Origin of the sequence: Paenarthrobacter ilicis, assembly GCF_016907545.1 — a bacterium.
Taxonomy (GTDB): Bacteria; Actinomycetota; Actinomycetes; order Actinomycetales; family Micrococcaceae; genus Arthrobacter; species Arthrobacter ilicis.
The window spans coordinates 1,948,471-2,006,141 of record NZ_JAFBCD010000001.1 but is presented as its reverse complement, the minus strand read 5'-3'; the positions used below and the strand labels follow the sequence as shown (position 1 = coordinate 2,006,141).

The 57,671-nt window shown below is 62.1% G+C and carries 48 protein-coding genes (1 of these 48 running past the window's edge); 15 read left to right on the top strand and 33 right to left on the bottom strand.

Annotated features, from left to right (window positions below):
• The first annotated feature begins 32 nt into the window (after positions 1-32).
• Positions 33-977 (top strand): COX15/CtaA family protein, encoded by a 945-nt coding sequence (locus tag JOE60_RS09110; RefSeq protein WP_167266669.1) that lies wholly within the window; start codon positions 33-35, stop codon positions 975-977.
• Here JOE60_RS09110 and JOE60_RS09105 read toward each other — a convergent pair.
• The 4 genes from JOE60_RS09105 to JOE60_RS09090 all read right to left on the bottom strand — a co-directional run bounded on the left by JOE60_RS09105 (position 974) and on the right by JOE60_RS09090 (position 6,534).
• A complete protein-coding gene (locus JOE60_RS09105) occupies positions 974-2,941 on the bottom strand; it encodes an ABC transporter ATP-binding protein/permease (protein ID WP_167266672.1) in 1,968 nt (655 codons plus the stop codon). The genes JOE60_RS09110 and JOE60_RS09105 overlap by 4 nt on opposite strands.
• Positions 2,938-4,047 carry a peptidoglycan-binding domain-containing protein gene (locus tag JOE60_RS09100; protein ID WP_167266677.1) on the bottom strand — a complete coding sequence of 370 codons (1,110 nt, stop codon included), beginning with the start codon at positions 4,045-4,047 and terminating at the stop codon, positions 2,938-2,940. The genes JOE60_RS09105 and JOE60_RS09100 overlap by 4 nt, the downstream gene beginning before the upstream one ends.
• Positions 4,048-4,069: 22 nt before the next feature.
• Positions 4,070-4,978: a hypothetical protein gene (locus JOE60_RS09095; protein ID WP_167266680.1), complete on the bottom strand. Its 909-nt coding sequence runs from the start codon at positions 4,976-4,978 to the stop codon at positions 4,070-4,072.
• A gap of 593 nt (positions 4,979-5,571) precedes the next feature.
• Entirely contained in the window at positions 5,572-6,534 is a 963-nt protein-coding gene (locus tag JOE60_RS09090) for a heme o synthase (protein WP_167266684.1), read from the bottom strand.
• A 426-nt stretch (positions 6,535-6,960) separates the two neighbouring features.
• Between JOE60_RS09090 and tkt the strand changes: the two genes are divergently transcribed.
• Genes tkt through pgl form a run of 6 tightly spaced genes read left to right on the top strand, consistent with a single transcriptional unit; the run spans position 6,961 to position 15,193 of the window.
• A complete protein-coding gene (gene tkt / locus JOE60_RS09085; protein WP_338112563.1) occupies positions 6,961-9,087 on the top strand; it encodes a transketolase in 2,127 nt (708 codons plus the stop codon).
• 33 nt (positions 9,088-9,120) lie between these two features.
• Positions 9,121-10,239, top strand: coding sequence for a transaldolase (gene tal / locus JOE60_RS09080; protein WP_167266689.1), 1,119 nt, complete (start codon positions 9,121-9,123; stop codon positions 10,237-10,239).
• 6 nt (positions 10,240-10,245) lie between these two features.
• Positions 10,246-11,877, top strand: coding sequence for a glucose-6-phosphate isomerase (locus JOE60_RS09075; protein WP_167266692.1), 1,632 nt, complete (start codon positions 10,246-10,248; stop codon positions 11,875-11,877).
• 13 nt (positions 11,878-11,890) lie between these two features.
• The gene (gene zwf, locus JOE60_RS09070) at positions 11,891-13,447 is read left to right on the top strand and encodes a glucose-6-phosphate dehydrogenase (protein ID WP_167266695.1); all 1,557 of its coding nucleotides are present in this window, start codon (positions 11,891-11,893) and stop codon (positions 13,445-13,447) included.
• A complete protein-coding gene (locus JOE60_RS09065) occupies positions 13,444-14,385 on the top strand; it encodes a glucose-6-phosphate dehydrogenase assembly protein OpcA (RefSeq protein WP_167266700.1) in 942 nt (313 codons plus the stop codon). Before zwf ends, JOE60_RS09065 begins: the two co-directional genes overlap by 4 nt.
• Positions 14,375-15,193: a 6-phosphogluconolactonase gene (gene pgl / locus JOE60_RS09060; protein ID WP_167266704.1), complete on the top strand. Its 819-nt coding sequence runs from the start codon at positions 14,375-14,377 to the stop codon at positions 15,191-15,193. The genes JOE60_RS09065 and pgl overlap by 11 nt, the downstream gene beginning before the upstream one ends.
• Here the strand turns inward: pgl and JOE60_RS09055 are convergent.
• From JOE60_RS09055 to JOE60_RS08985, 15 genes are all read right to left on the bottom strand, one after another.
• Positions 15,146-15,541, bottom strand: a complete 396-nt coding sequence (locus JOE60_RS09055) for an RNA polymerase-binding protein RbpA (RefSeq protein WP_167266708.1) — start codon at positions 15,539-15,541, stop codon at positions 15,146-15,148. The genes pgl and JOE60_RS09055 overlap by 48 nt on opposite strands.
• Positions 15,542-15,646: 105 nt before the next feature.
• Positions 15,647-15,904, bottom strand: coding sequence for a preprotein translocase subunit SecG (gene secG, locus JOE60_RS09050; protein ID WP_017198454.1), 258 nt, complete (start codon positions 15,902-15,904; stop codon positions 15,647-15,649).
• 36 nt (positions 15,905-15,940) lie between these two features.
• Positions 15,941-16,756: a triose-phosphate isomerase gene (gene tpiA, locus JOE60_RS09045; RefSeq protein WP_167266711.1), complete on the bottom strand. Its 816-nt coding sequence runs from the start codon at positions 16,754-16,756 to the stop codon at positions 15,941-15,943.
• A gap of 76 nt (positions 16,757-16,832) precedes the next feature.
• Positions 16,833-18,059, bottom strand: coding sequence for a phosphoglycerate kinase (locus JOE60_RS09040; RefSeq protein WP_167266714.1), 1,227 nt, complete (start codon positions 18,057-18,059; stop codon positions 16,833-16,835).
• A 9-nt stretch (positions 18,060-18,068) separates the two neighbouring features.
• Positions 18,069-19,079 carry a type I glyceraldehyde-3-phosphate dehydrogenase gene (gene gap / locus JOE60_RS09035; protein WP_167266717.1) on the bottom strand — a complete coding sequence of 337 codons (1,011 nt, stop codon included), beginning with the start codon at positions 19,077-19,079 and terminating at the stop codon, positions 18,069-18,071.
• Positions 19,080-19,350: 271 nt separating this feature from the next.
• Positions 19,351-19,974 (bottom strand): Fe-Mn family superoxide dismutase, encoded by a 624-nt coding sequence (locus JOE60_RS09030; protein ID WP_167266719.1) that lies wholly within the window; start codon positions 19,972-19,974, stop codon positions 19,351-19,353.
• Between the two features lie 172 nt (positions 19,975-20,146).
• Entirely contained in the window at positions 20,147-21,127 is a 981-nt protein-coding gene (gene whiA / locus JOE60_RS09025; RefSeq protein ID WP_018777554.1) for a DNA-binding protein WhiA, read from the bottom strand.
• Positions 21,128-21,138: 11 nt separating this feature from the next.
• Positions 21,139-22,155 carry a uridine diphosphate-N-acetylglucosamine-binding protein YvcK gene (locus JOE60_RS09020; RefSeq protein ID WP_167266722.1) on the bottom strand — a complete coding sequence of 339 codons (1,017 nt, stop codon included), beginning with the start codon at positions 22,153-22,155 and terminating at the stop codon, positions 21,139-21,141.
• Positions 22,155-23,078 (bottom strand): RNase adapter RapZ, encoded by a 924-nt coding sequence (rapZ, locus tag JOE60_RS09015; RefSeq protein WP_167266724.1) that lies wholly within the window; start codon positions 23,076-23,078, stop codon positions 22,155-22,157. Before rapZ ends, JOE60_RS09020 begins: the two co-directional genes overlap by 1 nt.
• A 113-nt stretch (positions 23,079-23,191) precedes the next feature.
• Positions 23,192-25,204: an excinuclease ABC subunit UvrC gene (uvrC, locus tag JOE60_RS09010; RefSeq protein WP_167266728.1), complete on the bottom strand. Its 2,013-nt coding sequence runs from the start codon at positions 25,202-25,204 to the stop codon at positions 23,192-23,194.
• Between the two features lie 81 nt (positions 25,205-25,285).
• Positions 25,286-25,954, bottom strand: a complete 669-nt coding sequence (locus JOE60_RS09005) for a lysophospholipid acyltransferase family protein (RefSeq protein ID WP_142939241.1) — start codon at positions 25,952-25,954, stop codon at positions 25,286-25,288.
• Positions 25,941-26,657 (bottom strand): HAD hydrolase-like protein, encoded by a 717-nt coding sequence (locus JOE60_RS09000; protein WP_167266731.1) that lies wholly within the window; start codon positions 26,655-26,657, stop codon positions 25,941-25,943. Before JOE60_RS09000 ends, JOE60_RS09005 begins: the two co-directional genes overlap by 14 nt.
• A gap of 61 nt (positions 26,658-26,718) precedes the next feature.
• Positions 26,719-29,646, bottom strand: a complete 2,928-nt coding sequence (uvrA, locus tag JOE60_RS08995) for an excinuclease ABC subunit UvrA (RefSeq protein ID WP_167266733.1) — start codon at positions 29,644-29,646, stop codon at positions 26,719-26,721.
• 65 nt (positions 29,647-29,711) lie between these two features.
• Positions 29,712-30,095 (bottom strand): GntR family transcriptional regulator, encoded by a 384-nt coding sequence (locus JOE60_RS08990; protein ID WP_167266737.1) that lies wholly within the window; start codon positions 30,093-30,095, stop codon positions 29,712-29,714.
• A gap of 151 nt (positions 30,096-30,246) precedes the next feature.
• Positions 30,247-31,023, bottom strand: a complete 777-nt coding sequence (locus JOE60_RS08985; RefSeq protein WP_167266739.1) for a trans-aconitate 2-methyltransferase — start codon at positions 31,021-31,023, stop codon at positions 30,247-30,249.
• A gap of 69 nt (positions 31,024-31,092) precedes the next feature.
• Between JOE60_RS08985 and JOE60_RS08980 the strand changes: the two genes are divergently transcribed.
• From JOE60_RS08980 to JOE60_RS08965, 4 genes are all read left to right on the top strand, one after another.
• Complete coding sequence (locus tag JOE60_RS08980; RefSeq protein WP_167266742.1) at positions 31,093-33,627, top strand: DEAD/DEAH box helicase; 2,535 nt, start codon at positions 31,093-31,095, stop codon at positions 33,625-33,627.
• Positions 33,628-33,740: 113 nt separating this feature from the next.
• Positions 33,741-35,000 carry a CoA transferase gene (locus tag JOE60_RS08975; protein WP_338112565.1) on the top strand — a complete coding sequence of 420 codons (1,260 nt, stop codon included), beginning with the start codon at positions 33,741-33,743 and terminating at the stop codon, positions 34,998-35,000.
• 31 nt (positions 35,001-35,031) lie between these two features.
• Entirely contained in the window at positions 35,032-35,556 is a 525-nt protein-coding gene (locus tag JOE60_RS08970) for a GNAT family N-acetyltransferase (protein ID WP_167266745.1), read from the top strand.
• Positions 35,549-36,889: an alpha/beta fold hydrolase gene (locus JOE60_RS08965; protein WP_336109306.1), complete on the top strand. Its 1,341-nt coding sequence runs from the start codon at positions 35,549-35,551 to the stop codon at positions 36,887-36,889. Before JOE60_RS08970 ends, JOE60_RS08965 begins: the two co-directional genes overlap by 8 nt.
• Here JOE60_RS08965 and JOE60_RS08960 read toward each other — a convergent pair.
• The 4 genes from JOE60_RS08960 to coaE form a co-directional block, all read right to left on the bottom strand.
• The gene (locus JOE60_RS08960; RefSeq protein WP_167266756.1) at positions 36,886-38,217 is read right to left on the bottom strand and encodes an MFS transporter; all 1,332 of its coding nucleotides are present in this window, start codon (positions 38,215-38,217) and stop codon (positions 36,886-36,888) included. The genes JOE60_RS08965 and JOE60_RS08960 overlap by 4 nt on opposite strands.
• 28 nt (positions 38,218-38,245) lie before the next feature.
• A complete protein-coding gene (locus tag JOE60_RS08955) occupies positions 38,246-39,274 on the bottom strand; it encodes a TerC family protein (RefSeq protein WP_167266758.1) in 1,029 nt (342 codons plus the stop codon).
• 165 nt (positions 39,275-39,439) lie between these two features.
• On the bottom strand, positions 39,440-41,539 hold the full coding sequence (gene uvrB / locus JOE60_RS08950; RefSeq protein WP_167266760.1) for an excinuclease ABC subunit UvrB: 2,100 nt from the start codon (positions 41,537-41,539) through the stop codon (positions 39,440-39,442).
• A gap of 29 nt (positions 41,540-41,568) precedes the next feature.
• The gene (gene coaE / locus JOE60_RS08945; protein WP_167266762.1) at positions 41,569-42,807 is read right to left on the bottom strand and encodes a dephospho-CoA kinase; all 1,239 of its coding nucleotides are present in this window, start codon (positions 42,805-42,807) and stop codon (positions 41,569-41,571) included.
• Between the two features lie 22 nt (positions 42,808-42,829).
• On the opposite strand from coaE, the gene JOE60_RS08940 reads away from it, so the two are divergent.
• Positions 42,830-43,534: an IMPACT family protein gene (locus tag JOE60_RS08940; RefSeq protein ID WP_167266764.1), complete on the top strand. Its 705-nt coding sequence runs from the start codon at positions 42,830-42,832 to the stop codon at positions 43,532-43,534.
• 93 nt (positions 43,535-43,627) lie between these two features.
• Here the strand turns inward: JOE60_RS08940 and rpsA are convergent, their stop codons facing one another.
• The 4 genes from rpsA to polA form a co-directional block, all read right to left on the bottom strand.
• The gene (gene rpsA / locus JOE60_RS08935; RefSeq protein WP_167266766.1) at positions 43,628-45,109 is read right to left on the bottom strand and encodes a 30S ribosomal protein S1; all 1,482 of its coding nucleotides are present in this window, start codon (positions 45,107-45,109) and stop codon (positions 43,628-43,630) included.
• A 182-nt stretch (positions 45,110-45,291) separates the two neighbouring features.
• The gene (locus JOE60_RS08930; protein WP_167266768.1) at positions 45,292-46,257 is read right to left on the bottom strand and encodes a polysaccharide deacetylase family protein; all 966 of its coding nucleotides are present in this window, start codon (positions 46,255-46,257) and stop codon (positions 45,292-45,294) included.
• Between the two features lie 52 nt (positions 46,258-46,309).
• Positions 46,310-47,632, bottom strand: coding sequence for a GNAT family N-acetyltransferase (locus JOE60_RS08925; RefSeq protein ID WP_314323608.1), 1,323 nt, complete (start codon positions 47,630-47,632; stop codon positions 46,310-46,312).
• Between the two features lie 87 nt (positions 47,633-47,719).
• Positions 47,720-50,362, bottom strand: coding sequence for a DNA polymerase I (polA, locus tag JOE60_RS08920; RefSeq protein WP_239529027.1), 2,643 nt, complete (start codon positions 50,360-50,362; stop codon positions 47,720-47,722).
• Between the two features lie 148 nt (positions 50,363-50,510).
• Here polA and JOE60_RS08915 point away from each other — a divergent pair, with 148 nt between their 5' ends.
• Positions 50,511-50,975 carry a hotdog fold thioesterase gene (locus JOE60_RS08915; protein ID WP_167266773.1) on the top strand — a complete coding sequence of 155 codons (465 nt, stop codon included), beginning with the start codon at positions 50,511-50,513 and terminating at the stop codon, positions 50,973-50,975.
• Here the strand turns inward: JOE60_RS08915 and JOE60_RS08910 are convergent.
• The 6 genes from JOE60_RS08910 to JOE60_RS08885 form a co-directional block, all read right to left on the bottom strand.
• Positions 50,972-51,538, bottom strand: coding sequence for a dihydrofolate reductase family protein (locus JOE60_RS08910; protein WP_167266775.1), 567 nt, complete (start codon positions 51,536-51,538; stop codon positions 50,972-50,974). The genes JOE60_RS08915 and JOE60_RS08910 overlap by 4 nt on opposite strands.
• A 13-nt stretch (positions 51,539-51,551) precedes the next feature.
• The gene (locus JOE60_RS08905; RefSeq protein WP_338112566.1) at positions 51,552-52,442 is read right to left on the bottom strand and encodes a hypothetical protein; all 891 of its coding nucleotides are present in this window, start codon (positions 52,440-52,442) and stop codon (positions 51,552-51,554) included.
• On the bottom strand, positions 52,439-53,449 hold the full coding sequence (locus JOE60_RS08900; RefSeq protein ID WP_167266777.1) for a hypothetical protein: 1,011 nt from the start codon (positions 53,447-53,449) through the stop codon (positions 52,439-52,441). The genes JOE60_RS08905 and JOE60_RS08900 overlap by 4 nt, the downstream gene beginning before the upstream one ends.
• Positions 53,450-53,546: 97 nt before the next feature.
• Positions 53,547-53,768, bottom strand: a complete 222-nt coding sequence (locus tag JOE60_RS08895) for a hypothetical protein (RefSeq protein ID WP_167266779.1) — start codon at positions 53,766-53,768, stop codon at positions 53,547-53,549.
• The gene (locus JOE60_RS08890) at positions 53,765-54,970 is read right to left on the bottom strand and encodes an inorganic phosphate transporter (RefSeq protein WP_167266781.1); all 1,206 of its coding nucleotides are present in this window, start codon (positions 54,968-54,970) and stop codon (positions 53,765-53,767) included. The genes JOE60_RS08895 and JOE60_RS08890 overlap by 4 nt, the downstream gene beginning before the upstream one ends.
• Positions 54,971-55,148: 178 nt before the next feature.
• Positions 55,149-55,667 carry an HAD domain-containing protein gene (locus tag JOE60_RS08885; protein WP_239528844.1) on the bottom strand — a complete coding sequence of 173 codons (519 nt, stop codon included), beginning with the start codon at positions 55,665-55,667 and terminating at the stop codon, positions 55,149-55,151.
• A 116-nt stretch (positions 55,668-55,783) separates the two neighbouring features.
• Between JOE60_RS08885 and kynA the strand changes: the two genes are divergently transcribed.
• Positions 55,784-56,653: a tryptophan 2,3-dioxygenase gene (kynA, locus tag JOE60_RS08880; protein ID WP_167266783.1), complete on the top strand. Its 870-nt coding sequence runs from the start codon at positions 55,784-55,786 to the stop codon at positions 56,651-56,653.
• 38 nt (positions 56,654-56,691) lie between these two features.
• Positions 56,692-57,671: the 5' portion of a kynureninase gene (gene kynU / locus JOE60_RS08875; RefSeq protein ID WP_167266785.1), read on the top strand. The gene runs 259 nt beyond the window's last position; 980 of the gene's 1,239 nt are visible here — the first part of the coding sequence; the start codon lies at positions 56,692-56,694; the stop codon falls past the right edge of the window.

Sequence of the window (57,671 nt, the reverse complement as noted above, 5' to 3'; positions counted from 1 at the left end):
GAAACCCAAGAAGAACTGAGAGTAGAGAAACTGTGAGCACGGCATCGCGCCTCCCAAAGACCGTCCAGCGTTTGACGTCCAAGCTGCCCACCGAGGTCAACAAGGCTGTTCGTCGGCTGGCTTTGCTGTCACTCATCGGGCAGACACTGCTGGTGGTGACCGGTGGCGCAGTGCGCCTCACCGCTTCAGGCCTGGGATGCCCCACGTGGCCGCGATGCACAGACAACTCCCTGGTCAACACTCCGGAGATGGGCATTCACGGATTCATTGAGTTCGGCAACCGCCTACTGACCTTTGCCCTCGCCGCCGTGGCCGCACTCATGTTGGTGTACTTGTGGAACCTCCGCAAGGAACGCCGCGACCTTTTCCTGCTGGCACTCGGTCTTCTGGCCAGCATCCCGGCCCAGGCCATCATCGGGGGCATCACTGTGCTCTCCGGCCTCAATCCATGGGTTGTTGGCCTGCACTTCCTTGTTTCCATGGCTCTGGTGGTTTTCGCTACGCTTTTGTTCAACAGGGCCTACGGGCGCACCGGCAGATTCATGAACCGGACGTTGCCTGCACTTCCCCCAGTAACCCGGCCGCTCACCATGTCCGTTGCCGTCTTCTCGGCCCTGTCCGTCATGCTCGGAGTGGTTGTCACCGGCGCCGGTCCACACGCCGGCGATGCTGATGCTCCCCGTAACAACCTTGACTGGGACCTCTTTTCCCACATCCATGCCGTTCCCGCCTACCTGATCACAGCCGGCACCCTGTTTGCCCTTTACCTGGTGTTCCGGCACAAGCTGGCTGGGCCATTCCGGACGGCGGCATACCTGCTGATGGGGGTCACGTTGCTGCAAGCCGTCATTGGCTTCACGCAGTATTACAACGGGATTCCCGCGCTGTTGGTGGGCGCTCACATGCTTGGCGCTGCGGTGCTGATGAGCGCCTCAACCAATGCTGCCGACGTCGCGCGTTCCAGCCCGCTGCGTTAGCTCCGGATGAGCTGGGCGGGGTTCGCCCGCGAGGCCACCACTGCCGGATAGACCGTCGAGAGGGTGCCGCTCAGCAAGCCCGCCGTGATTCCCAGGATGGACGCATCGGCAGGTATCACGGGGATCCACCCCTCATTGGCCGAATAGGCAAGGGCCGCGCCCATACCTGCGGCAGCCCCGGCAACCCCGCCCAGCGCGCCCACCAATGCGCCCTCCACCAGAAACATGGCTGCCAACGCGCCCCGGCGCATACCAAGGGCCAGTCTCAGCGCGATCTCCTGCATCCTTGCCAATACCCCTACATACATCGTGGTGCCCGCGCTCAAGCCGGCGATTGCGAGGAGGATTATGGAGACCATCGCAACCATTCGGCCCAGATCCGAGTTGATCCCGTGCTTGAGATCCCTGAGATCAGCCACGGTCTGGACCTCGATTACTTCCGTAGCTGCGGGACTCAAGGCCTTGGGGAGCGCTTCTGCTATGGCGGCCGGCGCGCCCGTCCGGGTTCGAAGGACCAGGGTGGCAGCCATTTTGTTTGAAGCTATTGGATAAGACCCAACCCCCACCACCACAGCACCGTCAAGAACGGGGTCCCGTCCCGGATTGTTGATTATTCCCGCCACCGGGACGGGTTGCCCGTACAACCAGATCACGACGCCGGGACCTGGCTTCGCCACGCCAAGTTGACGGGCTGCGTCCCGGCCGAGGAACGCCACGGGACCGCCGAATGAATGATCAAGGAGTGCCACATCGCCTGAGGACAGAGTTGCGCCCTGGAGGCGGATGTAAGCAGCGTCTGCGATGCGGACAGCGCCACTGAAAGGCGGGACTTCCGGGACGGTGCCCGGCCGAAAAGTCGAAGGCTGTGCCTCGCTGGCAGGTATGTCAGCAACAACCCCGGCATCCGTCACCCCGGGGAGCAGGCTCGATGCCGCAAGATCCTTCGATACAGCCGTCCAGGATTCGTAACCGCCTGCCCTCGTGGCCCGGACTTCATCGTTGGCCGCCGCGTCGATGCGCGACGAAACCTTGACGGCGGCACTTTCACTGAGACTGACCGCGGCAACCAGCCCGCCGCTGCCCAAGAGGAAGGCAAGTATCAGCAGCAAGGCCTTGGCTGGGCGGGTGGTCAGCGCCGACAGGGCGTCAGCAATGATGTCCATGACTTCATGTCGCCGGCGTCGATCCAGGCCGGGAGGTACTTCACCGCCAGCCTCGCTTGTCTCCTCGCTTTGCTCTGCCGGGGAAGCCTGTCCCGTGTCGTCAACAATCCGACCGTCCCGCATGGTGATGGTCCGGTCCGCGGAGGCTGCGATGGCAGGATCATGAGTCACCATAATTACCGTGGTGCCGCCCTTTTGAAGCTGGCGGAGGTGATCCACCACCACCTGCCCGTTGGCGGTATCCAGGCTTCCCGTGGGCTCATCGGCAAGGACCACCATGGGTGCGCCGATGACGGCCCGAGCGATCGCCAGTCGTTGCCGTTCCCCACCGGAGAGCAAGGAGGCGGGGGTTTCGCCCCTGTCCTCCAAGCCGAGTCTGCGCAAGGCGGGAACAACCAATCGCTTCTGCTCTTTCCAGGCAACTCCCCTGGCACGTAGCCCCAGAACGGCATTCCTGGCAGCGGTGTCGCGCCCCACCATGTGGGACTCCTGGAATATGAACCCAAAGGTTCTCGCCCTGAGCTCCGCCAGGTGCCTGGCCGGAACCCCACGAATATCGGCGCCCATCACTTCATACGTTCCGCTGGTCGGCCCGTCCAGCAGGCCCAGGACGTTGAGCAGGGTCGATTTCCCAGAACCGGAGGGGCCGACGATGGCCACGAATTCCCCTGCCCGAATGTCCAGATTCGCATCATCCAGGGCTTTGGCGCCGGGAAACTCGCGGCTGACATGCCGCAAGGAAATCAGGGGGTCCACCCCGGGCCGGTTGGGGCGGCGAGAGAAATGCCCTTCCGTGCTCATGGCAGCATCACCTTGTCCCCCACGGTGATTCCTTGGACATCCGCAACTGCCGCCCATCCGTCCGCCTGGGCTGTTACGGTGACATCAATCCGCTTGGAACCCTCCTCCGTGGCAACGTGGAGATAGGCGATTCCAGATTCCTGCCGGATGGCCATGAGCGGCACCGCGAGCGACTCGGCCGGCACACTTCCGGACGTCACCGTGACGGACTGTCCGGGAGCCAAGCCAGTTGTCCCGGGTGGGATGGAGAACGCAATGTCCATCCCCGGCACAACATTGTTGCTGCTGTCACCCTCGGTGAAACCGCTGGAAGCCGTGACCGATGTATCAAAGATCACCGTTCCGGCACGGACAGTCACGGGAGTTCCAACGCTGAAGTTGCCGGCCTGGAGCACATCGGCTCTCGCTTGGATGGTGTCTTCGGATATGGAGACCTGCGCCACTACACCGTCCTCTGCGAGCACTGCACCAGTCCCGGCCATCGACGCAATCCTGCCTGCATCGCCCGGTACCTGCACGAAGTCCCGCCACCGGAACATCAATCCGGGCGCAGACTTTTTGCTTGCGTCAACGTTGGGTGAAGGGGGCGCAGAAAATCCCGCGGCCTTGTACCAGTCCTCCAAGGCATGTTGGGTCGGCTTGTCAAAGGTGCCTGTTGTCTTCACCGCAAACCCGAACCCCGCCAGGGCCTCCTGCAATGCCCCCACATCCGGGCCGGACTCACCCCCCAGGAGGTCCCGGTACATCGGAACGTTGGCAGGCATCACCAGAAGGGGGCGTCCGGATACGACGGCCAGCAGCTCACCTGGCACCACTGAATCCCCCACCGCCTTTGGCGTGGACGTAAGAATCAAGCGGTCCACACCATCAGCCAAGCTGGCCGTAGCCGGTGAGGTCTTACCAGGCAACACCTTTCCAGCAAGCGTGACCTGTTGGGACACCGCGCGCCGTTCAACAGTGGCCGACACAGGAATCACCTCGGGGGCTTCCTGTAGTGGGGTTGCCATGGAGGCTGCCTGCGAGCCGGCCCAATAGGCAGCAAGCATCCCCGAAAAAGCCACAGCAACGGCCACCAGCACAAGCCACCAGCGGGGTACCCGTCTCATGGCGCGGCCGCTGGCGCTCGAATCAGAGCCGGGCATCCGCTACACCGTGGTCGCGGAGAACCGTTTTGGCCCTTTCAACCGCGGCCTTCTTCTGTTCAGCCAAAACGTTGAGTTCCGCTTGATGGTCCTTCATCAGGGCCGCTTGGTACTGCGCGAAGATATCGTAAGGTTTTCTTGCACCCCCGCTGGATTCCTTGCACTCGACATCGAGCACAGCCACGCGTATTTCGTCCTCCTTGGATCCGCCCGACCCGACAGACCAGCTATCACCGGCCATCACTTTCAGTCCCTTGTCGGCGAGGCATCGTTGCCAATCTTCGCGAAACTTGAGGTATTCGGGGTCCCGGGCAGTGAGCCCCACGGCGTCCTGGGTGATCTGTTGCTGGACTGACAAATCACCAGCCAGGCCTTCAAGGAGTTCCGGAAAGCCGGCGCGCCCCACAGAGTTGTAGCATTTTGTCTCCGCCTGCTGGGTCTCCGGGCTAACTGCAGGCCTGTCCGGCTGTGCGGGCAGAACGCCGGGGACCTTTCGGATCTCGGGCATATCACCATTTTTCGCTGCCAGTCTCCGCGACCACTGCCCGTACCTGCGGTCCTGCAAGGCCTTTCCGTTGCCTCCCCACGGTGCCACAGCAAAGCCGGCCTTATGAATGCAGTCGTCGATGAGGAATCCCACAGCGGAGTTCACCAGTACGTTCTCATGGTCCGAGTACCAATAGGCGCTCATGGGGAGCACAACTTCCCCGGTGACCTCATTCAGGGCTGCCCGGACGCCGGCTCCGAGCGCGCGATCCACCACGGGCAAACTACGGGTGGGAACCGGTGCCCGGGCTGCTTCAGTGCCAGGAGAGCAACCGGTGGCAAGGCAAACCATGATCAGGGCGGCCACGACACTGGGTACTCCGGCGCCGGACTTCATTCGGGTTTGCATGTTGCATCCCGCAGATCATTCATCGCGCTTCCCCTGTTCGTCAGACACGGAATGTCCTCCGCGTTCCACACCGAACGCTAGGGCGCGGAACGGGGTACCTAGAGGGGAAAAGCTCCAATTAGGTGGCGATTCGGCCAAAAATGAGTGGTCAAATCATCAAATTAGGTGCTCCCGATCGGCGTCTAGGTATTCACGTGTTGCTTTGAGGGGCGACGGGACGTGAGAGAGGAACCGCTGGAAAGCGACGGGATGTGAGAGAGGAACCGTCGGAAAGCGACGGGACGTGAGAGAGGAACCGTCGGAAAGCGACGGGACGTGAGAGAGGAACCGTCGGAAAGCGACGGGACGTGAGAGAGGAACCGTCGGAAAGCGACGGGACGTGAGAGAGGAACCGTCGGAAAGCGACGGGACGTGAGAGAGGAACCGTCGGAAAGCGACGGGACGTGAGAGAGGAACCGTCGGAAAGCGACGGGACGTGAGAGAGGAACCGTCGGAAAGCGACGGGACGTGAGAGAGGAACCATGGGGAAATGGCGACGCCGGCACTCAGGTGAGTGCCGGCGTCGTGAATGCCTCTATGTTTGCGTGCGGTGGTCAGCCGCCGATGATCGGCGACCCGATGAACGGATCCACAGCCAGGGCGATGAACAGCAACGTGAGGTAGCTGATGGAGCCGTGGAAGACCTTCATGGCTCCCTTGTTGGAGACATCCCCACCCTGTGCACGCTTGTAAAGGGCGTGGCTTTCGTAGAGGAACCAGGCACCTGCGGCTACGGCCACGATGGTGTACACCCAACCTGCGCCGCCCACCGGAACCATCAGCAACGAGCAAGCCACCATGGCCCACGCGTAGAGGACAACCTGTACGGAGACAACCCGGGCACCTGCGATGGCGCCGAGCATCGGCACGTTGGCATTCCGGTAATCCTCGCCGTACCGCATGGACAGCGGCCAGTAGTGCGGAGGCGTCCACAGGAAGATCACCATGAACAGAACGAAGGCGGGCCACTCGACCGTGTTGGTCACTGCGGCCCAGGCGATCAGGACGGGGAAGCAACCGGCAGCCCCACCCCAGACGATGTTCTGCGCAGTGCGGCGCTTGAGGATCATGGTGTAAATCACCACGTAGAAGACAATGGCACCCAAGCCCAGCCACGCCGACAGCGGATTTGCGCCGAACCAAAGAATAGCGATGGACGCTGCGCCCAGGATCCAGGCAAACACCAGGGCCTCGCGCGGCGATACTTCACCGGTAACCAAGGGCCGCTTTTCCGTGCGGTGCATCAGTTTGTCGATGTCGCGGTCGATGTAGCAGTTGAACACGCCGGCGCTGCCTGCAGCGAAGGCACCTCCCACGAGGGTGGCGAGGATCAGGCCGATGGACGGGAAGCCACGCTGGGCGAAGATCATGGTGGGCAGTGTGCTGACCAGGAGCAGCTCGATGACGCGGGGTTTGGTCAGAGCCAGATACGCCTTGAATTTGCGGGACATTCCAATGCTTCCCCGGGCTGGGGACGCGTTGACGGGCGTATCAGTTGTGCTCACGGCGGCAGTCACTCTGTTCTATGCTGGGTTTCTCGCAGCGGGTGCCGTCCGCGTGGTTGGAAGAGAACCCGGGCGCACGTACCGCTGCTGGCCTCCAAATATCATACCGTGGCTGGAAGTGGACACTTGCCCGCATGATTCCTGAATGTTTCCCAATCTTCACCCGCTCCCGGGGCCATGGTGATTCATATAAGGGAATTTCTGTCCAGTTAGTGGGATTACCTGAGTTCCCGGACATTTTTGGGGCTAAGCTGTTGAGCAGATCAGCACACGTTGACAATCCGGGAAACCGTATTCTCGGATATCCGTGCGTCTGGATGAGAGATCAACGTTTCAATGGTGAACGGCTGGTAGACACATTGCAGCGGGCGCCATCCTGTGCTTCCTGCGTGCCGTGTCCTTCCACTTGCCGTCAGCACAGAGAGGGGCTCGGTTTTCGTGCCACATTTGGAAGAGCAAGAACTGTCATGGACCGATCTGGATAAGAAGGCTGTTGACACCGTTCGTGTGTTGGCCGCTGATGCCGTGGAGAAGGTCGGTAACGGTCACCCTGGTACCGCGATGAGCTTGGCTCCGGCAGCGTACCTGCTGTTCCAGAAGCTGATGCGCCATGACCCGAAGAACCCGGACTGGCTGGGCCGCGACCGCTTCGTTTTGTCCCCCGGTCACACGTCGCTGACCCTTTACATCCAGTTGTTCCTGTCCGGTTACGGCCTGGAACTGAAGGACCTCGAAGCACTGCGTACATGGGGCTCGCTAACCCCGGGCCACCCGGAGTACAAGCACACCGCTGGTGTGGAGATCACCACCGGCCCGTTGGGCCAGGGCCTGGCCTCCGCTGTCGGTTTCGCTTACTCCCAGCGTCGCCAGCGTGGATTGTTCGACGCCGATGCTCCCGCTGGCGAGTCGCCGTTCGACCACACCATCTGGGTTATCGCCTCCGACGGCGACCTGCAGGAAGGTGTGACGTCCGAGGCGTCCTCCCTTGCAGGCCACCAGGAACTGGGCAACCTCGTGGTGATCTATGACGAGAACCACATCTCGATCGAAGACGACACCGACATCGCCTTCACCGAGGACGTCCTCAAGCGCTACGAAGCGTACGGCTGGCACACCCAGCGTGTGGACTGGACCAAGACCGGCGACTACGTCGAAGACGTCCAGGAGCTCTACTCCGCACTACAGGCAGCAAAGGCAGAGACGAACAAGCCGTCCATCATCTCGCTGCGCACCATCATTGGCTACCCGGCCCCGAAGAAGCAGAACACCGGAAAGATCCACGGTTCCGCGCTCGGTGCCGAAGAAGTGGCAGCCTTGAAGGAAGTCCTGGGCTTCGACCCGGAGAAATCCTTCGACGTTGACCCGGAGGTCCTGGCCCACACCCGTGCGGTAGCGGACCGTGGCTCCGAAGCCCGTGCCGCGTGGCAGAAGTCGTTCGAGGAATGGCAGACCGCCAACCCGGATGCTGCTGCCCTGCTGGAGCGCGTGGAAGCCAAGAAGCTGCCCGTGGGCATCGACGCTGCACTGCCCGTCTTTGAGGCAGGCAAGGACGTTTCCACCCGCGCTGCCTCGGGCAAGGTTCTGAACGCCATTGGCCCGGTCCTTCCCGAGCTCTGGGGCGGCTCCGCTGACCTTGCAGAGTCCAACAACACGACGATCGAAGGTTCGCCGTCGTTCATCCCGGCCTCGCGGTCCACGGAGGCCTGGAAGGGCAACCCGTACGGACGTGTCCTGCACTTCGGTATCCGTGAGCACGCCGCCGCGTCGATCGTGAACGGTATTTCCCTGCACGGCCGCACCCGCGCCTTCTCCGGCACGTTCCTGATCTTCTCCGACTACCAGCGCCCGGCCATCCGCCTGGGCGCGCTGATGGGCGTTCCGTCCCTGTACGTATGGACGCACGACTCCATCGGCCTGGGCGAAGACGGACCCACCCACCAGCCCGTCGAGCAGCTCGCTTCACTGCGTGCCATTCCCGGGCTGGACGTTGTCCGCCCCGGCGATGCCAACGAGGTCTCCGCAGCATGGAAGACCATGCTGGAAAACCACGAGAACCCGGCGGGCATTGTCCTGACACGTCAGAACATCCCCACCTACGCCCGCGGCGAAGGTGAAGCAACCGGCGACACCTTCGGCTCCACCGCCGGAGTTGCCAAGGGCGGTTACGTCCTGGCCGAGGCTTCCAAGGACGGCGAAACCGTTGACGCCCAGGTCATCCTGATCGGTACCGGCTCGGAAGTCCAGCTCGCCGTGCAGGCCCGCGAAGCACTCCAGGCCGAAGGCATCGCTGCCCGCGTTGTCTCCATGCCCTGCGTTGAATGGTTCAACAAGCAGGACGAGGCCTACCGCGAGTCCGTCCTTCCCGCGTCCGTCAAGGCCCGCGTTTCCGTAGAGGCCGGCCTTGCGCTGGGCTGGCGCGAAGTTGTCGGCGACGCCGGACGTTCCATCTCCTTGGAACACTTCGGTGCTTCGGCTGACTACAAGCGGCTCTTCAACGAGTTCGGCATCACCGCCGAAGCCGTAGCCGCCGCCGCCAAGGACTCCCTCGCAGACGCAGACGCGTAACCGTCTGATCCCCCACAACAGGAGAAACAAACCATGACCAACACACCTACGCAGCAGCTCTCCGATGCCGGCGTCTCCATCTGGCTTGACGACCTCTCCCGCGGTCGCCTCGACACCGGCACCCTGCAGAAGCTCATTGATGAGAAGAACGTTGTTGGTGTAACCACCAACCCCTCGATCTTCCACGCCGCGATCACCGCCGGCACCGATTACGACGCCACCATTGCGGCCAAGGCCGCTGCCGGCGCCACCGTCGAAGAGACCATCTTCGAGATCACCACCACGGACGTCGCAGACGCCTGCGATCTCTTTGCTCCGGTCGCTGCGGCCACCAACGGCGTCGATGGCCGCGTTTCCATCGAAGTTGATCCCCGCCTCGCCTGGGACACGGCCGGCACCATTGCCGAGGCTAAGAACCTCTACGCAAAGGTCAACAAAGACAACGTTCACATCAAGATCCCCGCCACCCTGGAGGGTCTTGAAGCCATCACCGCAACCTTGGCCGAAGGCATCAGTGTCAACGTGACCCTGATCTTCTCCTTGGAGCGCTACCGCGCAGTCATCAACGCTTTCCAGGCCGGCCTGGAGCAGGCAAAGGAAAATGGACATGACCTCGCCAAGATCCACTCCGTAGCCTCCTTCTTCGTGTCCCGCGTGGACACCGAGATCGACAAGCGCCTGGACGCAATCGGAACCGAAGAAGCAAAAGCACTTAAGGGCAAGGCCGGCGTTGCCAATGCACGTCTGGCCTACCAGGTCTACGAAGAACTGTTCTCCACCGAACGCTGGGCAGTGCTGGCTGAGGCCGGCGCGCTGCCCCAGCGTCCCCTGTGGGCATCCACCGGCGTGAAGGATCCGGCCCTGCCGGATACCCTCTATGTCACGGAGCTCGTGGCAGCAGGCGTGGTCAACACCATGCCGGAGAAGACCCTGGACGCCACCTTCGACCACGGCGTGGTCACCGGTGACACCATCACGGGCACCTACGACGCAGCCAACGAAACACTCAACGCCCTCGAAGCGTTGGGCGTCTCCTACAACGACGTCGTCGCAGTCCTTGAAACCGAAGGCCTGGAGAAGTTCGTCGGCGCCTGGAAAGAACTCCTGGCCGACGTCGAAGGCGCCCTCGTCACAGCACGGAAGGCTTCCTAGTACACAATGAGCACAATCAGCTACGACGCCAGCGGTGCCGCCCAACAGGCCATCGCCCAGCACATTGACCAACTCGTCCAGGACAAAATTGCCACCCGGATCTTTGCCAAGGACCACACCCTGTGGGGCCCTGATGCAGAATCCGAGTCGGCGATCCGGCTGGGATGGGTGGAAGCAGCCACTGTCTCCCAGGCACTGGTTGCAGACATCCTGAAACTCCGTGAAGCCCTTCGGGCCGAAGGTATTTCAAGGATTGTCCTTTGTGGCATGGGCGGGTCTTCACTGGCCCCTGAGGTCATGACCGGCACCGCCGGCGTCGAGCTGACAGTGTTGGACAGCACTGACCCCGAACAGGTCAGCGCTGCCTTGGAAGACCGCTTGGCGGAGACGGCAATTGTTGTTTCTTCCAAGTCGGGCTCCACCGTGGAGACAGACTCCCAACGCCGGGCCTTCGAGAAGGCGTTCAACGACGCCGGCCTCGATGCCAAGAGCCGCATCATTATCGTCACGGATCCGGGGTCTCCCCTGGACAAGTCTGCCCGCGAAGCAGGCTACCGCGCGGTCTTCAACGCCGATCCCAACGTGGGTGGACGCTTCTCCGCACTCACTGCCTTCGGACTGGTCCCTTCGGGCCTCGCCGGTGTTGACATCCAGGCGTTCCTGGACGAAGCAGAGGAAGCCGCTGAAGTTCTGAACGAGGACTCCACGGACAACATCGGGTTGGCCCTTGGCATCGCCTTGGGCGGAACCAGCCCGCTGCGCAACAAGATCGTCATTGCCGAGGACGGCTCCGGCATTGTTGGATTCGCGGACTGGGCCGAACAGCTCATCGCGGAATCCACCGGCAAGCTGGGCACCGGCGTCCTGCCTGTTGTCGCTGGTCCTCACTCTCCCGAAGCCTTGGGGGGAGCAGAAGACGTCCTCGTGATCCGGCTGGTAGGCGCGGACTCCGACGTCGAGCTCCGTGAAAACGAGGTTGCCATTGCGGGCGGCCTGCCCACCCAGATGTTTGTTTGGGAATTTGCCACGGCGATCGCCGGACGCTTGCTGGGTATCAACCCGTTTGATCAGCCTGACGTCGAGGCGGCGAAGGTAGCGGCGCGTGGCCTCTTGGACGCACGCCCCGAACCTACGCCGGCAGCTTTCACCGATGGTTCCGTGGAAGTGCGCGGCGGCGATTGGCTTGGTTCAGCCAGCACCGTGACAGAGGCCGTCGAAGCGCTTCTGGGGCAACTCGGGGCGGACGGTTACCTCAGCGTCCAGGCCTACCTGGACCGGATTGCACACCCGTCCTTGGCTGATGTCCGTGATGAACTTGCTGCCGTCACGGGCCGTCCGGTGACGTTTGGCTGGGGTCCCCGGTTCCTTCATTCCACAGGACAGTTCCACAAGGGCGGCCCCGCAATTGGAGTCTTCCTGCAGGTTACTTCCGCAGCAGCCGTTGATGTGGAAATTCCGGAGCGCCCCTTCACCTTCGGCCAGCTCATCGAAGCCCAAGCCTCCGGTGACGGCCAGGTCCTGGAAAGCCACGGACGCCCCGTTCTGCGCTTGCACCTGACCGAACGTGCTGCGGGTGTGGCACAGCTCCAGGCCGTCATTGCTGCTCTGGCCGGCCAGGCCAGTACTCTCGAAAACTAAGGCTCAACCCACCATGCCAGAAACTGAAAACGGCAGGCGGAACACGGGCCTGCGGAACCCCTTGCGGGATCCGCGGGACCGGCGCCTGAACCGCATCGCGGGCCCATCGTCGTTGGTGTTCTTCGGAGTCACCGGCGACCTCGCCCGGAAGAAACTCATGCCCGCGGTCTACGACCTCGCCAACCGTGGCCTGCTACCCCCGAGCTTCGCCTTGGTGGGGTTCGGTCGCCGTGACTGGGACAACGCTGATTTCGCGGCGGAGGTCAAGGAAAACGTCAAGGCGCACGCCCGTACCAAGTTTGACGAGGCTGTGTGGGAGCAACTGGCTTCCGGTATCCGCTTTGTTCGTGGTGAATTCGACGACGACGACGCTTTTGAACGTCTGGGCGAAGTCCTCGCGGAGCTTGACGAAACAAGGGGAACCCGGGGAAACCACGGTTTCTACCTGTCCATACCGCCGAAGGCGTTTGAGCAGGTCTGCCGTCAGCTCTCCAAACACGGTTTGGCTCAGGCCAAGCAGGGCCAGTGGCGCCGCGTGGTTATCGAGAAGCCTTTTGGACATGACCTTGAGTCCGCCCGGCAGCTGAACGACATCGTGGAATCAGTCTTCCCGCCGGATGCTGTATTCAGGATTGACCACTACCTGGGCAAGGAAACAGTCCAGAACATCCTGGCACTGCGATTCGCAAACCAGTTGTTCGAGCCGCTGTGGAACGCCAATTATGTGGACCACGTTCAGATCACCATGGCCGAGGACATCGGCACCGGTGGCCGGGCAGGCTACTACGACGGGGTGGGGGCTGCCCGCGACGTCATCCAGAACCATTTGCTGCAGCTCCTGGCCCTGACGGCCATGGAGGAACCGATCTCCTTCAACGCCGATGACCTCCGCGCTGAAAAAGAAAAAGTCCTCGCCGCCGTCAAACTTCCCGACGATTTGTCCACCCACTCCGCCCGTGGCCAGTTCACCGGCGGATGGCAGGGCGGCGAAGAAGTCCTGGGGTATTTGGACGAGGACGGCATCCCCGCTGATTCCAAAACCGAGACTTTCGCAGCGATCCGGGTGGACATCAACACCCGGCGTTGGAACGGTGTGCCGTTCTACCTGCGCGCCGGCAAGCGGCTGGGGCGGCGCGTCACCGAGATCGCAGTGGTGTTCAAACGGGCACCCAACCTGCTGTTCCGCGATCACGGCGAGGACGATTTCGGCCAGAACGCCGTGGTGATCCGTGTACAGCCCGACGAAGGCGCCACCATCCGTTTGGGATCCAAAGTACCGGGCACCCAGATGGAAGTCCGGGACGTCACCATGGACTTCGGATATGGGCACTCCTTCACCGAATCCAGCCCCGAAGCCTATGAGCGGCTCATTCTGGATGTCCTCCTGGGTGAGCCCCCGCTGTTCCCGCGCCACCAGGAAGTCGAGCTGTCCTGGAAGATCCTGGACCCGTTCGAGGAATACTGGGCCGGACTGGATGAACAACCCCAACCCTACGCGCCGGGAAGCTGGGGACCGGCGTCGGCCGATGACCTGCTCACCCGCGACGGACGAACCTGGAGAAGGCCATGATCGTAGATCTTCCTGATACCACCACCTCCAAAGTCTCCAAGAAGATCATGTCCCTGCGTGAGCAGGGCGGTGTTATCGCCTTGGGGCGCGTGCTGACACTGGTGGTGGTCACCAAGTCCGGCCATGAAGAGGAAGCCATTGAGGCCGCCAATGAGGCCAGCCGGGAGCACCCCTGCCGCATCATTGTCCTGGCCGATGCCGGCTCCGAGGGCCCGGACCGTCTTGATGCCCAGATCCGGGTTGGCGGCGACGCCGGAGCCTCCGAAGTCATCGTCCTGCGGGGCCACGGACACATGGCCCATGAAAGCGAATCGTTGGTAGCGGCGCTGCTGCTCCCGGATGCGCCGATTGTGGCGTGGTGGCCCCATGGTGCGCCGGAGAACGCCTGCGAAACGTCCATTGGCCGCATCGCCCACCGCCGTATCACTGACTCCGCCAACGAACCGGACCCCCGCGTGGCATTGGAGAACATCCGCTCCACGTACAAGGCCGGTGACACTGATCTGGCTTGGACACGCCTCACCAACTGGCGCATGCAACTGGCCGCAGTCTTCGACCAAGTGGACGGCGATCCCGTGTCCGCCGTCGCCGTGGAGGGCGCCTCGGACTCCCCCAGCACCCTGCTGCTTGCAGCATGGTTGAGCCTGTCCCTTCAGGCCCCGGTGACGATCGTGGCAGACCCTGCAGGTACCGGCATCCGCCGCGTACGCCTGACCCGCGCCAGCGGCGACGTCCAACTGTTCCGTCCGGGCCTGTCGGTGGCCGAGCTGACGCAACCGGGACAGCCCGCACAACGCATCACGCTTCCCCGGCGCAGCCTCAAGGATTGCCTCGCTGAAGAACTCCGCCGGTTGGATCCCGACGAAGTCTTTGGCGAAGTGATTACTATGGGACTTCCACTAACCAGCCAGAGGAGAGTCCAGACAAGTGCACGCTGAGCCAAGAGTAAGCATCCACCCAGACTCCAAGGTGCTGATGGCGGCCATTGCGGCACGTCTCATTACCAAGCTGGTGGACGTTCAGGACAAGCACGGCGAGGCCACGGTGGTGTTGACCGGAGGTACGGTGGGCATCGGTACGCTCAAAGCCGTTGCCGATTCCGCTGCAGCTCCGGCTGTTGACTGGTCCCGGGTCAACTTCTGGTGGGGCGACGAGCGCTTTGTAGCCTCCGACAGTGAAGACCGCAATACGGTGCAAGCGCGCCAGGCATTGCTGTCCCACCTGCCGGTTGATCCCGCGAGAGTCCACGAACCCGGTTCAACGGACCAGTTCGCCACCTCCGAGGATGCTGCTGCCGCCTACGCCGAAGAGCTGGCCGCGGCTGCGGAGGCCGAGCACGCTGCTGATGCGTCGGACAACCGACCCGAACAAGCCGGACGGCTGCCCCGGTTCGATGTCCTGTTGCTGGGCGTCGGACCGGACGCACACATCGCGTCCCTTTTCCCGGAGCAAGCCGGCGTCCGTGAAAAGCAGCGCATGGTGGTGGGTGTAGAGAACTCCCCCAAGCCACCGCCGTCGCGTATCTCCTTGACACTTCCTGCCATCAACACCGCCCAGGAAATCTGGATGGTTGTTGCTGGCGAGGACAAAGCAGGCGCCGTGGGCCTTGCCCTGGCAGGCGCCAATCCTGTTCAGGTGCCAGCGTCCGGCCCCGTGGGACGGGCCAGGACCTTGTGGCTTATTGACGAGAATGCAGCGTCACGCGTCCCCCAACAGTTGGTCCGGAAGGACCCCGCGGGCGCGTAGGCGTTCCAACGCTCCAGTCAGGACAATTTCGGCTTCCTGGCTGGAGCGTCTTTCTTTAACGTATTCCAGATGGGATTTGTAGATCTCTTCCCCCGCCTGCCCGGTCCCGGGATTTCCAGGGTCACGCGAGGCCACTTTCCCGCACTTCGGGCAATCCCACGTGGAGGGAATCTGATCGTCGGGAAGTCTCAGGAAAACAAGCTGGGTCTCATGCCCATTGGCGCACCAGAAAGGTACTTTCATGCGCGGCACAGGGTGACCCTGCCCGTGGTCACTGTGGTGCTTCGGAGTGGATCCCTCGGTCACACCAGCGCGGGTGCCCCGAAATCCTGAGGTGCCATGAGCCATTTCGCCAGTCTAGTGCCGCGACCACGGCGGCGGCAGTCCCCAGCGGACGCTGGCACAAAAAAGGGGAGGCTGCCAGCCGGCAGCCTCCCCTTGATGTGCAAACGGTCAGGAATCCCCGCCTGACGTGAAACGCATGATCAGGCCAAGCCCAATAATGACGACGCCCCACGTGATGCCAAGAATAATGGTGAAGCGGTTCAGGTTGCGCTCTGCGACACCTGAGGAACTCAGTCCGGAGCTCATTCCGCCACCAAACATGTCGGACAATCCACCGCCACGGCCCTTATGCAGAAGGATGAGCAGCGTCAGCAGGAGGCTGGTGATGCCCAGCAGGATCTGCAGAATGACTTGAAGAACGTCCACGACGGCCTTTCGAAGAAGCGGAAAACGGGAGCCGGACTAGTCAGTAACGAGGTGGCTCTCGAACCTGACAATGTTAGCAAATTCCTCGGGGTCCAGGCTTGCACCGCCCACCAACAGGCCATCCACGTCGGTTTCAGCCATAATGGCCGCGGCGTTGTTCGCCTTCACGGATCCACCGTAAAGCAAGCGGGTCTTGGCAGAAACAGATTCATCGAAGAGTTCCGTCAAAGCGGAACGGATGGCAGCGCACATCTCCTGTGCATCACCGGGGCCCGCCACTTCGCCTGTTCCAATGGCCCACACGGGTTCGTACGCGATCACCAGTTCGGAAGCTTGCTCGGCCGTGAGACCTTCGACGCCCGCGCGCAGCTGCGCCAGCGTGTGCTCCACGTGCGTACCGGCCTGACGGACTTCGAGTCCTTCACCAACACACAGGACTGGCGTCACGCCGTGGCGGAAGCCTGCCTTGACCTTGGCGTTGAGTACCTCGTCCGATTCCTGGTGAATGGTACGGCGCTCACTGTGGCCCACCAGGACATAAGCGCAGCCAAGCTTGCTGAGGAACTGACCCGAGATATCTCCGGTGTATGCGCCGGAATCAAATTGCGAAAGGTCCTGGCCACCGTACACGACGTCCAAGTCATCGCCCTGCACCAGCGTCTGAACACCACGGAGGTCAGTGAATGGCGGGAAAACGGCGACCTCAACCCGATTGACGTCATGCTTGGCATCGGACAAGGTCCACGCCAGCTTCTGCAGCAAGGTGATGCCCTGGACGTGGTCCATGTTCATCTTCCAGTTTCCTGCGATGAAGGGCTTGCGGACAAAGTTGCCGTTGGCAGAGATGGTCACTTGAACTCCGTAGGAATGCGTAGAAATGTGGAAGGACCGGCAGGGCGTAAGGACGCCCCGCCGGTCTGGATAATGCTTAGCGGTCCAGGACGCTCAGGCCGGGAAGGTCTTTACCCTCGAGGTATTCCAAGCTGGCTCCACCGCCGGTGGAAATGTGGCCGAACTGGGAATCCTCAAAGCCGAGGGTACGGACTGCGGCAGCGGAGTCGCCACCGCCCACTACCGTGAAGGCCTGCGTCTCAGTCAAGGCCTGCGCAATGGCACGGGTTCCGCCGGAGAAAGCGTCGAACTCGAAGACGCCCATGGGTCCGTTCCAGAACACGGTCCGGGCGGCCGCGATCTCCGATGCGAAGGCAGCAGCTGATTCGGGCCCGATGTCCAGGCCTATGCCGGCAGAACCGAAGGAGCTCTGCTCGATGGCATCCGCCTTGACGACCTCGTGGTCGGCATCAGCGGCAAACCGGCTGGCCACCACAACGTCAGTGGGGATCACGAAGGAAGTGCCGGCCGCGGAGGCCCGATCCAAGTAGTCCTGCACCACGGGGATCTGGTCTTCCTCGAGGAGGCTGCCGGCCACCTTGTGACCTTTGGCGGCCAGGAAGGTGAAGAGCATGCCACCGCCCACAAGGATGGTGTCTGCTTTGCCCAGGAGGTTGTCGATGACAGCCAGCTTGTCGGAGACCTTGGAGCCGCCAAGAACCACAACATAAGGGCGCTGGGTGTCTGTGGTGAGCTTCTGCAGCACCTCTACTTCGGTGTGAACCAGGTCGCCGAGGTAGGAAGGCAACCTCGTTGCGACATCGTAGACACTGGCGTGCTTGCGGTGGACCGCGCCAAAGGCATCGTCCACGAACGCGCCGTCGGCACCGGTGAGGGCAACCAGTTCATCCGCAAAGGCACCGCGCTCGGCGTCGTCTTTGCTGGTCTCGCGGGCATCAAAGCGAACGTTTTCCAGAACGAGGACGTGCCCGTCCTGCAGCGACGAGGCAAGCTCCTTGGCGGAGTCACCCACCGTGTCAGCTGCGAGCTGTACAGGGAAGTCCGCAAGTTGTGCGAGGCGTTCCGCAGCAGGCTTCAGCGAGTACTTTTCCTCGGGCGCGCCCTTGGGGCGTCCGAGGTGGGCGGTTACGAGCACACGGGCACCGGCGTCCGAGAGCTTCTTGAGGACCGGGATTGAGGCCTTGATGCGGCCGTCGTCGGTCACTGCAGAGCCGTCGAGCGGCACATTCAGGTCACTTCTAACCAGAATGTACCGCCCGCGGACACCTTCAGCGATGAGTTCGTTGAGGGTGTGAGATGTCATGTGTCTACCCTAGCCCAGCTTGGATGCGACGAGCTCCGTGAGGTCCACGAGGCGGTTGGAGTAACCCCACTCGTTGTCGTACCAGGAAACAACCTTCACCTGGTTGCCAATGACCTTGGTCAGGCCGGAGTCGAAGATGGACGAGGCCGGGTCGCCGACAATGTCCGAGGAGACGATGGGGGCATCCGTGTAGCTGAGGATGCCGGCCCACTGCTCGGACTCTGCAGCGGCCTTCACGGCGGCGTTGACTTCTTCGACGGTGACCTCGCGGGAAACCGTGACCGTGAGGTCGGTGGCGGAACCCGTGGGGACCGGAACGCGGATCGCGTAGCCGTCAAGCTTGCCCTTGAGCTCCGGCAGGACCAGGCCGATTGCCTTGGCTGCACCGGTGGAGGTGGGCACCATGTTGATCGCTGCAGCGCGGGCGCGGCGGAGATCGCCGTGGGGGCCGTCCTGCAGGTTCTGGTCAGCGGTGTAAGCGTGGACCGTGGTCATCAGACCACGCTCGATGCCGAAAGCGTCGTTGACGACCTTGGCCAGCGGGCCGAGGCAGTTGGTGGTGCATGACGCGTTGGAGATGATGTTGTGCGCAGCGGGATCGTAGAGATCGTGGTTGACGCCCATGACGATCGTGATGTCTTCATCGCTGGCCGGAGCCGAGATGAGGACCTTCTTGGCGCCGGCGTCGATGTGCTTCTGTGCTGCAGCTGCCTTGGTGAAGAAGCCCGTGGACTCGATGACGATGTCCACGCCGAGCTCGCCCCACGGCAGGTTGGCGGGATCGCGTTCTGCGAGGACCTTGATGGACTTGCCGTCAACGACGAGGTTTCCCTCAACAACTTCCACGGTCTGTGCAAGGCGTCCACCGACGGAGTCGTACTTCAGGAGGTGGGCAAGCGTCTCCGGGCTGGTGAGATCGTTGACTGCCACGATCTCGAGGTCTGCGCCCTGGGCCAGTGCTGCGCGGAAGTAGTTACGGCCGATGCGGCCGAAGCCGTTGATACCAATACGGGTGGTCACTATGTGTCAATCTCCTTGGTGCTCTTGCAAGCACGCCTAGTGAGTCGGATAAAAAATTCCAACTAACAGACCCCGCACGTCTTTGGGCAGAGGTGATTATCAGATCGGAGGGCGACCAGCCACGTTGCTGAAGGCTAACCGCCTTCCGTGATCCATCTTACGTTTAACCAAGCCTGCCCCCGCAACTGCGGAGGCAGGCATTTTGGCTTTTGGGGCACAATTCACGCTAAAAGTGACTTTTGTTACATCCGCGTGAACCTGACCTCACCTGCTAGAGGACGATGAGGCCCGTTGCGTTGGTGCGTGCGGCTTCAAAGCGCTTGGCGACGTCGGCCCAGTTGGCGATGTTCCAGAAGGCCTTGACGTAGTCAGCCTTGACGTTGACGTAGTCCAGGTAGAAGGCGTGCTCCCACATGTCCAGCATCAGCAGCGGCGTGGTGCCGACTGCTACGTTGCCCTGCTGATCGTAGAGCTGCTCGATGAGCAGGTTTCCACCAATGGGTTCGTAGGCAAGGAAAGCCCAGCCCGAACCCTGCAGGCCCAGCGCCGCAGCGCTGAACTGCGAACGGAACGCATCAAAGGAACCGAAAGCGTCATCGATTGCCGCAGCCAGTTCACCTTCGGGCTTGTCGCCACCATCCGGGGAGATGTTGTTCCAGAAAACAGAGTGGTTGATGTGGCCACCGGTGTGGAACGCAAGGTCCTTGGAAAGGCGGTTGATGTTGGCGAAATCGCCCTTTTCGCGCGCATCAGCGAGCTGGGAGAGAGCGTTGTTGGCACCTGCAACATAGGCAGCGTGGTGCTTGCTGTGGTGCAGCTCCATGATCTTCGCCGAAATGTGCGGCTCGAGGGCCGCATAGTCGTAGCCAAGCTCCGGCAAAACGTACTCTGTCACGAAATCCTCCAATGTTATGGACTCACGTCCGGTTTGGTAACTCGTTGTGTTCATCCGGCCGGCGGACCGGCCGGAAATCTTTGGGGACGAAGTTTCTTTGCCCTCCACCGGTGACAACCCGGACAAGCAGCGCAGTATTTCCTTCGCCCTTTTCCGATTCTATGGGCGGCTGTTATTCGTCCATCATTTCCGGAGTCACATTTGCCTCAGTACCCGGTATGCCCAAGTCCAGGGCACGTTTGTCCGCCATGGCGAGCAGCCTGCGGATCCGACCCGCGATGGCGTCCTTGGTCATGGGGGGATCAGCCAAGCGGCCCAACTCATCCAGGCTCGCCTGTTTGTGGGCCACGCGGAGCTCGCCGGCATACTTCAGGTGGTCCGGGACGTCGTCGCCCAGAATCTCCAGTGCGCGGTCCACCCTGGCCCCTGCTGCTACTGCAGCCTGGGCGGAACGGCGGAGATTGGCATCATCGAAGTTGGCCAACCTGTTGGCAGTGGCCCTGACTTCCTTGCGCATCCGGCGTTCTTCCCACACCATCAAAGCATCGTGGGCGCCCATCCGGGTCAGGAGGGCCGCAATGGTGTCGCCATCACGGATGACCACACGGTCCACTCCACGGACTTCCCTGGCCTTGGCCTGGATGCCCAGCCGACGTGCGGCGCCCACCAGTGCCAGCGCCGATTCGGGGCCAGGGCAGGTGACCTCCAGCGAAGAGGACCGGCCAGGCTCCGTCAGCGATCCATGGGCCAGGAAAGCCCCGCGCCACACGGCCTCAGCGTCGGCAGCAGAACCGTTGACCACAACAGAGGGCAGGCCCCGCACGGGACGGCCACGTCCATCAAGCAATCCTGTCTGGCGGGCCAGTGCTTCGCCGTCGCGGACCACGCGGACAACGTATCGGCTCCCCCGCCTCAGGCCTCCACCGGAGACCACAATGATCTCACTCTGGTGTCCATAGACCTCCGCGATGGCTGCCCGCAGGCGCCGGGCCGTGGAGGCCAGGTCCACTTCGGCTTCAATTACAATGCGGCCGGAGATGATGTGCAAGCCGCCCGCAAAGCGCAGCATTGCCGAAACCTCAGCCTTCCTGACCGAGGATTTCTTGATGTCCAGCCGGGACAGTTCGTCCTTGACCGACGCAGTAAGTGCCATCGTGTGTGTTCCTAACCGTTCCCGAAAATATCGTGGTACGCCGCCGCGAGCAGCAAGGGATCATGGACGGGGCGCCGCCTCGAAGCCCCTACTCTACCCAACACCACTTCCGCGCCGAGCATCCCGGCGGCCTTCTCGAAGGCCTTGAGATCCTGAACGGCCGCGGGGTCCGCCAAGACAACATCAACACTGAACTCAGGAGCATACCTGCGGAGAACATCGAGGTGATCGGCAGCCGTCATGCCCGATGTTTCCTTGGTTTCCACGTCGAGGTTCATGGTCAAGCACCGCTTGGCGGCCGTATCGCCCAGTGCCTGCCGGAGCTCCGGAAGCAACAGGTGCGGCAGCACTGACGTGTACCAGGACCCCGGGCCAAGAATGACCCAGTCCGCCAACTCAATGGCCGTCAACGCTTCAGTGCAGGCAGGAGCTCCCTCAGGAAGGAGCGTGACGTCCTCAAGCTTCCCTGCCACGGCGCATTTCGCCTGCCCGCGGACGGTCTGAAGTTCAGATCCTCCGCCGGGAAGCCCAACCCGGGCCTGGCCTTCAATGGTCAACGGCACGCTGGACATGGGCAGTACCTGTCCACGGGCCCCCAGGAGCGCGCCTGCCCACTTGAGCCCGGCAACCGTATCCCCGAGCAGTTCCCACAAAGTGACAATCAGCAGATTGCCCATGGCGTGGTTGTCCAGCGAGCCGCCCTTTGCCGAGCCGGCATCGAAGCGGTGCTGCATGACGTCGCGCCAGGTGCGGCCCCAGTCGGTGTCATCGCACAGGGCGCTGAGCGCCATTCGCAGGTCACCGGGCGGAAGGACGCCGTACTCGTCACGGAGACGCCCGGAGGACCCGCCGTCGTCCGCTACCGTAACGATCGCCGTCAGCTCGGAGGTGAGCAACCGCAGGGCCGACAAGGAAGCAGCCAAGCCGTGGCCGCCGCCCAACGCCACTACTGAGGGACTTTTCTTCTGTTGGCTGCCCGGAACACCTTTCGGCGGTATCAGCGGCAGCGGACCTGTGAGGACTCCCACTACTCGCGCCCGAGGTCGCGGTGCGCTGTGGTGACCGTAACGCGAGGGTACTGCGCCAGCCGTTTGGACAGCTCCATGGCGACTGCCACCGAGCGGTGCTTGCCCCCCGTGCAGCCGACAGCCAGGGTGGCGTAGTGCTTGTTTTCCTGCCGGTAGCCATCCAGCACCGGCTCCAGTGCAGCCACGTACCGGTCCACGAACTCATGAACGCCGGCAGCGCCCAGCACGTAATCGCTGACGTCCTGGTCGAGGCCCGTGTGGGGCCTGAGCTGCGGGACCCAGTGGGGATTGGGGATGAACCGGGCATCGGCCACAAAGTTCGCGTCCACCGGAAGGCCATATTTGAATCCGAAGCTCATCACGTTGAGCCGGAGCGTCACGGGGCCGGTATCGCTGAAAAGCTCAGTGATGGCGGTTGCGAGCCCGTGGACGTTGAAATCGGTGGTGTCCAGAACGACGTCGGCGTGTTCCCGGAGCTCACGCAGAACCTCGCGCTCAACACCGATTCCGTCCAGGATCCGCCCGCCGCCCTGCAACGGGTGGGGCCTGCGGCCTTGCTCAAAGCGGCGGACCAGCACTTCGTCGCTGGCGTCCAGGAACAGCACCCTGAAGGTGATGCCTGTGGCGCTGAGTGCGCCCAAGGCGGTCTGGATGTCGGTGAAAAGATCCTTGCTCCGGACGTCCACCACAACTGCGAGTTTGGGGATCGACTTGGGGGCGTGGGAGACGATCTCAGCCAGAGTGCCCAGCATTTGCGGCGGCAGGTTGTCCACCACGTACCAGCCATGGTCCTCCAGGGCGTCGGAAGCCGTACTTCGCCCGGCACCGGACATCCCGGTAACCACCAGCAGCTCCGCTTCCGGCGGCTTGACGGGTGTGAGGCCGTCCTGCGTCGCACCGGAACCGGTGGTTGCCTCATCCATCTGTAGTCCCCGTTTCATCCGAAGGTTTGGTCCTCAGCACGTACCACCTGACGCGGCGGAACGTTCCTTGGCCGGCGAGCATCAACTGCCACCGGGCCAGATTCTTACACTAGCTAAGATTCAAGGATTTCGCCGGTGGTCATGTTGATTGCCGGCGCAACCTCGTCACTGGCCGTGGAGCCCAAATGCTGGACCACGGCTGCCGCCAAGGACGGGCCGATTCCCTTGGCCTCGGTCAGTTCCTCCACACTTGCGGCACGGATCTTCTTGAGGGAGCCAAAGTGCGACACCAGTGCTTTCCGCTTGGCCTCACCCAGGCCCGGAACGCCATCCAATACCGAGACGGTCATCGCTTTGCCGCGCTTCTGCCGGTGGAACGTGATGGCAAAGCGGTGGGCTTCGTCGCGGATCCGCTGAAGCAGGTAGAGCCCTTGCGAAGTCCTGGGGAGAATGACCGGGAAGTCACTGTCCGGCAGCCACACTTCCTCGAGGCGCTTTGCCAGGCCAACGACGTAGACGTCGTCAATGCCCAGATCGGCCAGGGCGCGGGCTGCGGCATTGACCTGCGGCTGGCCGCCGTCCACTACCACCAGGTTGGGTGGATAGGCGAACCTGGCCTTCGGTGCCGGCATAGTGGGGTCCGACGGCGTATCCTGCGTAGCGCTGCCACCACCGGCCCGCGTCGGGTTGACTATTTCGCCCGAAACCACCGGGACCTGGGCCACTTTGTCGGCCAGGTAATGCCGGAACCTGCGGGTCAGGACATCGTGCATTGCAGCGGTATCGTCCGCGGCAGCAGCTCCTGTGATGGAGAACTTCCGGTAATCAGCCTTCTTCGGCAGTCCGTCCTCCACCACCACCATGGAAGCCACAACATTGGTCCCCTGGACGTGCGAAATGTCATAGCACTCAATGCGCAGGAGGGGCACGGGGATATCCAAAGCCTCCTGGAGCTCCTGGAGGGCCAGGGAGCGGACGGTGATATCCCCCGCACGCCTGGTCTTGTGCAGCTTCAACGCCTGCTCTGCATTCTCCCGCACAGTGGACATCAGTGCGGCTTTATCCCCACGATGGGGAACCCTGATGTCAACCCGGGCGCCACGCAGTCCCCCAAGCCACTCCGCCAACTCGGAGTGGTTGCTGGGGATTTCCGGGACCAGGACCTCGCGGGGCAGCCGCCCCTGGACCTCGCTGTCCTCCCCATACACCTGCTGCAGCAGATGCTCGATCATCTCCGGGGTGGTGGCGTCCTCCACCTTTTCCACAACCCAGCCACGTTGACCACGGACCCGGCCGCCACGGACGTGGAACACCTGCACGGAAGCTTCAAGTTCGTCGTCGTGCAGGGCAAAGATATCCGCGTCCGTGTCTTCGGCAAGAACAACCGCATTGCGCTCAAAGACCTTGCGCAGGGCGATGATGTCGTCGCGAAGACCTGCTGCGCGTTCATAGTCAAGATCGGCGACCGCAGCGGCCATGTCTTTTTCAAGGCGTCCAATGAAGCGCTTCGCTTCACCACCCATGAACGCACAAAAGTCGTCAGCCAGGACACGGTGTTCGTCCGGTGTCACCCTCCCCACACAAGGGGCCGAACACTTGTCGATGTACCCCAGCAAACAAGGTCGTCCGCTGGACTGCGCGCGCTTGAAGACACCGGGACTGCAGCTGCGGACCGGGAACACGCGGAGAAGGGTGTCCATGGTTTCGCGGATGGCGCCGGCAGTGTAGGGGCCAAAGTACTTGGTTCCCTTCCTGCGTTCTCCACGCATGACCTGCACGCGTGGGTACTTTTCCCCGAGCGTGACAGCCAGGTAGGGGTAGGTTTTGTCGTCACGGAAAACCACGTTGAACCGGGGCTTGAATTCCTTGATCCAGGTGTATTCAAGCTGCAGGGACTCGAGCTCGCTGCCTACGACGGTCCACTCCACACTGCTGGCCGCATGGACCATTGCGTGTGTTTTGGGAAGCAATCCGGCGGGATTGGCAAAGTACGAATTCAACCGGGAACGGAGGTTCTTTGCCTTGCCCACGTAGATGACCCGGCCATGGGGGTCGCGGAAACGGTAGACGCCAGGGGTGGTTGGAATTTCACCCGTTTGGGGTCGGTAACTTGCTGGATCTGCCACGCTTCCAGTCTAGTGAACCGGACCGACACCTTATGCCACGGGGCTGTGCTTTCCACGGCGCGGGCAGGCAGCCTTGCGTGTTTAGTCGACTGACTTGCTCTGGTTGTAGCTCGTGGAGCGTTCCTGGCCGCTGAGGACAGCAATGGCATCCATGATTTTGTCCGTCACTTCACGGCGTGCGGGGAGGGAATGGTCCGGCCCGGTCTTATCGAAGTACAACGGTTCGCCAACCTTCATGGTGAAGTGCTGGGGGCGCACTGCGTTCTTGTCAGCCGGCTGGAGCTTTTCCGTACCGATCAAGCCCACCGGGATCACAGGCGCTCCGGTGGTGAGCGCAAGCCAACCCACGCCAGTCCGGCCCCTGTAAAGAATCCCGTCCCTTGAACGAGTGCCTTCAGGGTAGATGCCAATACCCTTGCCGGATTCGAGAATGTCCAGCAACGTCTTCAGCGCCTGCACACTGGCCGCCTGCTCGCCACGTTCCACAGGGATGGAACCCACCGCTTCAAAGAAGGATTTCATGACAGCGCCCTTGACGCCCTTGGTGGTGAAGTACTCCGCCTTGGCGAAGAAGGCCACAGGGCGCGGCATGAGTGCCTGGACTATGACGCTGTCCAGGAAGGAAAGATGATTGGGGGCCACAATGAACGGACCGTCCTTGGGAACGTTCTCCAGACCTATGACGGTGGGCCGGCACGTAGAGGAGATCAGTCCCCGTGTGGTCCACCGGATCGCATCAAAGACTGCCATCGTTATGTACCTCGCTCAGGGACGCCACAGAAACAGCGTCAAGTTCTTTAATTTTGCTGTGCAGCTGGTCCGCGGTTTCCACCACTGCCACTGCCCCTGCTTCTTCAAGTTCACCCGCGAAGGCGAATCCCCACCGGACTCCTATGCAGTCCAGTCCATTGGCGGCAGCACCGGCAACATCCTGGTGCCGGTCCCCCACCATCACGGCGGAATGCGTTCCCAGGTCTGCAAGCGCAGCCGCAACAATGGCGACCTTGCCGGATGCAGTATTGGCTCCCAGCGACTCGTCATCAGCCGCTCCTCGGATGGCGGAAAAGAAGTCCGAAATCCCGTGGTGGTCAAGAACGAGGTGTGCAATGGACTGTGGTTTTTGGGTGGCCACCGCTATAGGGCGCCCTGAGTCTGTGAAAGCCTGCAAAAGTTCCCTGATCCCCGGATAGAGCTTGCTCTGGGCAATTCCGCTCTCCTTGTAATGGATGCGATATCGGCCGATGGCCTCATCCACCAAACCCTCAGGCACGCCGGCAAGATGCACCAAGGAATCGCTGAGTTTGGGGCCCACCATGGAGTTCAGTACCGCTTGCTCGGGTACAGGCAACCCCATTTCCGTGAGCGCGGCCGAGATTCCACCGGTAATTCCGCCTGCGGGATCGACAAGGGTGCCGTCCAGGTCGAAGATTACAGGCACCTTTGTTTGAGTCACCGGGTTAGTTTCTCACGAGTAGCGGCATGCCTGAAACTCGCATGCCGCTACCGGAATACTTCTAACCCAGAATCTCAGCCAGGAAGGTTGCCGTGTGGCTCTCCTTGGATTTGGCAACTTGCTCAGGCGTGCCGGTGGCGATGATCCGCCCACCGCCTGAACCACCATTGGGACCAAGATCGACGATCCAGTCCGCAGACTTGATGACATCGAGATTATGTTCAATGGTGATGACGGTGTTGCCTTTGTCCACCAAGCCTTGGAGAACCATGAGCAGCTTGCGGATGTCTTCAAAGTGCAGACCAGTGGTGGGCTCGTCCAGGACGTAGATGCTGCGTCCGTTGGAGCGCTTCTGCAGTTCAGCAGCCAACTTCACGCGTTGGGCTTCGCCACCGGACAGCGTGGTGGCCGGCTGCCCCAAGCGAACGTAACCCAGGCCAACGTCCACCAGCGTCTTCAAGTGCCGCGCGATTGGCGTAAACGCGGCGAAGAATTCCGCGCCTTCCTCGATCGGCATGTTGAGGACGTCGGCGATGGTCTTGCCCTTGTAGTGCACTTCCAGGGTCTCGCGGTTGTAGCGCGCCCCATGGCAGACCTCGCAAGGAACGTAAACGTCCGGCAGGAAGTTCATCTCGATCTTCAGCGTGCCGTCACCCGAGCAGGCTTCGCAGCGCCCACCCTTGACGTTGAACGAGAACCTGCCCGGCAGGTATCCGCGCACTTTGGCTTCCGTGGTTTCTGCAAACAACTTGCGGATGTTGTCAAACACTCCCGTGTACGTTGCGGGGTTTGACCGCGGCGTACGCCCGATGGGGCTCTGGTCCACGTGAACAACCTTGTCCAGGTGCTCAAGTCCGGTAATCGTCTTGTGGCGTCCTGCAACCTGCTTGGCGCCATTGAGCTTGTTGGCCAGCACTTTGTAGAGGATCTCGTTGACCAGTGTGGACTTGCCGGAGCCGCTGACACCGGTGACGGCCGTCAGGAGACCCAGCGGGAAGGTGGCGTCCACGTTGTTCAGGTTGTTCTCGCGGGCACCAACAACCTTCAGCTCACGCTTTTTGTCGTACTTGCGGCGCTTCTTGGGCACGTCGATGGCCCGGCGGCCGGACAAGTAGTCGCCAGTCAGTGAGTCGGTGTTGGCCAGAAGTTCCTTGTAGGTGCCGGAATGGACCACCTTGCCGCCATGCTCACCGGCACCGGGTCCAATATCCACAACCCAGTCGGCTTCCTGGATGGTGTCTTCGTCGTGTTCAACCACGATCAGTGTGTTCCCGAGGTCACGGAGCCTGGTCAGTGTCTCGATCAGACGGCGGTTGTCGCGCTGGTGAAGGCCGATGGAAGGTTCGTCCAGAACGTAAAGGACACCCACCAGTCCCGAGCCGATCTGCGTGGCCAGTCGAATACGCTGAGCCTCGCCACCGGATAGCGTGCCGGACGCACGCTCAAGGTTCAGGTACTCCAACCCGACGTCAAGCAGGAAGGTGAGGCGGGCCTGGATTTCTTTCAGTACCTGATTGGCAATCTGGGCCTCCCTCGGCGTCAGGGTAAGGCTGCCCAGGAACTCGGCACACTCGCGCATGGGAAGGGCCGCCACAGCGGCAATTGACTTGCCATTGATCAGGACCGACAACGACGCCGGGTTCAGGCGGGCACCGTTGCACTCGGGGCACGGGATCTGCCGCATGTACTCTTCGTACCGGTCACGGGCCCACTCCGAATCCGTCTCACCATGCTTGCGGTGAACGTACTGGATGGCACCTTCAAATCCAGTGCTGTACTTACGCTCACGGCCAAAACGGTTCCGGTACTGGACTACGACCTTGTGGTCTTTTCCGTGGAGAACGGTGTTCCGGACATCCTTGGAAAGCTTTTCCCAGGATGTCTTCATGGAGAAGCCGAGCTCCTGCGACAAACCTTCGAGCAGGCGGTTCCAGTACTCGGTGGTTGCACTGCCCAACGACCACGGGGCAATGGCGCCCTCGCCCAGGGAAAGCTCGGGATTGGGAACAATCAATTCCTCATCGACTTCGAGCCGGGTGCCAATGCCACTGCAGGCGGAGCAAGCACCAAAGGGGTTGTTGAAGGAGAACGAACGAGGCTCAATCTCATCAATGGCAAGGGGGTGCTCATTGGGGCAGGCGAGATGTTCCGAGAACGCCCTGATGCGGTCGGGATCGTCAGCGTCCAGGTCCACGAACTCCACCAGCACGCGCCCTTCGGCGAGGCCCAGTGCCGTCTCCACGGAATCCGTAAGGCGCTGGCTGATTTCCTCCTTGACCACCAAACGGTCAACCACAACTTCGATGGTGTGCTTGAACTGCTTGCCCAACTTGGGAGGTTCGCTCAGCTGCACCAGCTCACCGTCCACACGGGCGCGTGAGTAACCTTTGGCTGTCAGTTCCTTGAAGAGATCGACGAATTCACCCTTGCGCCCACGAACCACGGGAGCGAGGACCTGGAAGCGGGTGCCTGCTTGGAGCTCCAACAGCTGATCGACAATCTGCTGGGGGGTCTGCTTGGAGATGGGCTCCCCACATACGGGGCAATGGGGACGTCCGACACGGGCCCACAACAGCCTCATGTAGTCATAGATCTCGGTGATGGTGCCCACCGTTGACCGTGGATTCTTGCTGGTGGACTTCTGGTCGATGGACACCGCGGGTGAGAGTCCCTCGATGAAGTCGACGTCGGGCTTGTCCACCTGGCCAAGGAATTGGCGGGCATAGGCCGACAATGACTCAACGTAACGCCGCTGGCCTTCGGCGAAAATCGTATCGAACGCCAACGAGGACTTGCCGGACCCGGAGAGGCCGGTGAACACGATCATGGCGTCCCGGGGCAGGTCCAGGTCCACATTCTGGAGGTTGTGTTCCCGGGCACCCTTGACCACCAGGCGTGAAAGATCCGGCCTGGCAGGCTTTGAGGCAGGAACCACCGCTACGCTCTTCGGGGAATCAATGACAGTTTCTTCAGCTAAGGCTTTGGGCACCTACCAATGCTAATCGAAAACTTCTTCGAATTTCCATGGTGTGCCTCACATGCTACCGATCGGTATCAATCGGCATCGTAAGCAGCAGCCAAAAGCTGCACGGCCTCCGCGAAAGATGCTCCCTGGGCTTTGGCCGCCGCCGCATACTGGGCTGCTACATCGGCAAGGGCACCCCAGCGGTCATCACGAGCACACACCACTGTTCCGTTGCGCCCCCGTGTGGCCACCACCCCGGCCGCTTCAAGTTCCTTGTACGCCCTGGCGACGGTGTGCGGAGCAACATCCAATACGGTGGCCAGATTACGGACGGGAGGCAGCTTGGCTCCAACGGCCAGGGCCCCCGAGTCCACGAGCTCGATGATGCGCAGCCTCAATTGTTCAAACAGCGCAACTGCGCTGCCCGTATGGGGGCGCCATGAACCGGGGAACTCCCCCGCGCCGGGGCTCATTGGTGGCACCGGCCATCAGGTATGCCGTTGCGGCCTGCAGGGAAGCGTCCTTGGTCCATGCCGAGAATTAGACCAGTGACGGAGGCGCGGAACAAGGCGACTCGACGCCCGGGGACGTGATCACAGAAGCACATGGACCAGTTCACCGGCTTCAGTTGGTACGGGCCACGGCAAAGATCCGCCTGAAGGGGAACACCGTGCCGTGGGGTGTGGATGGATAGGCCTCCCGCAGCAGCGCCGCGTATTGACTCTCAAACTCAGCCCCGTCCTCTGCGGTGAGTGCGTCCAGGACCGGCCGCAGACCCGTTCCCCGAACCCACTGCAGGACAGGGTCCTTCCCCTGTAGCACCTGCTGGTAGGTGGTCTCCCAAGCGTCAGCCGTGCACCCGGCGTCGAGCATGATGCCCAAGTAGTCCGCAGGGCTGCCGACGGCGCCATCGTGCCGGAGCACTCCCTTCAGGCGCTCGGACCACTGCGCTGATTCAGCAAGTTCGCGCATCAAAACGTGGGAAGGCGAGGTGAAATTTCCTGGCACCTGCAGGGCAAACCATGCGCCCGGTTTCATGGCCTCAAGCCAGGTCCTGAGCATCCCTTGATGGCCCGGCACCCACTGGAGCGCGGCGTTGGTCACCACGACGTCCGTATCCGCCTCCGGATGCCAGCCGGCAATGTCCGCCTGCAGGAACTCCAGGTGGCTGTTCCCGTCCGCAATCGGTCCCGCTTTGCGGAGCATCTCCTCCGAGGAATCGAGACCCACAACCCTGGCTTCCGGCCAACGTTCCGTAAGCGTCGCCGTCAGGTTTCCCGGGCCGCAGCCGAGGTCAACTACCTTGCCCGGACTGGTGGCCTGCACCCTTGCCACCAGGTCATGAAATGGCCGGTCCCGATGGTTACCGAACTCTGCGTACTTGCTGGGGTCCCACTTCACAAAAGCCTCCTGGCACTCGGCGTGACTGCTGGGCCGAGCCTAACCGTCCGGGCACTAAGCTGGAAACCAATGAGACTTCTTGATCAGCTCCCCGGTTCCACCGCCACCGGCCCCCTTGACCCGGACGAAATCTACACACGGTTTGTGGAGTGGACAGAGAGCCGCGGCCTGCAGTTGTACCCGGCGCAGGACGAAGCCATCATGGAACTCGCCTCCGGCGCCAACGTCATCCTTGCCACCCCCACAGGTTCCGGTAAGTCCATGGTGGCCATCGCTGCCCATTTTGAGGCCATGTCCAGGGGTGTGCGGAGCTACTACACGGCCCCCATCAAGGCGCTGGTGTCAGAGAAATTCTTTGCACTCTGCGATATTTTTGGTGCTGAAAACGTCGGCATGATCACGGGCGATTCGGGTGTCAACCAGGATGCTCCCATTATTTGCTGCACTGCGGAGATTCTTGCCAACATCGCCCTCAGGGAGGGTCCGGATGCTGAACTGGGCTCTGTGGTGATGGATGAATTCCACTTCTATTCCGATCCCCAGCGCGGGTGGGCCTGGCAGGTGCCGCTGTTGGAACTGCCGCAGGCCCAATTCCTCCTCATGTCTGCAACCCTGGGCGACGTCAGCCGCTTCGAGACCGGTTTGAGCGAACTGACAGGACGGACCACCACCACCGTCAGCTCTGCTGAACGCCCCATCCCGCTGCACTACTACTACCACCTGACCCCGGTCCATGAATCGCTGGAGGAACTGCTCTCCACCAAACAGGTTCCCGTTTATGTGGTGCACTTCAGCCAGGCCGAAGCAATCGAGCGCGCCCAGAACCTCATGAGCATCAACATGTGCAGCCGTGAGGAGAAGGACCGCATTGCCGAACTGATTGCCGGGTTCAGGTTTGCTGCAGGGTTTGGGAAGACCCTCAACAGGCTTGTCCGCCATGGCATAGGCGTCCACCACGCCGGGATGCTGCCCAAGTACCGCCGCCTGGTGGAGCAGCTGGCCCAGGCCGGGCTCCTCAAGGTCATTTGTGGAACGGACACCCTGGGCGTCGGCATCAACGTGCCTATCCGCACCGTTTTGCTGACTGCCTTGAGCAAGTACGACGGCGTACGCACCCGGTCTTTGAACTCGCGTGAGTTTCACCAGATTGCCGGACGTGCCGGACGTGCCGGTTACGACACCGCCGGTACCGTGGTGGTCCAAGCGCCCGATCACGTTGTGGAAAATACCAAAGCCATGGCGAAGGCCACCGCAAAATTCGGTGACGACCAGAAGAAACTGCGCCAAGTGGTCAAGAAGAAGCCACCCGAAGGTTTTGTCTCCTGGGGGGAACCCACCTTCAACAAACTGGTGGAATCAGTCCCCGAACCGCTGACGTCCAGTTTCACCGTCACCCACGCCATGCTGTTGAACCTGATGGAACGCCCCGGTGATCCGTTCCAGGCCACCCGGCGCTTGCTGACGGAAAACCACGAGAGCCGCCCGGCGCAGTTGAGGCTCATGAAAAAGGCCCTGGGTATCTACAGGGAGCTCTTGGCCGCGGGGGTTGTGGAGAGGATTCCGGCGGACGAACAGGAAGCAGAGGGCCGGACGGTACGCCTGACCGTTCACCTGCAAGCAAACTTTGCCCTGAACCAGCCGCTTTCCCCCTTCGCCCTGGCTGCATTGGAGTTGCTGGATCCGGAGTCGCCGTCCTATGCCCTGGATGTCGTCTCGGTGATCGAGTCCACCCTTGAGAAGCCACGCCAAATTCTCTCCGCCCAGCAGAAAAAAGCACGCGGTGAGGCGGTCGCCGCCATGAAGGCTGACGGGATCGAGTACGAACAGCGCATGGCGATGTTGGACGAGGTCACCTACCCCATGCCGCTGGCAGAGATTCTCGGTGAAGCCTTCGAGGTTTACCGCAAGGCCGCACCGTGGGTCGGCGACTTCGAACTTGCACCGAAATCGATTGTTCGGGACATGTATGAGCGCGCCATGAACTTTGGCGAGTTTGTGCAGTTCTACGGCCTGGCCCGCTCCGAGGGAATCGTGCTGCGCTACCTGGCCGACGGTTTCCGGGCGCTTCGCCAGACCGTTCCACAGGATTCGCTGCGTGAGGACCTGGAGGACCTGATTGCCTGGCTGGGCGAACTGGTGCGCCAGGTTGATTCCAGCTTGCTGGACGAATGGGAGGAACTGACCTCCGGGCTCACTCCCACCCCGCATGATGCACCGCCGCCCCCGCCCCCTTCCTTGACGTCCAACATCCGCGCCTTCCGGGTGATGGTCCGGAACGAGATGTTCCGGAGAGTGGAACTCTTCGCGGACGAGGACTCAGCCGCACTGGGCGAGCTGGACTCGGATGCCGGTTGGGATGCCGGCCGCTGGGAGGACGTGCTGGATGATTATTTCGACGAGCATGACGACATCGGTACGGGGCCGGATGCGCGCGGCCCCGGCCTGCTGATCATCACTGAAGAACCTGGAGCGTGGAAGGTGCGTCAAATCTTTGATGATCCGGCCGGCAACCACGACTGGGGTATTTCGGCCGAGGTGGACCTTGCGGCCTCCGATGAATCCGGCACCGCCGTGGTCCGCGTAACGGACGTCAACAGGCTCTGATGATGGAGGCCATCCCGGACCTTTGCTCTGGCCTTCGAGTTGTGGCCGCGCTCAGGACCGCGACGCCGGCCCCCTGCAGGGGGACTCGTCGATGGTGGGATGGAAATCTGGATGTGGAAGGTCTTGCGCTCGGTTCGGTCCGGGCAGCGGCAACAGCGCTGACTGCCCTGACCGGGGGAACCGCGGAGTATTCGGTGACTTCGGCCGGCACTGCAGCTGCTTTCAATTCCCTGATGCACCTCAGGATCGACGGCAGGACGCCCGAAGGCTTTGCGCCCCTATCGGGGTTCCGGAGAACCTCCGATGGGCTTATCCGCCTTCACGCCAACTATCCACACCATGCTGCACGCCTGTTGGAGGCACTGTCTGCCACCGACGCGGACGGGGTGGAACGAGCCCTGCTGCACCTGACGTCCCGTGAAGCGGAAGACGCCATTGCAGCAACGGGCGGCGTGGCTGCAGCCGTCCGGGCCCGGGATGAGTGGGTGGAAACGGAGATGCACGCCGCAGCCGCGTCAGGTCCGTGGATTTCCTTCACGGCGCCCGGCCCGGCGACCACGGTCAGCGGTTCTCCATGGCGTCCATCCAAGGACCCAGCCCGGCCCCTGACCGGACTCCGGGTACTGGACTTTACCCGCGTCATCGCCGGCCCTACCGCAACACGCCTCCTGGGCGCGTTGGGCGCGGATGTCCTGCGGATTGACCCTCCTGGACTTCCCGAGTTGCCCGACGCCTTCATCGACTCGGGGTTCGATAAACGAAGCGCTGTTGCAGATCTTGGAGACGCCGGTGTTCGCACCGCCGTCAGCAGCCTCCTCCAGACAGCTGACGTGGTCATCACCGGATACCGCAATGGGGGCCTGGACCGTTTTGGCCTGGGCTCGGAGGCACTGCTGGCCGCCAGGCCGGGCCTCATTGTGGGGGTCCTCACTGCATGGGGCGCCGCGGGCCCCTGGAGTAGGCGCCGGGGCTTCGACAGCCTGGTGCAAGCGGCATCGGGAATCGCCCACCGGTACGGGCGTGAGGGTGATTCAGACTGGATGCCGGGCGTGCTCCCGGTCCAAGCCCTGGATCATGCCACAGGATACGGACTCGCCGCCGGCATCCTGGCGCTTTTGACCGAGCGCCTTTCAACGGGGGCCGGCGGTGCGGTTCTGCTCTCCTTGGCGCGGACGGCAGAGGAACTATTCAGGCTGCCCCCGGCATCTTCCAACGCCCGCCGGGAAGCCCTGGCAGCGCCGGATTGCCTGGAGACGCGGAGTACCTACGGCAAACTCGGATTCGTGGGGCCGCCACTGCTTGTGAACGACGCTCCGCTGCACTACGCACAGCCACCGGTCCGCTATGGATCATCGGCGTTGTCCTGGCAGTAACGGGCACGGCTCCCCTAGTATGCTCGGAGGCATGAGTGTAATCCGCCCAGCCACCGCCGAAGACGTCCCCGCAGTTCTGCGTATGATCCACGATCTTGCGATCTACGAGAAAGAACCGGACGCCGTCAAAAATACTCCGGAAATGCTCACCGAAGTGCTCTTCGGCGAGAACCCCCGCGTCTATGCCACCATCGCAGAGAATGCTGCCGGAACGGTTCAGGGCTTCGCCTTGTGGTTTTTGAACTATTCAACGTGGGAGGGCGTCCATGGAATCTACTTGGAGGACCTTTACGTGGTCCCGGATGCCCGTGGCGAGGGCCACGGCAAGGCGCTGTTGCAATACTTGGCAACTACCGCCGTCGAGCGTGGTTATGCCCGTGTGGAATGGAGCGTGCTCAACTGGAACGAGCCCTCCATTAAGTTCTACAAAAACCTCGGCGCATATTCCATGGAGGAATGGTCAACCTTCCGATTGACGGGCGATGCCCTGAAATCCTTCGGCGCCGGAGCTTCGGATCAGGCCCCGCTTTCCGGTGAGGCCCTTGCCCGTGGTTGATCCGGAGCAGAATACCCACACTCACAGCATCCGAGCACGCCATGAATTCAGGGGCCTGCGCACAGCGGAGCACTACTTTACGGTTCCGTTGGATCACGGCCTCGCCGCGGCAGGCGACCGTGCAGCGGAGACCATCACTGTCTTCGCCCGTGAGTATTCCTCCACTGAGCACACTGCCGAGGCTGCGGCGCGGCTTCCCTGGTTGCTGTTCCTCCAGGGCGGTCCAGGAGGACGGGGAAACCGCGTCACGTCACTCTCAGGATGGATGAAGGCCGCAGCCAAGGAGTTCCGCATCTTGATGCTTGATCAGCGGGGAACCGGTCTTTCAAGCCCCGTGGAGAAGCAGACCCTTGAGGGCCGTGGTGACGTTGCTGCCCAAGCCGACTACCTCACCCATTTCCGGGCCGATTCGATTGTTGCCGACGCCGAGCACATCCGTCGTGAACTGGGCTCGGGTCCCTGGTCCGTGTTGGGTCAGAGTTTTGGCGGCTTCTGCGCCCTCACCTATCTGTCATTCGCCCCCGGGGGTCTGCGTGAAGTCCTGATTACGGGTGGGCTGGCACCGCTCCAAGGACCTGCCGACCGGGTTTACCAGGCCACGTTTCGTCGGGTGGCTGCGCGCAACACTGAGTACTTCGGCTGGTACCCCGAGGACCGCGACAAGGTCACACAGATCATCCGGCATCTGGAGCACCAGCCGGAATACCTTGCCAGTGGGGAGGCACTGACGCCGGAACGCTTCCAGATGGTGGGCTCCTTCCTGGGCGGTAACGCCAGGGTGGATGCATTGCACTACCTGCTGGAGGATGCATTTGTTGACACTGCATCCGGGCCGCGGCTGTCCGAGGGGTTCCTGGAGCAAGTCCGGGCACTTGTGAGCCGCGCCGCCAATCCCCTGTACGCAGTTCTGCATGAATCCATTTATGGTCAGGCTGGGGCCACGGACTGGTCGGCCTGGCGGGTGCTCCAGGATTACCCGGAATTCCTGCCGGGCGCCGAAGCTCCCCTCCTGACCGGCGAGATGGTCTACCCGTGGTACTTCGACCAGGACCCTTCTTTGGTCCCCTTCAAGGACGTCGCGGGATTGTTGGCGGCCAAAACGGACTGGACACCCCTGTACGACATCCCGCAGCTGGCATCCAACACGGTGCCTGTCGCGGCCGCCGTGTACGAAAACGACATCTACGTTGACCGCGACCTCTCCTTGGAAACAGCCGCGGCTGTGCGCGGGCTCCAGCCCTGGGTCACCTCCGACTTCCACCACGACGGCATCGGCGAGGACGGGGAGGGCATCTTTGTCCGCCTCCTCGGCCTGGTGCGTTCGGCCCGCTAGTCCGAACCAACTGCTGCCCTGGATCCAGCCTTGAAGATGGTCATAGCCGTGACGGCAATGACCGCCGCGGCCACCATGGCGCCCGCCAGGTTGAGTCCGTGGTAACCGATCCACGCCAGAAACAGTCCGGACGTGGCGCCCCCGACGGCACCGGCACCACTCATCAAGGTGTCTGAAACCCCCTGGACAGTGACACGTTGGTCCTCGGGGACGCTCTCTGCCAACAGCGTGGATCCGGCGATGGTTGCTCCTGACCAGCCGAGGCCAAGAACCACCAACCCTGTAGTGACGAGCCACGGCTCGTGGGATCCGAAACCGGCAATGAAGACAGCTATCAACAGCAAGGCATGACCCGCAGCAATGGTCTGCAGTCTCCCGGCTTTGTCCGTCAACCAACCCCACACCGGCGAGAGCGCGTACATCCCTGCAATATGCAGCGAGATGGTCAGCCCGATCACCACCAGCGCATCGGTGCTCTCCGAGGTGGAACCGTGATGGCCTACGTGGGATCCTGCCACCAACTGCTGGAGGTGAAGGGGGGTCATGGACATGACTGCCACCATCACGGCGTGGGCGGCTACAACGGCTGCCAGGGCCATCATCGCCAGCGGCGACGAGCGAATGGAGCGCAGGCCGGAACGGATGGTTCCCCCGGCTGGCTGCAGGGGTCCCGTGCGGCCCTCTCCCACGGCAGCCAGCCGGCGGGAGAGAATCAGAGGGTCCGGCCGCAAGCCGGCGAACAGCAACGTTGCTGCCAGGAAGAGACCCGCAGCGGAGAAAACAAAGGGCCCGGCAATGGCCGGCAGTCCCAGTACTTCGCCGACTGCTGCGCCGGGCTGAATCAGGTTGGGGCCCGCCACCGCGCCTACGGTGATGGACCAGACCACGGTGGACAGGGACCGTCCGCGGTACCGGGGCTCCGCGAGGTCGACGGCGGCGAACCTCGCCTGGAGGTTCGCGGCGGTGCCCAGACCCAGGCACGCGGCGCCCAGCAGCAGCAGAAGGAATGATTGGCTCGTCACGGAGCAGATGATGAGGAAAGCCCCTGCCATGGCGGCAAGCAAACCGGTGACCAGACCCACCCGGCGTCCCCGTGCCTCTGCCAGCCGCGCAAGGGGCAGTGCCGCGATCGCTGCGGCCAGGGTGAGCACCGTGGTGACGGCTCCTGCCCAGGCTTCCGATCCGGACAGGTCAACGGCCAGAAGGGAGCCTATGGACAGGGAGGCACCATTTCCTATTCCACTGAGCAACTGTGCGGCACTGAGCAGGAAAACAGTACGGCGCTGAACCCGTTGAGGGTTCAGCGCCGTTGTTGAAGTGGTAGCCACGTAGAGAGACTACAACTTTTGCGGGTTGTTAGTCGGCGTCGCTCATGCTCTTGCGTGCGTCTTCTTCAAGCCGTGAATCCATGTGTGCCTTGCGGGCAGCGGGGCTGAGCAGGCTGGCGACAACAGCCACGATGATGGTTCCTACGATGACTGCAAGAGAAACGTACGTGGGGATCTCAGGAGCCCACTCGATGTGCTTTCCACCGTTGATGAACGGGAGCTCGTTGACGTGCATGGCATGAAGGACCAACTTGACGCCGATGAACGCAAGGATGACGGAGAGGGCGTGCTTCAGGTAAACAAGGCGCGTCATCAGGCCACCCAGCAGGAAGTACAGCTGCCGGAGACCCATCAGGGCAAAGATATTGGCGGTGAACACAATGAAGGCACTCTGTGTCAGGCCGAAGATCGCAGGAATGGAGTCCACCGCGAACAGCAGGTCAGTCAGACCGATGGTGACAAAGACGATCACCATGGGGGTGAAGACCTTCTTGCCGTCAACCGTGGTGCGCAACTTGCCGCCGTCGAACTTCTCGGACATCGGCAGGACCTTGCGGAGGCGGGCGATCAGCGGGTTCTCTGCGCCCTCTTCCTCATCCTCGCCGGAATCCTTGGCCTGCTTCCAGGCAGTCCAGAGCAGGAAGGCGCCGAAGATGTAGAACACCCAGCTGAATTGCTCGATGACCACAGCACCCAGCGCAATGAAGATGCCACGAAGGACCAGCGCGATGATGATTCCCACCATCAGCACTTCCTGCTGGTACTTACGGGGTACCGAGAAGCGGGCCATGATGATGATGAAGACGAAGAGGTTGTCGATACTGAGGCTGTACTCAGTGACCCAGCCGGCTACGAACTGGCTTCCGTACTCCGGTCCGGTGAAGTAGAACATGGCTCCGGCGAATACCATCGCCAATGCCACGTAGAAGGCGACCCACAGGCCGGCCTCCTTCATGGAAGGTTCGTGGGGGCGCTTGACGACCAACAACAGGTCGATCAGCAAAATGATTCCGAGGACGACGAACGAGCCGACCTCAAACCAGACAGGGAGCTCCATTAAAGGGCCTTTCGCAGGGTACGTGAATGCGGTGTAAGTCTCTCCGGACACCTGGAGCGTTGATGCTCTGACATGGCGTCCCGCTAGGCCCGGCGAGGCAACTATGCCTTGCGTGCTGACGGACTTAGCGCTTGGGATACTCCCCTACGTACATCAGATCCTACCCTAGGCGTGACCGGCGGTTTGCATCTGCCGCAATTCCCGCTTCAACTCCTTGACTTCATCACGGATGCGGGCAGCGACCTCGAACTGAAGTTCTGCAGCCGCACCGTGCATCTGCTCGGTCAACTGTTCGATCAGTCCCACAAGGTCCTCGGCAGGCGCTGCGGCCAAGCCATCCTGGCGGACGGTAGCCGAGCCCTTCGCTGTGCCCTTGCCCCGCTTGCCACCCTTAGCCAGCCTGTTGTTGCTCAGCAGCTCCTGGGTGTCGGCGTCTTCCTTGGCCAATTGGTCCGTGATGTCGGCGATCTTCTTGCGCAACGGCTGCGGGTCAATGCCGTGATCGGTGTTGTACTTCACCTGGATGGCACGGCGCCTGTTGGTCTCATCAATGGCGTGGGCCATGGAGTCGGTGATCCGGTCGGCGTACATGTGGACCTCGCCCGAAACGTTACGGGCGGCGCGTCCGATGGTCTGGATCAAGGACGTGGAGGAACGCAGGAATCCTTCCTTGTCTGCGTCCAGGATGCTCACCAGGGATACTTCCGGAAGGTCCAGGCCCTCACGGAGCAGGTTGATACCCACCAGGACATCAAAGACACCCATGCGGAGTTCCCGAAGCAGTTCAACACGGCGGAGGGTGTCGACGTCAGAGTGCAGGTACTCCACTTTCACGCCGTGGCCCACCAGGTAATCGGTGAGGTCCTCGGCCATCCTCTTGGTCAGGGTGGTCACCAGGACGCGCTCGTCCTTGGCTGTCCGAACCTTGATCTCACCCAGGAGATCGTCAATCTGGCCCTTTGTGGGCTTCACGACCACTTCGGGGTCGATCAACCCTGTAGGACGGATGATCTGCTGGACGTAACCGTCAGCCTTGCCGAGTTCGTACTTACCCGGGGTGGCCGAGAGGTAGACAGTCTGCCCAATGCGCTGCAGGAACTCGTCCCACTTCAAGGGGCGGTTATCCATTGCCGAGGGAAGGCGGAAGCCGAAGTCCACAAGGTTGCGCTTGCGGGACATGTCGCCCTCGTACATGGCACCGATCTGCGGAATGGTGACGTGGGATTCGTCAACCACCAGCAGGAAATCGTCCGGGAAGTAGTCGATCAGGCAGTGCGGCGCCGTCCCCGGCTCCCTGCCGTCGATGTGTACGGAATAGTTCTCAATGCCGTTGCAGAAGCCCATCTGCTGCATCATTTCGAGATCGTAGGTTGTCCTCATGCGGAGCCTCTGCGCTTCCACCAGTTTGTTCTGGCTTTCCAGGACTTTCAAACGGTCCGCGAGTTCGTCCTCAATGCGCTTGATGGCACGTGACATCCGCTCGGGACCAGCGACATAGTGGGAGGCCGGGAAGACGTACATCTCTTCTTCGTCCCGGAGCACTTCGCCTGTGAGGGGGTGCAGCGTCTGGATGTTCTCGATCTCATCGCCGAAGAACTCGATCCTGATGGCGAGCTCTTCATACATGGGAATGATCTCCACGGTGTCTCCCCGGACGCGGAAGGTTCCACGGTGGAAGTCCATGTCATTGCGGGCGTACTGCATGGAGACGAATTTCCGGAGCAGATGGTCGCGGTTCATTTCTGCGCCCTTGCGGAGGGTCACCATGCCCGCGATGTATTCTTCCGGAGTTCCCAGGCCGTAGATGCAGGACACCGTGGCCACCACAATGACGTCACGCCGGGTCAGGAGTGCGTTGGTGGCCGAGTGGCGGAGTCGTTCGACTTCCTCGTTGACGGACGAGTCCTTCTCAATGAAGGTGTCCGTCTGCGCCACGTAGGCTTCAGGCTGGTAGTAGTCGTAGTAGGAGACGAAGTACTCCACGGCGTTGTTGGGCAGGAGTTCCCTGAACTCGTTGGCCAGCTGCGCCGCCAGTGTCTTGTTCTGCACCATCACCAGCGTGGGCCGCTGCACCTGCTCAATCAGCCAGGCCGTGGTGGCACTCTTACCCGTACCGGTGGCACCCAGGAGGACAACGTCCTTCTCACCGTTGTTGATGCGCTGCGTTAGCTCAGCGATGGCCGTGGGCTGGTCACCGGCAGGTTTGTATTCACTGACTACTTCGAAAGGAGCAACAACACGGTTGATTTCCTGGGCAAGGCTCATGCGTCCAATCTACCCCCGCGCACTGACAATTAACGTCCGGATTTGCCATCAGCGGAAGTGGAGTACGACGGCGGCTGCCAACCGCTGCGCGCGGCCCACTCCTCCACGAGCGGCCACGCAACGTTGGTAAACCAAGGTTCCTTGGCTTCGGCGTAGGCGGTGGCGTCCGTATCATCTGCGTATAACTGTGCGAGCTCCTGCTTGTGCGCCTCGTAGAGCAACACAGCGCCTGGTTCTGCGCGGAGCCAATCGCGGAACTGCAGTGCAAAGCGCCAACCGGGGGAACCGACAGACCTGACGTGCAGGTTCACTGCCCTGCCCGGATCTGCGTTCGCATGGAATCGCTTCTGCCACTGCCCGGTATCCGGATGGGATGGCTTTGGCGTATCTTGAAGGACGCCGGCTACGGCAGGGAAACCCGCTGCGGAAAGCAGCGGAGCGATACGGTCGGCCACCGTCATATCGGCAACCACCAGCTGGAGGTCCAGGACGTCTTTGGACGCCAAGCCAGGCACGGCCGTGGAACCAATATGATCCACGGCCAGCCCATCGCCTCCCACTGCTGCCAGGATGCGGGAAGCCAGACGATCGGCTTGCTGCGCCCATTCCGGCCGGGCCGGGCAAAGGACGACGCCCGCACCCCGGTCGGCCCGGATGCCGTCCCTCAGGTTCAGGGCAAATGGCTGCAGACGCTGCCGCCAAAGGTCATCGATAGTGTCCAGGAGGTCGTCCTTGGAACCTGTATTGAACAGCACGACGTCGGCAGCTGCCATGCGATCGGACCGTGCAGCCTGCGCAGCCATGCGGGAGCGGGCATCCTCCGCTGTCATACCGCGCAATTCCACCATCCGACGGACGCGCACGTCATCGGGCGCGTCCACCACAAGGACCAAGTGGAAGTTGTCCCCCTGCCCTGTCTCAACCAGAAGTGGAATGTCCTGCACCACGATGTCGCCGGGACCTGCCTTGGCCATGATGGCTCCGGCAGCCTCCCGCACCAAAGGGTGGATGATGCTGTTGAGGACTGCTCGTTTGGAAGGCTCCTGAAAGACAATCGCGCCCAGCTTGGGCCGGTCCAGCTGCCCATTGGGCTGCAGAACACCGCCGCCAAAGGCTTGCACGACGCTCTCCAGCCCCGGAGTCCCGGGCTCAACTACCTGCCGCGCAAGGACGTCGGAGTCCACAAGGAGCGCGCCCAACTCCTGGAGCCTCGCTGCAGCCAGTGATTTCCCTGAGGCGATGCCGCCTGTCAGTCCGATCTTCAACACCCCTCAACACTAAACTGAAGCGGTGGAAATCGAGGACCAGAGCCGTGCCACGTCGTACACCACGCTCGCGGCGGGGCCGGATGTGCGCCACGAACTGGAAATACGCCGCTCGCGGTTCATCACCGTCCTGCGGCGCTCCCCGGACGAAGAATCCGCCCGGGCATTGGTAGCAGGGCTGCGGCGGGAGTTCCATGACGCCCGGCATCATTGTTCGGCCTTTGTGATAGGTCCGGACCGGTCCATACAACGATCCAACGATGACGGGGAGCCTTCGGGCACGGCGGGGATCCCCATGCTCGAAGCTCTCCTCAAACGTGAGACGGCACCCGCGGTGACCGACCTGAGTGACGTGAGTGCCGTCGTCGTCCGGTACTTCGGTGGAGTCCTGCTGGGTGCCGGCGGGCTGGTCCGCGCCTACTCCGAATCGATTTCCTCGGCAATGGAGACCGCTACCCTGGTGCGCCGAGCGAGGCTGCGGTTGTGCGCCATCGATGTGCCACACGCCGATGCCGGACGCCTGGAGAACGAACTGCGTGGCTCAGGCTACCCCATGGGGCAAACTTCCTATGGGTCCACGCATACCGTGCTGAGGCTGGCAGTGGCCGACCACGCGGCTGATATCGCTGAAACGGCAGCCCGCCTCGCCTCACTCACTGCCGGGTCCTTGGTGCTGCGGCCCGAAGGTACCGAGTGGATTGATTCGCCTCACATTGACAGGCCTCATTGAGCGCTCTTTCCGAAAGGAAAGCAAAAAGGACCCCTGCCCGATGGCAGGGGTCCTTTTTTGGCTATTCAGCGCTTCCCGTGCGGGAGGACTGAATTAGTTGCCGGTGAGCTTCTCGCGCAGTGCAGCAAGAGCTTCGTCGGACGCCAAGGTACCGCCGCCGGTGTTCGACTCAGCAGCAGCCGGCTCCGAGGAGTAGCTGGTGGTGCCGGAATCGCTCTCACCGGACGTTGCAGCTGCAGCGTCGTCGGCAGCGTGCTGGGCAACCTGCTTCTTGTGGGCTTCCCAGCGGGTCTGGGCGTCAGCGTACTGCTGCTCCCAAGCTGCACGCTGGTTCTCGTAGCCCTCGAGCCATTCGTTCGACTCGGGGTCGAAGCCCTCGGGGTACTTGTAGTTGCCCTCTTCGTCGTACTCAGCGGCCATGCCGTACAGAGCGGGATCGAACTCGGTGCTGTCAGCGTCCACGCCCTCGTTGGCCTGCTTGAGGGAGAGGGAGATGCGGCGACGCTCGAGGTCGATGTCGATGACCTTGACGAACAGTTCGTCGCCAACGGAGACAACCTGCTCTGCCAACTCCACGTGGCGGACAGCCAGTTCGGAGATGTGCACGAGGCCTTCGATGCCGTCTTCGACGCGAACGAACGCACCGAACGGAACCAGCTTGGTGACCTTACCCGGAACAACCTGGCCGAGGGCGTGGGTGCGGGCGAAGGTCTGCCACGGATCTTCCTGCGTAGCCTTGAGCGACAGGGAAACACGCTCGCGGTCCAGATCCACTTCGAGAACCTCGACGGTGACTTCCTGGCCAACTTCGACAACCTCGGACGGGTGGTCGATGTGCTTCCAGGACAGCTCGGAAACGTGGACGAGGCCGTCTACGCCGCCAAGGTCCACGAATGCACCGAAGTTGACGATGGAGGAAACGACGCCGGGACGAACCTGGCCCTTTTCCAGCTTGTTGAGGAACGTGGAGCGAACCTCGGACTGGGTCTGCTCGAGCCATGCACGGCGGGACAGCACAACGTTGTTGCGGTTCTTGTCCAGCTCGATGATCTTGGCTTCGATCTGCTGACCGATGTACGGAGCGAGGTCGCGTACACGACGCATCTCGACGAGGGATGCGGGCAGGAAGCCACGCAGGCCGATGTCCAGGATGAGGCCACCCTTGACAACCTCGATGACGGTACCGGTAACGACACCGTCTTCTTCCTTGACCTTCTCGATGTCGCCCCAGGCACGCTCGTACTGAGCACGCTTCTTGGAGAGGATCAGACGGCCTTCTTTGTCTTCCTTGGTGAGAACCAAAGCTTCGACCTGATCGCCAACAGCGACAACGTCGCCGGGATCAACATCGTGCTTGATGGAAAGCTCGCGGGAAGGGATGACACCTTCGGTCTTGTAACCGATGTCGAGCAGAACTTCGTCGCGGTCAACCTTGACGACGGTACCTTCGACGAGGTCACCGTCGTTGAAGTACTTGATGGTGGCGTCGACAGCTGCGAGGAAGTCCTCAGCGGTACCGATGTCGTTAATGGCGACTACGGGGGTACCGGGCTTCTCGGTGGAGGTGATGGTCATGTAGTAGGGGCTCCGTTGTGGATAGTTAGTCGGTCAGGCCAACCGCTGCCGCCCGGGTCCGGGAAGCAGAACACGGCTGATGCCGGGTCATCCTGATTTGTGGATTGGTACAAATGGACGCATGCACGTAGTACACGCCCGTTTATTCTAGTCGTATTGACAAAGCAGGGTCAAAAGCCGTGCTAAGCGGGCAGTACGTCGCTGAGCCGCCCGAAGCCCACTCCGGCATCCAGCAGCTTCGGGAGGACGCGGGCGTATCCTTCCGCGGTGCCTGAGGACGGCTTGTTGAAATGCGAGATCACAATGTCTCCGCCATGCACCCTGCCCACTTCGGCGGCCACGAGTGCCGGGGCGAACGTGGCTCCGCCGTCACCGTTGATCGAGAAGTTCACCGGCACCAGGCCCACACGATGGGTCATCGACGCCGCAAGCTCATCATAGAAAGCGGTGCCGGGCCTGAAGTACCGGGGCGCTTTACCTTGGAGCTCCTCCATCACCCGCTGGTTTCCCATGAGTTCCTCGTAGGCAGCGGCAGCGTTGGCGGTCCCGGCGATTCCATAAGCGGCCCGGCCTGAGACGGACAAGGGCAGATGCGCTGTTCCATGGTTTGCCAACTCGAACAGAGGATCCGCCGCCAGCTCCCCGGCAAGCAAGGGATTGGCCGCAATCCAGCGGCTGTTGATGAACAAGGTAGCCGGAACGTGCAGCTTCCGCAGGGTCTGCAGCAGCTTATGATCGCACCCGCTGCCACCGGGACCCCCGCAGGCATCGAAGGTCAGGGCAGCTTTGGACGACCCGGACGTGTTCACCACACCGGTGACATGAAGACCCCATTCCCTGGGAAAGCGCCCCGCGAACTCGTCCAGGATCTGCTGCTTTCCCGGGACAGCCGGGGGCCGGGGCGCCACCGGCCTGAGTGCGGCCTCCGCCTGCTCAGCCGACTTTGCTGCAATGGACGGCGGCGGAGTGGCGGGCCCGGTTGGTGCCGGCCCAGTTGCTGCCGGGCCGGAAGGGCCAATGGGTGCAGCGCCGGAAGGACCGGGCCCGCCTTCGTTGGCGCAGCCGGCCAGGGCCACGGAAGCCAGGCCCGCCATTCCAAGCAGCACTGATCGCCGGCGGGTCAGAAGCCGCCGCTTGGAATCCCCCATGGATGTCCCCGTCTTGTTGTTGCTATGTGATTGTGGTCAGTTCGTTTGTTGCCTAGAAGTGTGTCAGGCAGTGCGCTGGCCGTTCGACGGCGAACAGCTGGTGGGCACGGAAGGCGCTGCCCGGAGTGTTCTCGGCGATGCGGCCCGCCGCGGCCAAGGTTACCGGCGAGACGGCGCCGAGATAAATGGACCCAAGATCGGCGATGTCCATGGTGAGGTCCGGTGCCCCGCCTGGTGCGTCATTCACGACGGCGGTCCCGTCGCCTTTGGATTCCAGCACGAAAGTACCCCCTGCCAAGCCCAGCGGATCAGTGAGCTCCACGGTGAGGGTGTCAGACGCAGCGTACTTCCTGGCCTCCAGGGCAGTTTTCGTGTCCAATATCCGCAACCACAACATGTCCCTCACATCCGAGGAATCAATGCACCGGGGGTCTTCCAGCGCCCAAGGCAACGGGTCATCCACGGGAGCCTCTTCCCACGTGACCTCATCAATGAGGTCGATGCTGCCCAGGAAACGCCACAGGTCCAGGTAGCCGCCGTGGGTGGCGGCCACCATGTCCACGATCTCCATGGTGTAGGGCTTGTGGTCCCAGCCTTTGAACCGGTAGGAAACGTACCCGTCCACCTGTCCGGCGGCGTCGTAGTGCAGCGCGCTCCTGACTGCGGGGTCCGGCTTGCCGTCTTGGCCGATGGAGCCGGACGCCACCAGGCGGTAGTACTCCTGCCGGTCAACGGAACCGGGAGCGTTGGCCTGGACCTTCTGGAAAACAGCCGGAGCCACCGTCAGGAGAACCTTGGGATCAGCGACTTCCACGGTTCCCACCGACGTACCCCTGATGCGGAACCTTGGTCCGGTGTCCACTTTGATGCTGCGCTCAAACGTGGCCACGCCGAAACCGAATCGTCCGTAGATGGAGCCTTCGGATGCCGTCAACGCGGCCATCGCCAAGCCGTCGTCCTTGGCCCCGGCCAGATCCGCCGTGATCATCCCACGAAGGATTCCATGGCGGCGGTGCGTTCCCCTCACGGTGACCGCAGTAACCAGGTTCGTTTCGAGTTGGCGACCGAATCCGATGTTCAGATTCTTGCGCATGGTTGCATAAGTACCCACAGGAACGTCGGCACCAAGAGCGTTTTCCGGCGTCGTGCCGTTGACGTAAACGCCAGTCAGTTCCCGCCTGTCAGCCGTGTAGGCGGCGAGCGTGGCAGCCACGTACTCGTCCTCACGGCGCTGCTGGTGGAAACCGTGCGAGACGGCTTGCAACCACGTGGAGCACCGATCGTAGTCCGCGGAATTCCGCTCAGCTACAGCTCCGAACCGATGGACGGAGTACTTCTCGACGATTGCTTCACTTGCTTCCTGGGAATCAGCCACGCCTCCGAGCCTAACCAGACGGATGGGGGCACGCCACCATCACGGCGGCGCGCCCCGAAGGATCGTGTCCCGAAGCGGGGGTCGGTCCTAGTGTCCGGCTTCGTACCAGCTGGAGCCCACACCGATCTGGACATCCAGGGGAACCGAGAGGTCCGCAGCAGATCCCATTTGCTCGACCACCAGTTTCTCCACCGCGGCCCGCTCACCTGGGGCAACTTCGAGGACCAGTTCGTCATGGACCTGGAGCAGCATGCGGGACTTTAGGCCCTGGCTGACAAGCTCAGCGGAGACACCCAACATGGCGCGCTTGATGAGGTCCGCCGCAGAACCCTGGATGGGTGAGTTCAAGGCAATGCGCTCAGCAGCCTCGCGGGCTTGCCGGTTGGTGCTGGTGAGGTCAGGAAGGTAGCGACGGCGGCCTTCGATGGTGGCGGTGTAACCGTCTGTCCGGGCTTGGTCCACGACCCCCCGCAGGTAGTCCCGTACGCCGCCAAAGCGATCGAAGTACTCCTTCATCAGCGTGCGGGCCTCGTCCACGGAAATCTCCAACTGCTTGGACAGGCCAAAGGATGTCAACCCGTAGGCGAGACCGTAGGACATGGCCTTGACCTTGGAGCGCATGGCGCTGGTGACCTCTGCGGGTTCCACGTTGAAGATCCGCGAACCCACAAAGCGGTGAAGGTCCTCACCATCGCGGTATGCCTGAATGAGAGCTTCGTCGCCGGAAAGGTGCGCCATGATGCGCATCTCGATCTGGGAGTAGTCAGCAGACAGCAAGCACTCGTACCCCTCGCTGACAACGAAGATTCCGCGGACCCGCCGTCCTTCCTCACTGCGGACCGGGATGTTCTGCAGGTTGGGGTTGTTGGAAGAGATTCGTCCCGTGGCGGCGATGTTCTGCGCGTAAGTGGTGTGGATGCGGCCGTCCTCGGCCACCGACTTCTTGAGCGTTTCCACCATTTGCGCAAGCTTGGAAGACTCGCGGTGTGCCATCAGCTGCACCAGGAATTCGTGGCCGGTTTTTTCCAACAGGCCCTTCAGGGAAGCAGCGTCCGTTGTGTAGCCGGACTTGATCTTCTTGGTTTTGGGAAGGCCCAGTTCTTCGAACAACACCGTTTGCAACTGCTTGGGCGAGCCGAGGTTGACCTCATGGCCAATCGCCGCAAAAGCCTGCTCCTGTGCGTTGTCGATCACCTTGGTGAGGTCCGCGAGTTGTTCATTCATGCGGTCAGTGGAAACAAAAATGCCCGTGAGTTCCATCTGCGCCAGAACACGGGCCACCGGAAGTTCCAAGGTGGTGAGGAGGGCATCGGCCTTGCGGTCGGCCAGTTCCGTCTCAAAGTGCTTACTGAGGGCATGCACCACGGCAGCGTGCTGCACCAGTGCTGTTGCAGCGGCGTGGTCCGCACCACCGGTGAGATCCAATTCCAACTGGCCGGATGCGGCAGCTGCGGCAGCAAGGGAAATCTTCAAGTGGACCTGTGCAAGTTCGGCGAGATCGTAACTGCGGCGGTCCGGCTGGATCAGGTATCCGGAGATCGACGTGTCATCAACAACTCCCTCCAGGCCCAGCCCACGGTTGTGGAGTGCCTTCAGTGCGGACTTGAACTCGTGAAGCACTTTGGCTTCCTCGGGGTCCTGCAGCCACGCCGCCAGTACTCCCTCGGCTTTTTCGTCGAGCTCCGCCAAGGGTACAAAAGCTGCGCCGTTGGCCCGGACAATTGCCACGGCACTGGCGTCGTCCCCAACGCGGCCCGGAACCAGTTGAACGGCCAAGGCCGAGCGCATGCCGGCGCCCCCGGCAAGGAAAGCGCCAAGGTCCGTGGCGCCGGTGAGCACGGCAAACTCCGGGGCGTCAATGGTGTCCGGAGCAGCGCCTGCTGTGTCATCACCGTAAAGGTCAAAAAGACGGGTGCGCAACGTGCGGAACTCAAGCTCTTCGAAGAGCTCCTCGATGGCTTGGCGGTCCGGCCTGGGCTGGTGCAGGTCTTCCAGGGTGACGGGCAGCTCAAGATCGGTCAGGAGTCGGTTGAGGCGCCGGTTCCTCTTGACGTTCTCAATGTTTTCCTTGAGGGCTCCGCCCACCTTGCCTCCGATGGAATCCAGGTTCTCCAGGATGCCTTCGAGGCCGCCGTAGAGATTGATCCATTTGGCGGCAGTTTTGGGTCCAACTCCCGGCACTCCGGGAAGGTTGTCCGCAGACTCGCCCACCAAAGCGGCGAGGTCGGAATACAAACCGGGCTTGACGAAGTATTTTTCCTCGATGGCCGCAGCATCGAGCTTGGGGATGTTGCTGACCCCCTGTTTGGGGTAGAGCACAAAGACGTTGTCGTTGATCAGCTGGAAGGAGTCCCGGTCACCGGACACCAGAAGAACCTCAAAACCGGCTGCATCCCCTTGTGCTGCCAGGGTGGCCAGGACGTCATCGGCCTCATAGCCTGGCATTTCGATGGTGCGGATGCCCCAGGCTTCCATCACTTGGGCAATCAACCGGATCTGGCCGGCAAACTCGGCGGGCGTGGCGTTGCGCCCGCCCTTGTACTCGCTGTACTCCGCCTTGCGGAACGTGGTGTCATCCGAGACGTCAAAGGCCACCGCAACGTGGGTGGGCTTCTGGTCCTTGATCAGGTTGATCAACATGGAGGTGAATCCGTGGACCGCGTTGGTGTACTGGCCCCTGGCCGTGGAGAAGTTCTCCGCAGGAAGAGCGTAGAAAGCCCGGAACGCCATGGAGTGGCCGTCAAGAACCAGCAGCCTGGGCCGATCCTCCCCCGAGGCAGCTGCGGCAGGGGCGGGCGCTGTAGCAATTGCTGCAGCCTGGGCCGTTGGAACATGGTCCGGTTTGGTTGTTTCACTCACAGGTGCCAGCCTAGTTGGCATGAAGGACAATTTCACGCCGAACCCCTATGTCGATGAACTCACCGAGGCAGGAGTTCCTGAAGAGTTCCACGATTGGCTCTCGGCCCACGGCGTGGGTGCGCTGGTGGTGAAACTCGGCATCCGCTTCACGGAAATGAGCGCCGAGCACATGGTGGCTACCATGCCCGTGGAAGGCAACACCCAGGTGGCGGGCATCCTGCACGGCGGCGCACACGTGGTCCTTGCTGAAACTTTGGGCTCCTTCGCGGCCTCCATGCATGCAGGTCGGGGCCGGCACGCCGTGGGCATCGAGGTGGGCGCCACCCATCACAGGTCCGTAGCAGGCGGGCTGGTGACCGGTACCTGCACAGCCATCCATTTGGGCGGTACGCTGACCACCCACGAAATCGTGATCCGGGACGAGAAGGGCAGGCGGCTCTCCACTGCCAGGATCACCAACATGATCAGGGACAACCGGCACTAGGCCTGCGGGTCCCCACCTGGCCGGTTGGTGAACCTGTACTGAAGTTCAACCATGGCACCGCCGACGGTGCGGGATGAGACCAACTCAAGTGGCGGCGTCGGGCCTTCCAACGGCAGGAGCCGTTTCCCGGAACCCAACACCACGGGCGCGATGGTGACAATCATCTCGTGGAGCAGTCCGGCGCTTGCGAACTGCGCGACGAGGTCCCCGCCGCCAACAAGCCATACATTGCGTCCACCGGCGCTTGCCACAAGGTCCGCCGCAAAGGACTGCGGTTCACCGTGGACAAAAGTAATGGTGGCTCCCGCCGGAGCTGCCTCCTGGCGGTGGGTGAAAACCCAGCAGGGCGTCCCGGGGTATGGCCAGGTGTCCGGCTCGTGCTCCCTGAGCCACCTGTACGTCCCGCCACCCATCACGATGCAGCCGACGCCGGCCATGAAGGTCTCGATCCCTTCGTTGACCCCCTCCACTGCGTCAAACTGCAGCAGCCATCCGAGGTCATCCTCCGCTGAAGCGATAAAGCCGTCGATGGTGGCCGCAACGTAATACTGGAAGAGGGGCATGCCCCCAGACTAGTCAGTTCCCGGATGCGTTCCCATACTCAACGCGGACACTTCCGTTATCCGGCAGCACCACTACCTTGCCGTGGGCCAGGGTCCAGCCGTCGTTCAACAGGAAGATCCTGCCGCCGCTGACCACCAGCAACCGCAGTCCCTTGTACCTGAACAGGGGCGCCGCTTCGGTTCCTGCCGACTCCTCCTGGACATTCGGTGCAGTAATCGCCAAACGCTCCTTGCTGTAAACAACTGCGGTAGGAAGCCCAGCGGAACGCAGCTGGTAATCCAGGGCTGCCCCACGCCCGAGCGCCTGGGCATAGTCGGATGTACCCCAGAACAGCAGCAGGGTCACCAGGACCAAGATCAATGACGCCTCAAGCGCGTTGGAGGTGCCCGACGGCGGCCGGCCCCGGGCGATCGCCGCGCGGCGGCGCACCTTCAATGCCCAAGCGCCCACCAAGAGGCTGGTGGCGATGACGAAGGGTGCGTAAAGGACGGTTTGGCCGGGGTTGGCTGCCACAATCGCCCATTGAACTGCAGCACCGGCAAACCCCAAAACCATCACCACCAGCGCCGTCCGATGGATGGGCGTGATGACTTTCCGGTCACTGAGGAGCCGCACAATCCAGCGATCCAGAAGCAGCCACAACAGGCAGGCCACTGCCAACCACGCCAGCGGCTGGAAGAGAGGCTGGATGCTCCGCAGCATGAAGTCCTGCACCGTGTATCCGAAGAGGCTGACATCCAGGCCCATGGCCTTCGCTTGGGCGTCGGTCCTTGCCCACCCGAAGTAGACCAGCAGCGCGGTGGCTATGGTCAGCGGCGGTCCGATGACGGACAGAATCTCACGCGCACGTTGCCAGCGCGCGTTGGCAGGTTTGTCCTCCGCCGTGTCCTGGGCGCTGGTCACGGGGTGGCCGGCGTCGTAGACCCTCCGGTGGGCGCGGTACCCGTCGACGGAGTGGCTGAGGGCGTTCCTGCGGGGGATGTGCCCGCTGGCGTGCTGCCGGGTTGGTCCGAACCGGTGGGGGCAGGAAGTGGTGGGGCGTCGTCGTAGAAGAATGCAACCGTCCCGGTCACGTCCACGGTGTCAGTGATGGACAGGCGCAAGGAGTCCCGTCCATTGGCTGGCGGCATGCGGAGGTAGACGGTTCCATAGTCTTTCCTGTCCCCCACAAAATCGACGTCGGCCGGAGCGCCGTCAATGAGGACCTCCCCCACCCGCACGTAGTATCCGTCCACCCGGACGATGGTTCCACCCGTTCGGGGTCCCGAAGCGCGATCGCCGGCCCCCACCGGTTTGAGCTGTTCGTCCACCACGGTGAGACCCGTCAATTGCCGCGGGCAGGCTTCACCTTGACCTGGCTCCACCTTGAAGGTGGCTTCCGGAGCGCTGCGGTACTGGGCTACGGCAGCGGCCGCGCTGAGGGCGACGCGCGATTCGAGACACTGCGTTTGCGGAATCCGGGGAGTGGAGGCCACGGCCGAGGAAGCGACCTCCCAGTCCTGGCGGCTGCCGCTCAACAACGCCCGGCATACCGCCGCCCCCGCCAACCACACGGCGGAATCGTCGGCGCCTTTCACGCTTTGTTCCAACGCCTCGCACTGCAACTGCTGGAGCAGTAAGTAACGCTGGCCGGAGGTGGGGTCGTTCGGCCCAACGGGTCCAATCGGTACCCACGTGATCACGGGCGCACCAGCCTGCGGGGCGCCCGGCCCTGCCGGGCCGGCAGGTGCGGCGGCAGTTGGTTCGGAGGGAGAGTTTGGCTGGGCGGGACCAACCGGGACGATGTCCGATGTAACAGCGTTGTCCGGCCGGAGACCGTCAGTGGATGGCGGGAGGCAGGCTGAAAGAGCCACGATCAGGGCCGGAACGAACACCAGTCCGATGCCATGACTCCGGGATTGGCTTTTCATGAAAGCCCCACATCTGCCGGCCAACCATCATGCGGTTAATGGACATAACCACACTGCTGATTATTCTCCCGATCGTCCGGGACTGCCAGAGTGTTCCCTACTTGCCGAAATACGGAACGATCAGATAGATGCCGAACAGGACGGCAAGTCCACAGACGCCGAAGCAAACGTAGGCCAGGGACCGCACCATGCCGGGGGATTTTTGCCGGGCGTCGCCGGCGATGGCCGTCAACCGGACACCCAGCGAGTAGAGGACCACCAGGGTAACGGCGGAAAGGAGCGTGACTCCCGCTACCTGCAGCAATTCCAACCATTTCATCGCTGCGCATCTCCGCTCGGTGAGGTCTTTCGGTTTTTCTTCTTCTTGGGGAACCGCACGGCTTGTCCGGCCTCATCCACTTCAACAGCGTTGTGGTGGCCCACGTGCGACCTGCGGGAAATGACGAACATGAACAGAACTGCGCCCGTGCCGGCTATCGCGGCAATAACAACACCAAAGACGCCGGTCCCCACCAGAAGCGCGGTCAGCGCGCCGACGATCGCGGAAGCGGGAAGGGTGAACAACCAGCCCAAGGCGATCTTCCCGGCTGTTCCCCAACGGACGGAGGTGCCCTTGCGTCCAAGGCCGGAACCGATCACGGAGCCCGAGGCCACCTGCGTGGTGGAGAGCGCGAACCCGAGGTGGGACGAGGCCAGAATGGCTGATGCCGTGCTTGTCTCGGCCGAGAAGCCCTGTGCCGGTTTGACCTCGGTGAGGCCTGAACCCATGGTGCGGATGATCCGCCAGCCGCCGGCGTAGGTGCCAATGGCGATGGCCAGCGCGCAGGCAGTGATGACCCAGAACTGGGGACCGCTGCCCGGGGCCTGGGTGCCGCTTGCGATCAGGACCAAGGTGATGATGCCCATGGTCTTCTGGGCATCGTTGGTGCCGTGAGCCAGTGCCACGAGGCTGGAGGTGAAAATCTGGCCGGTACGGAATCCGCCACGCTTCTGCGTCAGCTTGTCCCCGGTTTCGGGATCATGCCGCGCAGTGAGGGCGTAGGCCAGACGAGTACAGATGTATGCGACAAAGCCGGCAATGAGTGGTGCGAAGACTGCTGGAAGGATCACCTTCTGCAGAACGGTTTCAAAGTTGATGGAGTGGAACCCAATGCCCACAACCGCCGCGCCAATAAGACCTCCGAAGAGGGCGTGCGAGGAACTCGACGGCAGGCCCTTGAGCCAGGTGATCATGTTCCACAGGACAGCACCCATCAATCCGGCGAAAATGATGTCCGGGGTGATGTGGATTCCGTCCGACCCCTCCCGGATCAGGCCTCCGGAGATGGTTTTGGCCACCTCTGTGGAAAGGAACGCGCCCACCAGGTTGAGGACGGCGGCCAAGGCAACAGCAGTCTTGGGCTTAATGGCCCCCGTAGCAATGGGCGTGGCCATCGCATTGGCTGTGTCGTGGAATCCGTTGGTGAAGTCAAAAAATAGGGCCAGCGCTATAACCAGCGCGACCATGAAGGTGATATCCACCTGTTGCCCAATCTGCAGAGTCGACGTTCAGCAGTTTCTCTTCCCCATACCTGCCATCCACAGCATAGTTCAGCGAATGTTCAACTGACTCGACTTGCGGCATTCAATTTGGCGGGCTTGAAACCTTAAGAATCCTACGTGCCATGTCCGGAGCGGACAAACGAACCGACCCCCGGGCTTAGCCCAAAAATGCCCTGACGGCGGCCAAGTCGCGGCGGGAGAGGCCGGTGCACGGATTGGGTGAGACACACAGCACACGGTCTTGCTGGTACTCCGCCCACGATTGCGCATCAGTCTGGTGGGCCAGTTGATCGTCCAGCCACACAAACCGATTGCTTCCGCTGGCGGCAAGATCTTTCCGGAGCGCCACGAGCTTCCACCACTCGGGCTCCTCATCCCACCCCTGGCTTGAAAGGACGGGCCAGTCCTGCCCCTTCAAACCGATGGCGGGGCAAAGGTACTGCGGCGCCATCCGTTCCCAGGTGGTCAACCACACAAAACGGACGGCGGGATGGCCGGCCAGGCTGTTGAGCTCATCAACTGCCTCGGGAGCGAATGCGACTTCGAGGATGCCGGCATCGGCGATTTTCCAGGTGCTGCCCCAGTCGGTTACGCCCGAGGGGCCAAAGGGGTTCACCACGCCGTCGACGTCCAGGTAGACGGAGACCAGGTCCTCCGAGCTGCGGATGCCTTCCAAATCCGAACCCCCTCCCCAACCGGATGAGGATCAGCCTACGGGACAGAATGCAGGAGCCGGGTTGGATTCAAGTATCAATCTCTTGACGTTCGTCATGCAAATGATATTCTCGGATCATGGAGAAGCCCGCAGTCGATGCGAACCACAGCATCCGCCCCCTCGAAGACTCCGTCCGGACCGATTTCCGGCACGCCATGTCCTATGGCGGATACCTGGACCTTGACCAGCTGCTGAGTTCCCAACACCCTTTGAGCAAACCCGAACATCACGACGAACTGCTGTTCATCATCCAGCACCAGACAAGCGAGTTGTGGCTCAAACTGGTGTTGCATGAGCTGTTGGAAGCACGCCGGCTTTTCGATGCGGACAACCTGGGCAAGGCCCTGAAGTGCATCGCCAGGGTTAAGGCCATTCAACGGACCATGACCGAGCAATGGTCCGTCCTGGGCACACTCACGCCCAGGGAATACGCGCAATTCCGCAGCTTCCTGGGAAGTTCGTCCGGGTTCCAGTCCTACCAATACCGTGCGGTGGAGTTTCTTCTGGGAAACAAGAATCGGGGAATGCTGCGGGTGTTCGAAAGCGAGCCGGAAGCCCATACCCTGCTCAGCACGCTCCTTGATGAGCCCACCCTGTACGACGCGTTCCTGGCGGTCCTGGCCCGGGCCGGTTATACGATCCCCGCCGACATCCTTGGCAGGGACACCAGCGAGCCGTGGACATTCCACCCCGAACTTGTGCCGATCTTTCAGGAGATCTACGAATCCGATGACACCCAGTGGGGCCTCTACGAAGCCTGCGAGGACCTGGTGGATATAGAGGACAACTTCCAGGCATGGCGCTTCCGCCATCTTCGAACCGTCCAAAGGACCATCGGCTTCAAGGTGGGCACGGGCGGTTCTTCAGGTGTCGACTTCCTGAAGCGGGCCCTGGACCTCACCTTCTTCCCAGAGCTCTACGCCGTTCGCACCGAAATCGGCAACTGAACCACCCGACCCGCATTGCAGAACCTGCAGGAGGAATCATGACAACCGCACAGCACACACAATGGCCAACGTCGGCCGAGCTGGACGCAGCCGATCCGCTGGCTGCCCACCGGGACGCTTTCTACGCACCCGGGTCCGATCAACTGGTCTCTTATCTCGATGGAAACTCGTTGGGCCGCCCGCTCAGGGTCACCGCGACGAACCTGCAAAAGTTCGTTGAGGAAGCCTGGGGCAGCCGACTCATCCGCGGGTGGGACGAACAATGGATGAATGAACCCACAGCGGTTGGCGACCTCATCGGCGAGGTAACGCTGGGCGCAGCTGCAGGGCAGGTCACTGTTGGTGACTCCACCTCGGTGATGCTCTACAAAATGATCCGGGCAGCCGTTGACTCGCAGCCGGGCCGCGATGAGATCATCATCGATCGTGACAACTTCCCCACTGACAGGTTCATCATTGAAGGGATTGCCAAGGAGCGCGGAGCCACCATCAAGTGGATCGCCGCGAATCCCACCAGCGGGGTCCGTGCAGAGGACCTCGACGGTCTGCTCGGAGAACGAACCGCCGTGGTGGTCCTGAGCCATGTGGCATACCGGTCCGGATTCCTGGCCGATGCCAAGGGAATCACCGCAAAGGTGCATGAAGCAGGCGCCCTGATGTTGTGGGATCTTTGCCACTCCGCGGGCTCCGTACCCACCAAGCTGGATGAATGGGGCGTGGACCTTGCTGTCGGCTGCACGTACAAGTACCTTAACGGCGGTCCCGGCTCACCTGCGTTCGCGTATGTCAAAGCCTCGCAGCAGGAACGCCTGCAGCAGCCCATTTGGGGTTGGATGGGCGCAGAGAACCCCTTCGGGATGACCGAGACCTACAGGCCCGCCGTGGGAATCCGACGTTTCATCACCGGCACTCCCCCGGTCCTGGCCATGCAGCCGATCAAGGACATGGTGGAGCTCATCGGCACCGTGGGCATGGACGCTGTCAGGGAGAAGTCCATCAAACTCACGGAGTACGCGAT

Excerpts from the sequence above, each read along its gene's own strand:
- whiA (WP_018777554.1), bottom strand. The coding sequence starts at position 21,127 with ATGGCACTTACTGCGTCGGTCAAGGACGAACTGTCCCGGCTGGACATC.
- rpsA (WP_167266766.1), bottom strand. The coding sequence starts at position 45,109 with ATGACCATCACCTCCACCGAGAAGCCCGGTACCCCCGTAGTCGCCATT.
- JOE60_RS08930 (WP_167266768.1), bottom strand. The coding sequence starts at position 46,257 with ATGGGGGATTCCAAGCGGCGGCTTCTGACCCGCCGGCGATCAGTGCTG.
- JOE60_RS08910 (WP_167266775.1), bottom strand. The coding sequence starts at position 51,538 with ATGCCCCTCTTCCAGTATTACGTTGCGGCCACCATCGACGGCTTTATC.
- JOE60_RS09075 (WP_167266692.1), top strand. The coding sequence starts at position 10,246 with ATGAGCACAATCAGCTACGACGCCAGCGGTGCCGCCCAACAGGCCATC.
- zwf (WP_167266695.1), top strand. The coding sequence starts at position 11,891 with ATGCCAGAAACTGAAAACGGCAGGCGGAACACGGGCCTGCGGAACCCC.
- polA (WP_239529027.1), bottom strand. The coding sequence starts at position 50,362 with ATGGCGTTCCGGGCTTTCTACGCTCTTCCTGCGGAGAACTTCTCCACG.
- JOE60_RS08895 (WP_167266779.1), bottom strand. The coding sequence starts at position 53,768 with ATGAAATGGTTGGAATTGCTGCAGGTAGCGGGAGTCACGCTCCTTTCC.
- JOE60_RS09040 (WP_167266714.1), bottom strand. The coding sequence starts at position 18,059 with ATGACATCTCACACCCTCAACGAACTCATCGCTGAAGGTGTCCGCGGG.
- JOE60_RS08955 (WP_167266758.1), bottom strand. The coding sequence starts at position 39,274 with ATGGAGCTCCCTGTCTGGTTTGAGGTCGGCTCGTTCGTCGTCCTCGGA.
- kynA (WP_167266783.1), top strand. The coding sequence starts at position 55,784 with ATGGAGAAGCCCGCAGTCGATGCGAACCACAGCATCCGCCCCCTCGAA.
- JOE60_RS09055 (WP_167266708.1), bottom strand. The coding sequence starts at position 15,541 with ATGGCTCATGGCACCTCAGGATTTCGGGGCACCCGCGCTGGTGTGACC.
- JOE60_RS09100 (WP_167266677.1), bottom strand. The coding sequence starts at position 4,047 with ATGAGACGGGTACCCCGCTGGTGGCTTGTGCTGGTGGCCGTTGCTGTG.
- JOE60_RS08990 (WP_167266737.1), bottom strand. The coding sequence starts at position 30,095 with ATGAGCCCCGGCGCGGGGGAGTTCCCCGGTTCATGGCGCCCCCATACG.
- JOE60_RS08970 (WP_167266745.1), top strand. The coding sequence starts at position 35,032 with ATGAGTGTAATCCGCCCAGCCACCGCCGAAGACGTCCCCGCAGTTCTG.
- JOE60_RS08980 (WP_167266742.1), top strand. The coding sequence starts at position 31,093 with ATGAGACTTCTTGATCAGCTCCCCGGTTCCACCGCCACCGGCCCCCTT.
- uvrB (WP_167266760.1), bottom strand. The coding sequence starts at position 41,539 with ATGAGCCTTGCCCAGGAAATCAACCGTGTTGTTGCTCCTTTCGAAGTA.
- JOE60_RS09065 (WP_167266700.1), top strand. The coding sequence starts at position 13,444 with ATGATCGTAGATCTTCCTGATACCACCACCTCCAAAGTCTCCAAGAAG.
- JOE60_RS09095 (WP_167266680.1), bottom strand. The coding sequence starts at position 4,978 with ATGCAAACCCGAATGAAGTCCGGCGCCGGAGTACCCAGTGTCGTGGCC.
- JOE60_RS09005 (WP_142939241.1), bottom strand. The coding sequence starts at position 25,954 with ATGGCAGTCTTTGATGCGATCCGGTGGACCACACGGGGACTGATCTCC.
- JOE60_RS09105 (WP_167266672.1), bottom strand. The coding sequence starts at position 2,941 with ATGAGCACGGAAGGGCATTTCTCTCGCCGCCCCAACCGGCCCGGGGTG.
- tal (WP_167266689.1), top strand. The coding sequence starts at position 9,121 with ATGACCAACACACCTACGCAGCAGCTCTCCGATGCCGGCGTCTCCATC.
- JOE60_RS08900 (WP_167266777.1), bottom strand. The coding sequence starts at position 53,449 with ATGAAAAGCCAATCCCGGAGTCATGGCATCGGACTGGTGTTCGTTCCG.
- rapZ (WP_167266724.1), bottom strand. The coding sequence starts at position 23,078 with ATGGATGAGGCAACCACCGGTTCCGGTGCGACGCAGGACGGCCTCACA.
- JOE60_RS08915 (WP_167266773.1), top strand. The coding sequence starts at position 50,511 with ATGAAGGACAATTTCACGCCGAACCCCTATGTCGATGAACTCACCGAG.